The organism is Hymenobacter sp. DG01, from assembly GCF_006352025.1.
In the GTDB taxonomy this organism is placed as follows: Bacteria; Bacteroidota; Bacteroidia; order Cytophagales; family Hymenobacteraceae; genus Hymenobacter.
The window spans coordinates 4,465,099-4,519,583 of sequence record NZ_CP040936.1; the positions used below are offsets into that span (position 1 = coordinate 4,465,099).

At 59.1% G+C, this 54,485-nt stretch carries 56 protein-coding genes and 1 riboswitch (2 of these 57 only partly in view); of the genes, 21 read left to right on the forward strand and 35 right to left on the reverse strand.

What is annotated here, in order from left to right:
- Nucleotides 1-1,135, reverse strand: partial view of a bifunctional alpha,alpha-trehalose-phosphate synthase (UDP-forming)/trehalose-phosphatase gene (locus FGZ14_RS19040; protein ID WP_139925738.1) — the 5' portion only. 1,040 nt of this gene lie to the left of the window's left edge; 1,135 of the gene's 2,175 nt are visible here — the first part of the coding sequence; it begins with the start codon at nucleotides 1,133-1,135; its stop codon lies off the left edge, out of view.
- A gap of 412 nt (nucleotides 1,136-1,547) precedes the next feature.
- Complete coding sequence (locus FGZ14_RS19045; RefSeq protein ID WP_139925739.1) at nucleotides 1,548-1,733, reverse strand: hypothetical protein; 186 nt, start codon at nucleotides 1,731-1,733, stop codon at nucleotides 1,548-1,550.
- A 149-nt stretch (nucleotides 1,734-1,882) separates the two neighbouring features.
- Here FGZ14_RS19045 and FGZ14_RS19050 point away from each other — a divergent pair, with 149 nt between their 5' ends.
- From FGZ14_RS19050 to FGZ14_RS19070, 4 genes are all read left to right on the forward strand, one after another.
- Nucleotides 1,883-2,128 carry a hypothetical protein gene (locus FGZ14_RS19050; RefSeq protein WP_139925740.1) on the forward strand — a complete coding sequence of 82 codons (246 nt, stop codon included), beginning with the start codon at nucleotides 1,883-1,885 and terminating at the stop codon, nucleotides 2,126-2,128.
- A gap of 46 nt (nucleotides 2,129-2,174) precedes the next feature.
- Nucleotides 2,175-2,900 (forward strand): hypothetical protein, encoded by a 726-nt coding sequence (locus FGZ14_RS19055; protein WP_139925741.1) that lies wholly within the window; start codon nucleotides 2,175-2,177, stop codon nucleotides 2,898-2,900.
- A 29-nt stretch (nucleotides 2,901-2,929) separates the two neighbouring features.
- On the forward strand, nucleotides 2,930-4,111 hold the full coding sequence (locus tag FGZ14_RS19065; RefSeq protein WP_180754419.1) for an SHOCT domain-containing protein: 1,182 nt from the start codon (nucleotides 2,930-2,932) through the stop codon (nucleotides 4,109-4,111).
- A gap of 103 nt (nucleotides 4,112-4,214) precedes the next feature.
- Nucleotides 4,215-5,264 (forward strand): DUF3089 domain-containing protein, encoded by a 1,050-nt coding sequence (locus FGZ14_RS19070; RefSeq protein WP_139925744.1) that lies wholly within the window; start codon nucleotides 4,215-4,217, stop codon nucleotides 5,262-5,264.
- A gap of 1 nt (nucleotide 5,265) precedes the next feature.
- On the opposite strand, the gene FGZ14_RS19075 is transcribed toward FGZ14_RS19070, so the two are convergent.
- The 8 genes from FGZ14_RS19075 to rplM all read right to left on the reverse strand — a co-directional run bounded on the left by FGZ14_RS19075 (nucleotide 5,266) and on the right by rplM (nucleotide 10,399).
- Entirely contained in the window at nucleotides 5,266-5,574 is a 309-nt protein-coding gene (locus FGZ14_RS19075; RefSeq protein WP_139925745.1) for a hypothetical protein, read from the reverse strand.
- 68 nt (nucleotides 5,575-5,642) lie between these two features.
- A complete protein-coding gene (locus FGZ14_RS19080; RefSeq protein WP_139925746.1) occupies nucleotides 5,643-6,011 on the reverse strand; it encodes a hypothetical protein in 369 nt (122 codons plus the stop codon).
- Nucleotides 6,012-6,059: 48 nt separating this feature from the next.
- Complete coding sequence (locus tag FGZ14_RS19085) at nucleotides 6,060-6,452, reverse strand: hypothetical protein (RefSeq protein WP_139925747.1); 393 nt, start codon at nucleotides 6,450-6,452, stop codon at nucleotides 6,060-6,062.
- A 185-nt stretch (nucleotides 6,453-6,637) separates the two neighbouring features.
- On the reverse strand, nucleotides 6,638-7,336 hold the full coding sequence (locus FGZ14_RS19090) for a carboxypeptidase-like regulatory domain-containing protein (RefSeq protein WP_139925748.1): 699 nt from the start codon (nucleotides 7,334-7,336) through the stop codon (nucleotides 6,638-6,640).
- 417 nt (nucleotides 7,337-7,753) lie between these two features.
- Nucleotides 7,754-8,593 (reverse strand): translation elongation factor Ts, encoded by an 840-nt coding sequence (gene tsf, locus FGZ14_RS19095; protein WP_139925749.1) that lies wholly within the window; start codon nucleotides 8,591-8,593, stop codon nucleotides 7,754-7,756.
- A gap of 142 nt (nucleotides 8,594-8,735) precedes the next feature.
- Entirely contained in the window at nucleotides 8,736-9,503 is a 768-nt protein-coding gene (rpsB, locus tag FGZ14_RS19100; protein ID WP_110976785.1) for a 30S ribosomal protein S2, read from the reverse strand.
- Nucleotides 9,504-9,524: 21 nt separating this feature from the next.
- Complete coding sequence (gene rpsI, locus FGZ14_RS19105; RefSeq protein WP_110976786.1) at nucleotides 9,525-9,911, reverse strand: 30S ribosomal protein S9; 387 nt, start codon at nucleotides 9,909-9,911, stop codon at nucleotides 9,525-9,527.
- Between the two features lie 35 nt (nucleotides 9,912-9,946).
- A complete protein-coding gene (rplM, locus tag FGZ14_RS19110) occupies nucleotides 9,947-10,399 on the reverse strand; it encodes a 50S ribosomal protein L13 (RefSeq protein ID WP_110976787.1) in 453 nt (150 codons plus the stop codon).
- Between the two features lie 170 nt (nucleotides 10,400-10,569).
- Here rplM and FGZ14_RS19115 point away from each other — a divergent pair, with 170 nt between their 5' ends.
- The gene (locus FGZ14_RS19115; protein WP_139925750.1) at nucleotides 10,570-12,039 is read left to right on the forward strand and encodes a hypothetical protein; all 1,470 of its coding nucleotides are present in this window, start codon (nucleotides 10,570-10,572) and stop codon (nucleotides 12,037-12,039) included.
- A 77-nt stretch (nucleotides 12,040-12,116) separates the two neighbouring features.
- Here FGZ14_RS19115 and FGZ14_RS19120 read toward each other — a convergent pair whose 3' ends face one another.
- The 5 genes from FGZ14_RS19120 to recA all read right to left on the reverse strand — a co-directional run bounded on the left by FGZ14_RS19120 (nucleotide 12,117) and on the right by recA (nucleotide 17,232).
- Complete coding sequence (locus FGZ14_RS19120) at nucleotides 12,117-12,830, reverse strand: RluA family pseudouridine synthase (RefSeq protein WP_180754420.1); 714 nt, start codon at nucleotides 12,828-12,830, stop codon at nucleotides 12,117-12,119.
- Nucleotides 12,831-12,855: 25 nt separating this feature from the next.
- The gene (locus FGZ14_RS19125) at nucleotides 12,856-13,941 is read right to left on the reverse strand and encodes a cell wall metabolism sensor histidine kinase WalK (protein WP_139925752.1); all 1,086 of its coding nucleotides are present in this window, start codon (nucleotides 13,939-13,941) and stop codon (nucleotides 12,856-12,858) included.
- A gap of 113 nt (nucleotides 13,942-14,054) precedes the next feature.
- Entirely contained in the window at nucleotides 14,055-14,756 is a 702-nt protein-coding gene (locus tag FGZ14_RS19130; protein WP_257883284.1) for a response regulator transcription factor, read from the reverse strand.
- A gap of 309 nt (nucleotides 14,757-15,065) precedes the next feature.
- Entirely contained in the window at nucleotides 15,066-15,896 is an 831-nt protein-coding gene (locus FGZ14_RS19135; protein WP_139925754.1) for a DUF3108 domain-containing protein, read from the reverse strand.
- A gap of 247 nt (nucleotides 15,897-16,143) precedes the next feature.
- Nucleotides 16,144-17,232 carry a recombinase RecA gene (gene recA, locus FGZ14_RS19140; protein WP_110976794.1) on the reverse strand — a complete coding sequence of 363 codons (1,089 nt, stop codon included), beginning with the start codon at nucleotides 17,230-17,232 and terminating at the stop codon, nucleotides 16,144-16,146.
- Between the two features lie 206 nt (nucleotides 17,233-17,438).
- Between recA and FGZ14_RS19145 the strand changes: the two genes are divergently transcribed.
- A complete protein-coding gene (locus FGZ14_RS19145) occupies nucleotides 17,439-18,593 on the forward strand; it encodes a hypothetical protein (protein WP_139925755.1) in 1,155 nt (384 codons plus the stop codon).
- Nucleotides 18,594-18,635: 42 nt separating this feature from the next.
- Here FGZ14_RS19145 and FGZ14_RS19150 read toward each other — a convergent pair whose 3' ends face one another.
- Complete coding sequence (locus tag FGZ14_RS19150) at nucleotides 18,636-19,214, reverse strand: GNAT family N-acetyltransferase (RefSeq protein WP_139925756.1); 579 nt, start codon at nucleotides 19,212-19,214, stop codon at nucleotides 18,636-18,638.
- A 196-nt stretch (nucleotides 19,215-19,410) separates the two neighbouring features.
- Here FGZ14_RS19150 and FGZ14_RS19155 point away from each other — a divergent pair, with 196 nt between their 5' ends.
- Entirely contained in the window at nucleotides 19,411-20,295 is an 885-nt protein-coding gene (locus FGZ14_RS19155; RefSeq protein WP_139925757.1) for an SDR family NAD(P)-dependent oxidoreductase, read from the forward strand.
- 208 nt (nucleotides 20,296-20,503) lie between these two features.
- Here the strand turns inward: FGZ14_RS19155 and FGZ14_RS19160 are convergent, their stop codons facing one another.
- From FGZ14_RS19160 to guaB, 8 genes are all read right to left on the reverse strand, one after another.
- Nucleotides 20,504-20,944 carry a hypothetical protein gene (locus tag FGZ14_RS19160; protein ID WP_139925758.1) on the reverse strand — a complete coding sequence of 147 codons (441 nt, stop codon included), beginning with the start codon at nucleotides 20,942-20,944 and terminating at the stop codon, nucleotides 20,504-20,506.
- An 87-nt stretch (nucleotides 20,945-21,031) separates the two neighbouring features.
- Nucleotides 21,032-21,994 (reverse strand): MoxR family ATPase, encoded by a 963-nt coding sequence (locus FGZ14_RS19165; RefSeq protein ID WP_139925759.1) that lies wholly within the window; start codon nucleotides 21,992-21,994, stop codon nucleotides 21,032-21,034.
- A 109-nt stretch (nucleotides 21,995-22,103) separates the two neighbouring features.
- Entirely contained in the window at nucleotides 22,104-23,492 is a 1,389-nt protein-coding gene (locus FGZ14_RS19170; RefSeq protein ID WP_139925760.1) for a peptidylprolyl isomerase, read from the reverse strand.
- 278 nt (nucleotides 23,493-23,770) lie between these two features.
- On the reverse strand, nucleotides 23,771-26,071 hold the full coding sequence (locus FGZ14_RS19175) for a peptidylprolyl isomerase (protein WP_139925761.1): 2,301 nt from the start codon (nucleotides 26,069-26,071) through the stop codon (nucleotides 23,771-23,773).
- Nucleotides 26,072-26,265: 194 nt separating this feature from the next.
- Nucleotides 26,266-26,679 (reverse strand): ATP-binding protein, encoded by a 414-nt coding sequence (locus FGZ14_RS19180; RefSeq protein ID WP_139925762.1) that lies wholly within the window; start codon nucleotides 26,677-26,679, stop codon nucleotides 26,266-26,268.
- 25 nt (nucleotides 26,680-26,704) lie between these two features.
- On the reverse strand, nucleotides 26,705-27,034 hold the full coding sequence (locus FGZ14_RS19185; protein WP_139925763.1) for an STAS domain-containing protein: 330 nt from the start codon (nucleotides 27,032-27,034) through the stop codon (nucleotides 26,705-26,707).
- A 14-nt stretch (nucleotides 27,035-27,048) separates the two neighbouring features.
- Nucleotides 27,049-29,145, reverse strand: a complete 2,097-nt coding sequence (locus tag FGZ14_RS19190) for a SpoIIE family protein phosphatase (RefSeq protein WP_139925764.1) — start codon at nucleotides 29,143-29,145, stop codon at nucleotides 27,049-27,051.
- Nucleotides 29,146-29,340: 195 nt separating this feature from the next.
- Nucleotides 29,341-30,813, reverse strand: a complete 1,473-nt coding sequence (guaB, locus tag FGZ14_RS19195) for an IMP dehydrogenase (RefSeq protein WP_139925765.1) — start codon at nucleotides 30,811-30,813, stop codon at nucleotides 29,341-29,343.
- Nucleotides 30,814-31,060: 247 nt separating this feature from the next.
- Between guaB and FGZ14_RS19200 the strand changes: the two genes are divergently transcribed.
- Nucleotides 31,061-31,906 carry an oxidoreductase gene (locus tag FGZ14_RS19200; RefSeq protein ID WP_139925766.1) on the forward strand — a complete coding sequence of 282 codons (846 nt, stop codon included), beginning with the start codon at nucleotides 31,061-31,063 and terminating at the stop codon, nucleotides 31,904-31,906.
- Between the two features lie 106 nt (nucleotides 31,907-32,012).
- Here the strand turns inward: FGZ14_RS19200 and FGZ14_RS19205 are convergent, their stop codons facing one another.
- The 3 genes from FGZ14_RS19205 to FGZ14_RS19215 form a co-directional block, all read right to left on the reverse strand.
- Nucleotides 32,013-32,816, reverse strand: coding sequence for a DUF2490 domain-containing protein (locus FGZ14_RS19205; protein WP_139925767.1), 804 nt, complete (start codon nucleotides 32,814-32,816; stop codon nucleotides 32,013-32,015).
- 114 nt (nucleotides 32,817-32,930) lie between these two features.
- Nucleotides 32,931-35,459: an ATP-dependent helicase HrpB gene (gene hrpB, locus FGZ14_RS19210; RefSeq protein ID WP_139925768.1), complete on the reverse strand. Its 2,529-nt coding sequence runs from the start codon at nucleotides 35,457-35,459 to the stop codon at nucleotides 32,931-32,933.
- A gap of 115 nt (nucleotides 35,460-35,574) precedes the next feature.
- Nucleotides 35,575-35,898 carry a rhodanese-like domain-containing protein gene (locus FGZ14_RS19215; protein ID WP_139925769.1) on the reverse strand — a complete coding sequence of 108 codons (324 nt, stop codon included), beginning with the start codon at nucleotides 35,896-35,898 and terminating at the stop codon, nucleotides 35,575-35,577.
- A 113-nt stretch (nucleotides 35,899-36,011) separates the two neighbouring features.
- Here FGZ14_RS19215 and pnuC point away from each other — a divergent pair, with 113 nt between their 5' ends.
- The 4 genes from pnuC to FGZ14_RS19235 all read left to right on the forward strand — a co-directional run bounded on the left by pnuC (nucleotide 36,012) and on the right by FGZ14_RS19235 (nucleotide 38,598).
- Nucleotides 36,012-36,644 carry a nicotinamide riboside transporter PnuC gene (gene pnuC / locus FGZ14_RS19220; RefSeq protein ID WP_180754421.1) on the forward strand — a complete coding sequence of 211 codons (633 nt, stop codon included), beginning with the start codon at nucleotides 36,012-36,014 and terminating at the stop codon, nucleotides 36,642-36,644.
- Between the two features lie 3 nt (nucleotides 36,645-36,647).
- The gene (locus FGZ14_RS19225; RefSeq protein WP_139925771.1) at nucleotides 36,648-37,226 is read left to right on the forward strand and encodes an AAA family ATPase; all 579 of its coding nucleotides are present in this window, start codon (nucleotides 36,648-36,650) and stop codon (nucleotides 37,224-37,226) included.
- A gap of 72 nt (nucleotides 37,227-37,298) precedes the next feature.
- Nucleotides 37,299-38,174: an aldose 1-epimerase family protein gene (locus FGZ14_RS19230; RefSeq protein ID WP_139925772.1), complete on the forward strand. Its 876-nt coding sequence runs from the start codon at nucleotides 37,299-37,301 to the stop codon at nucleotides 38,172-38,174.
- A gap of 7 nt (nucleotides 38,175-38,181) precedes the next feature.
- Nucleotides 38,182-38,598, forward strand: coding sequence for a GNAT family N-acetyltransferase (locus tag FGZ14_RS19235; protein WP_139925773.1), 417 nt, complete (start codon nucleotides 38,182-38,184; stop codon nucleotides 38,596-38,598).
- Nucleotides 38,599-38,834: 236 nt separating this feature from the next.
- On the opposite strand, the gene FGZ14_RS19240 is transcribed toward FGZ14_RS19235, so the two are convergent.
- Nucleotides 38,835-39,065, reverse strand: coding sequence for a hypothetical protein (locus FGZ14_RS19240; RefSeq protein ID WP_139925774.1), 231 nt, complete (start codon nucleotides 39,063-39,065; stop codon nucleotides 38,835-38,837).
- 228 nt (nucleotides 39,066-39,293) lie between these two features.
- Nucleotides 39,294-39,395: riboswitch (TPP riboswitch) on the forward strand.
- Between the two features lie 59 nt (nucleotides 39,396-39,454).
- Here FGZ14_RS19240 and FGZ14_RS19245 point away from each other — a divergent pair.
- Nucleotides 39,455-41,938: a TonB-dependent receptor gene (locus tag FGZ14_RS19245; RefSeq protein ID WP_139925775.1), complete on the forward strand. Its 2,484-nt coding sequence runs from the start codon at nucleotides 39,455-39,457 to the stop codon at nucleotides 41,936-41,938.
- A 324-nt stretch (nucleotides 41,939-42,262) separates the two neighbouring features.
- The gene (locus tag FGZ14_RS19250; RefSeq protein ID WP_257883285.1) at nucleotides 42,263-43,495 is read left to right on the forward strand and encodes an acyl-CoA dehydrogenase family protein; all 1,233 of its coding nucleotides are present in this window, start codon (nucleotides 42,263-42,265) and stop codon (nucleotides 43,493-43,495) included.
- 71 nt (nucleotides 43,496-43,566) lie between these two features.
- Here FGZ14_RS19250 and FGZ14_RS19255 read toward each other — a convergent pair whose 3' ends face one another.
- Complete coding sequence (locus FGZ14_RS19255) at nucleotides 43,567-43,932, reverse strand: hypothetical protein (RefSeq protein ID WP_139925776.1); 366 nt, start codon at nucleotides 43,930-43,932, stop codon at nucleotides 43,567-43,569.
- 120 nt (nucleotides 43,933-44,052) lie between these two features.
- Here FGZ14_RS19255 and FGZ14_RS19260 point away from each other — a divergent pair, with 120 nt between their 5' ends.
- Nucleotides 44,053-44,490 carry a hypothetical protein gene (locus FGZ14_RS19260; RefSeq protein ID WP_139925777.1) on the forward strand — a complete coding sequence of 146 codons (438 nt, stop codon included), beginning with the start codon at nucleotides 44,053-44,055 and terminating at the stop codon, nucleotides 44,488-44,490.
- Nucleotides 44,491-44,684: 194 nt separating this feature from the next.
- The gene (locus FGZ14_RS19265; protein ID WP_139925778.1) at nucleotides 44,685-45,017 is read left to right on the forward strand and encodes an HIRAN domain-containing protein; all 333 of its coding nucleotides are present in this window, start codon (nucleotides 44,685-44,687) and stop codon (nucleotides 45,015-45,017) included.
- 199 nt (nucleotides 45,018-45,216) lie between these two features.
- Here FGZ14_RS19265 and FGZ14_RS19270 read toward each other — a convergent pair whose 3' ends face one another.
- Nucleotides 45,217-46,176, reverse strand: a complete 960-nt coding sequence (locus FGZ14_RS19270; RefSeq protein WP_139925779.1) for a hypothetical protein — start codon at nucleotides 46,174-46,176, stop codon at nucleotides 45,217-45,219.
- 190 nt (nucleotides 46,177-46,366) lie between these two features.
- Between FGZ14_RS19270 and ruvB the strand changes: the two genes are divergently transcribed.
- The 4 genes from ruvB to queG all read left to right on the forward strand — a co-directional run bounded on the left by ruvB (nucleotide 46,367) and on the right by queG (nucleotide 49,209).
- On the forward strand, nucleotides 46,367-47,416 hold the full coding sequence (gene ruvB, locus FGZ14_RS19275) for a Holliday junction branch migration DNA helicase RuvB (RefSeq protein WP_139925780.1): 1,050 nt from the start codon (nucleotides 46,367-46,369) through the stop codon (nucleotides 47,414-47,416).
- Between the two features lie 80 nt (nucleotides 47,417-47,496).
- A complete protein-coding gene (locus FGZ14_RS19280; RefSeq protein ID WP_139925781.1) occupies nucleotides 47,497-47,793 on the forward strand; it encodes a hypothetical protein in 297 nt (98 codons plus the stop codon).
- Nucleotide 47,794: 1 nt separating this feature from the next.
- Nucleotides 47,795-48,226, forward strand: a complete 432-nt coding sequence (locus tag FGZ14_RS19285; protein ID WP_139925782.1) for a type II toxin-antitoxin system VapC family toxin — start codon at nucleotides 47,795-47,797, stop codon at nucleotides 48,224-48,226.
- Nucleotides 48,226-49,209, forward strand: coding sequence for a tRNA epoxyqueuosine(34) reductase QueG (gene queG / locus FGZ14_RS19290; RefSeq protein WP_139925783.1), 984 nt, complete (start codon nucleotides 48,226-48,228; stop codon nucleotides 49,207-49,209). Before FGZ14_RS19285 ends, queG begins: the two co-directional genes overlap by 1 nt.
- 93 nt (nucleotides 49,210-49,302) lie before the next feature.
- Here the strand turns inward: queG and FGZ14_RS19295 are convergent, their stop codons facing one another.
- The 5 genes from FGZ14_RS19295 to FGZ14_RS19315 form a co-directional block, all read right to left on the reverse strand.
- Nucleotides 49,303-49,497: a hypothetical protein gene (locus FGZ14_RS19295; RefSeq protein ID WP_110976885.1), complete on the reverse strand. Its 195-nt coding sequence runs from the start codon at nucleotides 49,495-49,497 to the stop codon at nucleotides 49,303-49,305.
- 269 nt (nucleotides 49,498-49,766) lie between these two features.
- The gene (locus tag FGZ14_RS19300; protein ID WP_139925784.1) at nucleotides 49,767-50,657 is read right to left on the reverse strand and encodes a ferritin-like domain-containing protein; all 891 of its coding nucleotides are present in this window, start codon (nucleotides 50,655-50,657) and stop codon (nucleotides 49,767-49,769) included.
- Between the two features lie 19 nt (nucleotides 50,658-50,676).
- Complete coding sequence (locus FGZ14_RS19305; RefSeq protein WP_139925785.1) at nucleotides 50,677-51,408, reverse strand: ferritin-like domain-containing protein; 732 nt, start codon at nucleotides 51,406-51,408, stop codon at nucleotides 50,677-50,679.
- A 187-nt stretch (nucleotides 51,409-51,595) separates the two neighbouring features.
- Nucleotides 51,596-52,450 (reverse strand): ferritin-like domain-containing protein, encoded by an 855-nt coding sequence (locus tag FGZ14_RS19310; RefSeq protein ID WP_139925786.1) that lies wholly within the window; start codon nucleotides 52,448-52,450, stop codon nucleotides 51,596-51,598.
- A gap of 34 nt (nucleotides 52,451-52,484) precedes the next feature.
- Complete coding sequence (locus tag FGZ14_RS19315) at nucleotides 52,485-53,207, reverse strand: ferritin-like domain-containing protein (protein WP_139925787.1); 723 nt, start codon at nucleotides 53,205-53,207, stop codon at nucleotides 52,485-52,487.
- A gap of 283 nt (nucleotides 53,208-53,490) precedes the next feature.
- Between FGZ14_RS19315 and FGZ14_RS19320 the strand changes: the two genes are divergently transcribed.
- On the forward strand, nucleotides 53,491-54,485 hold the 5' portion of the coding sequence (locus FGZ14_RS19320) for a BatD family protein (protein WP_139925788.1). Its footprint extends 478 nt past the window's final position; 995 of the gene's 1,473 nt are visible here — the first part of the coding sequence; its start codon is at nucleotides 53,491-53,493; its stop codon lies beyond the right edge, outside the window.

Consider the following 54,485-nt stretch of genomic DNA (forward strand, 5'->3'; position numbering starts at 1 on the left):
CTTTGGCCACCAGGTTCATACCGTCGCGCATGGGCGTCACCAGCGCCACCTCGGCCAGGTGGTAGAGCGCGGCCAGCTCGTCGAAGGGAAATGAGCGGTAAAAGTAGTGGATGGGGTTCCAGCTGATGGTGCGGTACTGGGCGTTGATGCGGCCCACCAGCTCATCAATTTCCTCCTTTAAGGCCGCGTACTGTGGCACCTGGTCGCGGGAGGGGACTACCACCATCAGCAGGCACACTTGCCCGCGCCACTCGGGGTAGCGCTCCAGCAGTTGCGCGAAGGCGCGCAGGCGTTGGGCAATGCCCTTGGTATAATCGAGTCGGTCGATGCTGAGTACAACGCGCGTATCGCGCAGCACCTCGCGGTAGGTAGCCGCGTGCTGGAGCGCCGCTTCCGATGCGGCAGCCTCGGCGTAGCGCCGGTAGTCGATGCCCATCGGAAACGTATCGACGAACACCGTACGGGTAGCCGTTTCCACCTGCCCGTTCTGCGTTGGCAGACCCAGCAGCTGCGACACGGAACTGAGGAAGTGGCGGAGGTAGCCGAAGGTATGAAAGCCGATGAGGTCGGCACCCAGCAGGCCGCGCAGCAGCTCCGTGCGCCACGGCAGTACCCGAATCAGCTCCTGCGAAGGAAACGGAATGTGCAAAAAGAAGCCGATAGTGGCGTGTGGCCGGGCGCGCCGTAACAGCTCGGGCAGCAGCAGCAATTGGTAGTCATGCACCCAAATAGTGTCCTCAGGGCCGGCCAGGGCTAGCACGGCCTGACAGAATTTCTCATTCACGGCCACGTAGGCGTCCCAGCAGGCATCTTCATAGGTAGCGTACTGCGGGAAGTAGTGGAAGGTCGGCCACAGCGTTTCGTTGCTGAAGCCTTCGTAGTAGTCCCGAATTTCCGTTTCCGTCAGGAATACCGGCGCCATGCTGTTAAGCTGCAGCTGCTCCGTGACAAATTCCTGCTCGGCCGCGTCTTCAACAAACAGGCCGGGCCAGCCTACCCAAACGTTGGTGCCGGTGCGGTAAATGGAGCCCAGGCCGGTGGCAAGGCCACCCTCGCTGGGCTGAAACGTAAGGCCCTGCTCCGTGCGCAGGACTTTGGTGGGCAGGCGGTTGGAAACGATAAGGGTGCGGGGCATCTCAAGGAATTAGGTGGAACATAGGCGGCATAGCGCCGCCAACCAGGCAGGGTAAAACAAGGACCGAAACACCGTGCGGTGGGTGCAAGTGAATACCTGTGCCGCCCGGCGCGCAAGCGCTGCCGTATCAAAGGTGGGTACTGCAAACTAAGGCGTTTTGGCCAAACCCGGCTTATATTCAGGTGGGCCTATGCCAGGAAACAAAGCTGTCCGGAAGCCATTGCTGGCTCTGTGCAACGGTGTCCGGTACGATAACATAGGCCTCGGTTTTATAAGAAGCAGCACCGCACAGGGCCTGACAATTCCCACGCAAAACAGCCCTGGGTAAAGCAATGGCCCCTCGCTACAGCAAAGGCCCCGGCTTCATGCGGAAGCCGGGGCCTTTGCTGTAGCGGGTGGACAAAACCGGCAGTTATTCGCCGGCCTTTTTGCGGCCCGAGCCGCTTTTCTTGCCGCCGCCGTCTTGCTTATTCACGGTGGCCCAGGCGCGTTTCTCGGCTTCTTCTTCCGAGATGCCGCGCTTTTCGTAGCTTTCTTCAATGTGCTCGGCCTGCCGCTTTTGCTTGTCGGTGTAGGCCGATTTATCTCCTTGTGGCATGATGCGGGAATCTTGAGGGTGAATGAATTAGGCTGGGTGCCTAAGCCCGGTTTACGCGGGCCTTTTCAGGTGGTTATGCCGAGCTTGCGGCCCCCGGTTGGTTGCGCCTGCCTATCTTCGCCCCTCGTTCACCAGTCCTTAGCCACCCTATGCGCCAGCTCGCCATCATTCCGCACCCCGATGTCAAGATTACCCTCTTCAGCTGGAACGGCAAGTACCTGATTAAGCTGGAGAAAGGCCCTTTTGAGCAAACCTACAAGGTAAGCGAGCTGGACCTGACCGGGGAGGACGACATTCATCTGCTCCTGGACCAGGAGTTTGTGCAGGCGGCCGTGCAGCGCTTCGCGGGCATGCAGCAGGATCTGCAGGCAGCCTTCGACCGGCACGGTATCTGATACTTCGCGCCCTGACCCCGTTTTTCTGTTTTTCTACTCGGTTTATATGAAACGATTTTTCGGCTTCGGGCTGGTGCTGGCCGCTCTCTGCGCGCCTCTGGCCGGACAGGCCCAGCTCTACGACGCGCGCAGTAGCAGTGTCAATTTTGAAAAGCGTGAGCGGGACGCCGTGAAAGTGCAGGTGGAAGGCACCGCCCAGTGGACCCGCGACTTCTGGCAGGCCTGGCTGAAGGATACCTATAATATTAAGCTGAAGGGTTCCGGCGTGTTTGGGGTAGGGAAGAAGGATGTGCTGGAAGCCAAACAGGTGCCCATGTCCAGCGTGACGGGTAAGCTGCTCGATTTGTATTCCACCGTCACGGCGCCTTCCGATACGGTTTCGGAGCTGTCGGTGTGGGCCGGGGTAGGGCCCGATTCGTTTCTCTCGGCTTCGGGCACGCCCTCCGAGTTTAGCTCCCTGCGCACCATTGCCCAGAACTTTGCCGCCGCCGCCCGCCTGAAAGCCTACCGCGAGCAGATTGCCGAAGCCGAGAAGCAGCTGGTGGCCGCCGAAAAGGACAAGGAAAAGCTGGAAAAGGAGCGGGCCAGCCTGGCCGCCAACACCAAAGCCAACCTGGAAAAGATTGAGCTTCTGAAAAAGCAGAATGCCGACAACAAGCTGAAGGCCGCCGAGGATTCCGTAAAGCTCCTCGACAACGCCCGGCTCACGGATTTGCGTAAAGCACAGGTAGAGCGGCGCCGCGCCCGCCTCACCAACCTCGACCGTAAGTAGTTCCTGCTGCCCGCGGGCGGCTCCCTGCCATGGAAAAAGACCCTTCTCCCCTCGATACCCTACGCCAGCTCAAGGAGTGGCTTGATGCGGGTACCATCACGCCCCAGGAGTTTGAAACGCTAAAGAAAAAGCTGCTTTTCAATGAAGCCGCCCCCGGCGCTGGCCCGGCCGCTCCGGCTGCTCCGATAGAGCCCCCGGCGCCAGTGGTGCCTCCGGCTGCCGGGCCGCCGATGGCGGGGCCTCCGCAGTTTACGACTACCACGGCCGGCCCCGTCGAGGACCCGCTCATGCCGCCGGTCACGTCGCGGCCCCTGCACACGCCCTACGTAGCCGAGCCGCCTGCGCCGCCCATTACTACGCCCGGCTTCTCGCACCCCCTGGAAACCGGCCGGCCCGGTAGCTCGCCCACCCGCGACGATGCCTTTGTGCCCTCCGGACAGGTAGCAGAAACCGGAGCAGTAGAAGAAATGGTAGAAGAGGAGCCCTACGTAGCCCCCCCGAAAAGCCCGCTCAGCACCATCCTTATTGTAGGAGGCATTGTAGCCCTGCTGGCTCTGGTAGCCTACCTGATGTTGGGCAACCAAAGCTCCGAGCGGCTCACCAGCACCACGCTTACCGCCGCCGATTCAGTAGCTGCTACCCCGGAGGTAGGGCCGCAGTCGGAGCAGATTGATCTGCCGCCCGCTGCCGCTCCCGAAACCGTGCGCGTGGCGCCCGCCGTTCCGCCCGTTACTACCCCCACCGATACGGCAAGCCCCGCTGCTACGGCTCCGGCAGAAGAGGCCGCGCCGCCCGCGCCGGCTGTAGATGAAAGCGCCGCCCAGACCCGCATCGAAAGTGTACTCCAGAACTACTACGCCGATTTACAGGCCGCGCCCTTCTCGGCGTCTTCCTACTTCGCGCCCCGCGTAGAGCGGTTCTATCTGCAGCAGAACACTACCCCGGCAGCCATTACGGCCGAGCTGGAAAAGTCGCACTTTCCGGAGTTTCTCGAAGGCCAAACCACCATTGAGCCCGGCAGCCTGAAAGTAAGCCCCCCGGTAGCCGACGGCTCGCGGGTGGTTACTTTCATCGAGAAAAGCACTGCCCTGCGCCAGTCCCTGCAAAAGCGGCAGCAAACTACGGCTCAGGTGCGCGTCCGCTTCGATAAGAATTTCAAAATCGTGTACCTGCGTCAGGAGCGCCTCCTGGAAAACACCTTTACCGAGTAGGCCCTGTGCCGGCGGCCGCTCCCGCCTGATAAGCCACCCACGCGCGCTGCCTGCAACCGGCGGTGCGCGTGGGTGTTTTTACTGTCGATTTCCTTTTAGCAGAATGCGTACCCGCTTATTTAGTTTGCCCTTGCTGGGAGCCTTATTCGCGCTGGGCTCCTGCATCAATGTTATCAAGCCTGGCAAAGACTTCGCGCGCGTGGCTACCCCGGAAGCGCCCGACTACCGCATGGAGGATAATTGGGCTGCCCTGCCCGACCGCCGCGACTCTGCCGATGCCGTGCCGCGCCATACGCTGCTGCGCGACCAGCAGCGCGATGCTCCCGTGGATGTATTTTTTGTGCACCCCACCACCTACTACGGCCGGACCCAGTGGAACGCCAGCCTTACCGACGCGCGCGTCAACCACTTCACCGACGCCAGCACCATCCGGAAGCAGGCTTCGGCCTTCAACAGCACGGGCCGCATCTATGCTCCCCGCTATCGGCAGGCCACGTTGTTTTCCTTTTTTGATGAGAACAGCACGAATGGCAAAGAGGCCCTCGACTTGGCGTACAGCGACGTGAAAACCGCGTTTCAATACTACCTCGACCACTATAATCAGGGCCGCCCCATCATTATTGCCAGCCATAGCCAGGGCACCCACCACGCCACGCGGCTCCTGCGCGAGTTCTTCGACCAGGACCCCAAGCTACGCCGACAGCTGGTGGCGGCCTATCTCATCGGCTTTAAGGTAGAGCCCGAGCAATACCAGGTGCTGCGCCCCTGCGACGACTCCACCCAAACAGGCTGCTACGTAGGCTGGAACACCGTGGAGTGGGGCCAGGAGTATCCGCCCTTTCAGGGGGGTGTGGCTGTGAACCCGCTCACCTGGACCCGCGACACGGCCGCCGCCCCGGCCCGCCTCAACCTCGGTGGGGTGCCCTATGGCTTCGATGGGGTAGATAAGCGCGTCGTAGATGCCAAGGTGCACAACGGCCTCGTCTGGGTTCACCCTACCGCTCGCCCCGGCTACCCCCGTTTCCTGCTGCCCGGCCGCCCCGAGCTGCGCCACTCCTTCCACATCGCCGACTACTCCTTGTTCTACTACAACATCCGCCAGAACGCCGAGGCCCGCGTTCGGGCCTACCGCATGCTCATGCATGGGGGGTAGGCTAGCAAGAAAGCTGTTTTACCCTGTTATCGAAAATCATTCGATAGTGGCTTAAGGGTAGGGCTGGATTGTTGGCTGAGAAGGATTCCAGTCCGTTCCAGAATTGCTCCTCATCGAAACCGAGAAAATCAGAAGCTGCTGCCAACGCCAGATTATGCAGCTGATAGGCAACCGCACCAGCATAGTAGCTGTGATAAGCAATATGTTCGGTAGCCCTTTGCCAGGGCTGAGCCGGAGTAGGCGTTGTTCTGATTTCAATTAAGAAATGGTATAGAAGATAACGATAGGCATTTTTTCGGTTGTCCTGCATCAGACAAAGCAACAAAAAGCCCCGCTCATCTGAGATTGAGCGGGGCTTCTTTTTTCAGAGAAGGTCGCTTAGTTCAAGGCAGCCGTCTGGCCTTTCAGGATCTGGCGAGCCATGGCCAGGTTGGTGTCGCGGGAGTTAACTGCGAGGTAGATGAACTTGTCGCCGGTGGGGGAGAGCTTCAGCAGGTGCAGCTGATCGGTCAGGGTCAGCAGAATGTCCTGAATAGCCTGATCCAGCTTCAGGGCCTGGATTGCCTTCAGTTTCTGCTTCACCACTTCCGTGTTATAGGCAGCGGCAGTTTCAGCATCGAAGGCCGGCGTATTGGAGTGGTGAGCCAGGGGCATACCCGTTTCCGTCTCCACCACGGCTACGGCTACCAGAGAAGGCAGCTCCTTAAGAATGTTTTGAACGGCTTGGCTTGGCGTAATAGAGGCCATGAAAAGTATGTTGAAAAGTGTTAGTTGACTAGAGAGGCAATGATTAACTCAGTTGACACAGCGCCGCATAACTTCCCGGACCAGGGCCATATTGGTATCGGCACTGCGCACGGCCACGTAGCATAGCCACTGGTGGCCGGGGGTAGTGCGGAGGCAGTGCAGCTGGTCTTCCAGTAGCACCACCAGGTCCGTGAGCTGCTGGCTTCCCAGCCAGGGAGCCGACAGCATGCGATGTGTGTTTCGAATCAGCTCCGCATTTCGGCTGCTAATTTTATAAGGGTCGAAGCTGGAGAGGGTCGTGTAAGCAGCCAGGGTTTTGCCGGAGCCAACATCCACCACGGCGGTGGCAATCAGTTCGGGTAGCTCGCCCATTACGGAGCGAACAATGGCCTCTGCCTGCTGGCGCTCGGGACCCGTAGCTTCTCCCGTAATTTTCTTCACAGCAACTTTGTGTAGAAAAGGAAGTCTCATAGAGTAGCTACTGGGGTAGCAAAAGCGCAGTAGCCCGTGCTGGGAGCGAGCGGACTACCGCGCTGCTTGCGGTAAAAGTGCCGTATTCGGCAAAGCCGGCTAGGTGTGCAGATAAAGTAGGCGAAGTAAGAGAGCCGATAGGCTTCGGCAACTGCTTAAAAGAGCAACCAGCGTTTTTTAGCGGGTTTCGTGCGCTGGGCGTTGGGTAGCAGGGTTACATTTTCAGTCCGGCTTGCTTTCACCTGCAGTTCCTCTTCCTTGTAGCCGGCGTAGGCATACTGCAGGGTTGCAGTCTCGTGGCTAGCGGCAGGTACGCGCAGGGTGTAGTTGCCGTTGGCATCGGTGCTCACGCCCCGCCGGGTTCCTTTCTGCCATACAGTGGCACCTACCAGCGGACGACCGTTCTCATCAAGGATGCGGCCCCGTACCGAAACGGTGCGGAAAGCGCTGGCAGATCCGGCCTCGGCCGGTAGCTCCAGTGCATCCGTCATGCCAACAGGGACATTATCGGTGGGCGTATTTTCGGTGGGTAGGTTGGTTCCGGCAAACACGGCGGCACTCATCAGTGCACCAACTGCTACCATACTCGCCGCCCGCTGCCGGAAACGCTTGGGCTCCGTGCGGATCAGATCAAACTGACGTTGCACCCAGCCCACAGGCCGTACAGCATGACCTTTGCCTTTCATTTCGTAGAAACGGTTCAGCGTTTCGTCGGCCGTATTCTTATTGGCTTTCAGATATGCGTCCACCAATTCGGTGTTTTCGCTGGACAAGTCACCACGCAGATAAGCATCCCGATAGGCGGGTAACAAGTCGCCGGTGGTCGGGTGAAAGGGTAGAGCGCTGAGTTTCATGTTAAGAATGTTAAAGCGTTTGTAATAGGGTTGAGAACTGGGGCACGGCACAAAATTCGTTAGCAAATCTGACTTTCGACTGCTTTGGTGTCGCTACATACGTTTCAATTCGTTGAGCGTTGCATTTTGCTTGTTCAGTAAGACGTTTCCCCGGATGAAAATATATTTCCTATTGTGGGAATTTATATGATATGCCGGTATAGTGCTACCTGTAGACACAATGATATGACATAAATAATGATGATATGTATCTGGTTGATAATATATTTTCTGTAATTGTTGATTTATGATAATTATTATTAACATAGTTATATTATTGACTTGTGATAAGATGAGTCACATGCCCATTATGAGATATAAACGAAGAAGCCCCGCTGGCACTGCCAGCGGGGCTTCTTTGCCGTAGATAGTCTAGACTTAGCCTACAATGGCTACACGCTTGAAGTCCGAAATAGTGAGGCCCTTTTGCGTCTTGTCGAGCAACTGGGAAATGGTCACCGAGTTGTCCTTCACGAACTCCTGGTTGAGCAGGGTGTTCTCTTTGTAGAACTTGTTGAGCTTGCCCTGAGCAATTTTCTCCAGCATAGCTTCCGGTTTGCCTTCGGCGCGCGCTTGGTCTTTGCCGATTTCAATTTCACGCTCGATGGTAGCAGCATCAACGCCGTCCTTGTCGAGGGCAACCGGCTTCATGGCCACAATCTGCATGGCTACGTCGCGGCCTACGGCTGCAACATCGGCGCCACCTACGTTCTTCAGAGCTACCAGTACACCCTTCTTGTTATCCGAGTGGATATAAGAGGCTACTTTCTCAGCCGTTACGTTTTCGTAAGCAACCACGTCCAGCTTCTCACCAATTTTGCCCATCAGGTCGGTGATGTGCTCCTGCAGGGAGCGGCCATCTTCCTGAGCGGCGGCCAGCAGCTCCTCTTTTGAAGCAGCGTTGGTCTTCACGGCCGTAGCCAGGATCTGCTGGGCCAGGTTTTTGAAGTCTTCTACTTTCGCAACGGGCTCGGTTTCGCAAGCCAGGGCAATCAGCTTGCCATTGGTACCATCTTCGCTAACAGCAGCCAGCACCAGGCCTTCGGCCGTGGTGTTTTCCGAACGCTTGTCGGCAATTTTCTGGCCTTGCTTGCGCAGGATGTCGCGGGCGGCTTCGAAGTCGCCGTTAGCTTCGGTCAGAGCTTTTTTGCAATCCATCATGCCCGCACCGGTCATGGTGCGCAGCTTGTTCACGTCTGCGGCGGTAATTGCTGCCATTGTTGTGAGTTATATGAGGTTGAGAGGGTTTTCTGAGTGAGGCTACTGCCCTGGCCGCCAGGGCGGGGGTAGTAGTTATAGAAAAAGGGAACACCGGAGCCGAGTGCTTCGCATGTTCCCTTTTCCTTAGAGGGCAGCTAGCCTATTCGTCGGCGTTCTGCTTCTCCTGGATGCCTTCTTCTTCGGCTTGCTTCTTGTCGGCATCTTCTTTGTCGACTTTCCGCTCCGACAGACCGTCTTCGATAGCCTTACCCATTACGCTTACAATCAGCTGGATAGACTTCGAGGCGTCGTCGTTGGCCGGGATGGGGAACTGAACCAGCTCGGGGTTCGAGTTCGTGTCGCAGATAGCGAATACCGGAATACCCAGTTTCTGCGCTTCTTTCACGGCAATGTGCTCGCGCTTCACGTCCACTACGAACAGAGCGGCGGGCAGACGGCTCAGGTCGGCGATGCCGCCCAGAACACGCTCCAGCTTCTCCCGCTCGCGCGACAGCATCAGACGCTCGCGCTTAGCCAGTGCCGCGTAAGCCGTGTTTTCCTTCACCATCTTGTCGATGGTGCTCATCTTCTTCAGTGACTTGCGAACGGTAGTGAAGTTGGTGAGCATGCCGCCCAGCCAACGGTCCGTTACGAAAGGCATTTTCAGGCGCTTCGCTTCTTCCGTTACAATTTCCTGAGCCTGCTTTTTGGTTGCTACGAACATCACCTTGCGGCCGCTCTTAGCAATGTTGCGGATGGCCGCAGCGGCCTGGTCCAGCGAAACAAGCGTTTTGTTCAGGTCGATAATGTGGATGCCGTTCTTCTCCATGAAGATGTACGGCGCCATTTTCGGATCCCACTTGCGCGTAAGGTGACCAAAGTGGGCACCAGCGTCAAGCAGTTCTTTATAAGTGGTGGTCTGAGCCATGATAAGGGTTCCTCTGGAAGATTAGCGTTTCGAGAACTGGAACGAACGACGAGCTTTGCGCTTACCGAATTTCTTACGTTCCACCATGCGCGGGTCGCGGGTCAGGAAGCCTTCTTTCTTCAGCGCCGGACGAACCTCCGCGTTGTCGCCTACGAGGGCTTTCGAGATGGCCAGACGGATAGCCTCAGCCTGAGCCGAGATGCCACCACCGCGCACGTTTACCTTGATGTCGTACTGACCGACTTGCTCGATCGTCGCCAAAGGCTGGTTCACGATGTTTTCCAGGAGTTCGTTAGCGAAGTACGCCTTGATGTCCCGGCCGTTGATAGTGATATTCCCTTGCCCGGCCTGCATGTAGATGCGGGCCACCGAGGTTTTTCTTCTACCAGAGGTATTGGAGATTTCCATTAAGTGAAGAAGTTAAAAGAGGGGCCGAAAACGGCTTAGAGATTCGTCAGGGAAACAGCTTTGGGCTGCTGAGCTTCGTGGGGGTGGGTAGCACCGGCATACACGAACAGGTTACGGAATTGCTCCGCGCCCAGCTTGTTGCCTTGCAGCATGCCACGTACAGCGTGCTCAATCACACGGGTCGAGTCCTTAGCTTTCTTGTCGCGCAGGTTGATGCGCTTCTGACCGCCGGGGTAGCCCGAGTGGGTGATGTAGATTTTGTCGGTCATCTTTTTGCCGGTCACGCGCAGGTTGTCGGCGTTGATGACGATGACGTTGTCGCCACAATCCGAGTTGGGCGTGAAGGAGGGCTTGTGCTTGCCACGCAGCATGTTGGCAATTTGGCTGGCCAGACGACCCAGGGTAGCGTCGGCGGCGTCAACCACAACCCAGCCCTTGTTGGCGTTGGCTTTGTTGACGGATACCGTCTTGAAGCTCAGATGATCCATTGGGGAGGAGGATAAGCGTTTGAAAATGAAGAAGAAGCCGAACAGGGTTCGGGGAAAACGGACACAAAGTTACCGTCTTTCCCGGAATATTCAAGCCAGCGGCTAATTATTGTCTCTGAAACACTTGGCAGATGGCCTCCCCGCCGTTGCTGCGTACTTTTGCGCCACCTATGCTACCCTCTGAACTCTCGCCGGCATCCGCTGGCCCACTCCCTGCCCCCGACCGCCGTGCTTACGGGTTGCTGCTAGCCTTATTTCTGCTCTCGGTGCTCATGTGCTTTATCACGGAGGGTACCTACGATTCCGGCGACAGTATCAATCATTACCTCTATGCCCGGTACGCTTTTACTCACCCTATCAATTTCCTGGAGTCGTGGTCGAAGCCGCTGGTAGTGGAGCTTATGGCCGTGCCGGCGCAGCTGGGGCTACGGGCCGTGATGGTGCTGCAATGCGTGCTGGTGGCCGCCTCGGCCTGGCTGGCATACGGAGCCGCTCGCAGCCTGCGGCTGCCGTGGCCCTGGCTGGCTATCCTGTTCTGCTACGCCTCCCCTGATTTTTTTCGCATCCAGTTTTCGGGCCTGACTGAGCCGACCTTTGCCTTTGTTTTGATGGCTGGGGTAGCCCTGGTACTGCAGGGGCGGGCAAGCCTGGGGGCCGCAGTGGTTTCCTTTCTGCCGTTTGCCCGATCCGAAGGATTTATTCTGCTGGGAGTGTTTGTCTTGTGCCTGGCCCTGAGCAAGAACTGGCGGGCGTTGCCGTGGCTGGGGCTGGGGTTTGTAGTGTATGGGGTGGCTGGCCTATTTGTGTACCAGGATTTTCTGTGGGTTTTCACGCGCAATGCCTACCCCACTCGCAACGAAAGCTATGGTCATGGCCAGTGGGCGCACTTTATTCTGAGCCTGCCCAGCACCATCGGGTGGGTGCTTTACGGTCTGTTCTGGATTGGTGGACTGCGTATGCTTTGGGAGTGGATGAAGCCAGCGGCGCGGCTGCGGCCCCAGCAATTCACGGCCGAGCTGCTGCTGGTGTATGGCAGCGTGGTAGTGTTTATCGGGGCGCATACCATCTTCTGGACCTTTGGCATTTTCGGTTCCTTTGGCTTGACGCGGGTCTTGTGCTGCGTGGTGCCCTTGGTTAGCTTGATTGCCTTGCGGGGGGTAGCAACGCTGGCTGGGCTGGCTCGCACGGAGCAGGTGCGTCACCGGGTTCGGGTAGTGCTGACGGCGGGCGTGATAGTGTTTTTGGCCAGTGGTGCGCGGGCGGCGCTACGTTGGGAGCGGGACTTTGGCCGGGCTTCCGACCAGATTCTGGCCGACGAGGCAGCCCGCTGGGCACTCAGCCAGGGCCGGCCACCGCATGTAGTATTCCAGCATCCGTACTTTGCCTTGCCCTTGCAAGTTGATCCTTTTGGCCCCCAGCACAGCCTGATGTCGGCGGTACACGAGAAAAGCTGGCCTTTGCCCGTGGGTACGCTCGTACTCTGGGATGAATGGTATGCTGTGCTGGAAGGAAAAGTGCCCCTAGAGGTGCTGCGCCAGGACCCGCAGTACCGCCTGCGCTGGCAGCGGGCCATGCCCCGCAACCGCCGCAAACCCACCGCCGATTCCGTGCGCATTGCCATCTTCGAGAAAATCCGGTAGCGGCCGGGCTTACCCAATAAGAACAGAAAAGGACGACCCACGGATAGGTCGTCCTTTTCTGTTCTTATTGGGTAAGGCTACTGATACTGCCGCAGCGTTTCTACCAGTACCCGGAAATCTTTGGGGTAGGGAGCCTCAATGCTTACTTGCTCCCCATCCATTTTGGCAAACGTGAGCTGAGCCGCATGCAGAGCGAAGCGCTTAATGAAGGGTTGCTCGTCCTCACCCTGCTTCATGTTGAACTTCCGCTTCAAGGAAGACAGGTAAAAATCGTCGCCGCCGTACATGCCGTCGCCCACAATGGGGGCCTGCAGGTACGCCAGGTGCAGCCGGATCTGGTGCATGCGACCGGTAATAGGCTGGCACTCTACCAGTGTATGGCGGGCGTAGGCTTCCAGGGTGCGAACCAGCGTTACGGCGGGCTTACCTTTGTAGGCTAGGCGTGCCTTGCCCTTGGTAGTGGTTTCAATGCTGCGGTCCACGCGCAGGCCTTCGTACTGGTGCACGCCCCAAGCCACGGCGTGATACACCTTTTTTACCTCGCGGTTTTCAAACTGCATGGCCAGGTGGCGGTAGGCCGCCGGGTTTTTGGCCAGGGCCAGGGCTCCGCTGGTTTCCTTATCGAGGCGGTGGCAAGCCTGAATATCGTCGTAGTGCTCCCGCGCCAGGCGCAGGATATTGGGTGCCCCGCCAAACCGCTCATCGAGGGTGGCCAGAAAAGGGGGCTTGTTGATGATGACGAAGTCTTCGTCCTCAAACAGAATCAGGTCGGTGAAATTGGGCAGCTTCATAAAGAGCTGCAAAGGTACTCACTTCTTACGTGGCATCAGCGGGCGGCACGGCCGCAACGGAAGCGCGCGGCCGGGGCAGCTTAAACTCCAGGGTGGTGCCTTCGCCTACCTCGCTGCGCACCCGAATGGTGGACTTGTGCGCTTCCACGATGTGCTTGCTGATGGCTAGCCCCAGCCCGGAGCCGCCGGCCTCCCTGGATTCGCGGCTGCGACTTTTATCAATGCGGTAAAAACGCTCAAAAATCCGGTTTTGGTGCTGCTTCGGGATGCCCTCACCATCGTCCTGCACACTGATGCGCAAGGCCTTCCCGCTTTCGGATAAAGCTACGGTCACATGGCCGTTCTCGCGGCCGTACTTGATGGCGTTGTCAATTAGATTAATCAGCACCTGCCGGATGCGGTTGCGGTCGGCTACCACCCAGGCGTTGGATGTAGGCCCCGGCGCCAGTTCCAGGGTAACATTGCGGCGGGCAGCTTTCAGCTCCAGCTGCTCGAAAATGTCGAGCACCAGCTGGGCAATATCGAAGGGCTGACGCCGCATGCGTACTACCCCCTTCTCCAGCTGGGAAATGGTCACAAGGTCCTGCACCAGCAAATCCAGTGCATCCAAGCTGGCGGCCGCTTTTTGCAGGAATTTCTTCCGGGTGAATTCGTCGGTGTCGTCATCATCCAGGATAGTATGCACGAAACCCTGTGCGGCGAAAATGGGCGTTTTCAGCTCGTGCGATACGTCGGCCAGGAACTCGCGGCGCAGGACCTGCAGGCGCTTGAGCTCGTCAATTTCCTGTTGCTTGCGCTGGGCCATGTCCAGAATTTCGTCGCGCATACGCTTGAGCGGCTCCGGCCGGAACAGAAACTTGTTCGACATGCGCCGCAGCTCTTTGCGCTTGATGTGCTCCAGCCCCTGATAGATGTTGTTGATTTCCCGAAAAATCAGGGCCTCAAACATCAGGTACAGCAGCAGAAAGCAAGCCGCTACCGTGATGCCGGCTGCCAGCACACCTTCTTCCAGCGAGAGGGTAGGGGCTACCCAGGCCAGCGCGGTCAGGACGGCTGCCACCAGCAGGGACAGGATGATGGCAATGACGCGGGAAGAAATAGTAAACCCCATGAGCTGAAATAGGGCAATGGCGAGGTGGTGAAATGGTGAGTTTTGATGTTTCCGCGCCACTTGCGCCGTGTGCACATCAAAATTCGCCATTTCACCACCTCGCCATTTCACCGCTAATTATCCGTGTTGAACTTGTAGCCGACCCCTTTAATGGTTTGAATATGGTGGTCGCCCACCTTTTCGCGGACCTTGCGCACGTGCACATCCACGGTACGGGCCAGCACGAACACGTCGTTGCCCCAGATGTTCTGCAGCAGCTCATCGCGGCCGAAAACCTTATGAGGTGATGCCGCCAGGAAAGCCAGCAGCTCAAACTCCTTTTTGGGCAGCGTGATTTTGCGGCCATTCTGGTACACCGCAAAGCCGGTGCGGTCAATTTTCAGGCCGTTGATTTCGATGCTGCTAATCTGGGTCTGCGGGTCTTTGTCGCGGCGCACGAAGGCGGCCAGGCGGCTAAGCAAGGCCCGGGGCTTGATAGGCTTGGCAATAAAGTCGTCGGCGCCGGCCTCGAAAGCGGCCACCTCGGAAAACTCCTCGGCCCGGGCCGTCAGGAAAATGATGTACGTGTCTTTGAAGCGGGGCAGCTCCCGCAGCTGGCGGCAGGCAGCAATGCCGTCGAGGTGAGGCATCATCACGTCCAGCAGAATAATATCGGGGCCGAACTGCGGGGCAATTTCCAGGGCTTTGCGGCCATCGGGGGCGCTGGCTACCTCGTAGCCTTCCTTGCGCAGGTTGTACTCCAGCAATTCCACGATGTCCGGATCATCATCAACTACCAGAATTTTGTAGGCGTTTGGGGCGACGGTTGGCTGCACGGGACGAGGTGGTTTGGGGTAAAACAGAATGCGCGAAGACAAAAGTATGGCCGGCCGGCGGGCGCGGCGTATTACGTTTTCGTTACTAGCCGCCCTGGCCGAGGTAGGCGCGGGCAGCGGTATGGGCCAGACGTAATCAACCAGGGATGGGGTCGGTTTACTACTGCCCGGTGCTGGGTGCCGGGGCGGGGAAAGAATGGAGCGGCGCGGAGGGGATAAGGTGGTTTGCATCAGGTGAGTAGGGGAGAACAAGAGGAGAAGCAAGGAAAAAGAAAAGCGGCCCCCAATGGGAGCCGCTTCGCGCAAGCATCAGTTTGTTGCCACCAGATTCAGTCGGTTTCGGAGGCCTTTGTATTTGTACATGTCCACCTTCACGGAGCCCACGAACATTTCCGCCTGAATCAGGACCGGTATTTTATTTCGGTCGTCGGAGAGAAATACCGAAACGGCGTTTTCTCCTTTAAAGAGTTTGTTGCTGGGCATTTTCGGAACCAGCCGAATGGCGCGGATGACGCCGGCCTTGGTTTCCACGGTTTCCCGGCCCTTGTATATGACGTCCATGGTAAACACGTCCTCATCGAAGAAGCCCTGCACCTTGATTATTTCGCCTGGGCGGCGCTGGTCGTAGTTGAGGGTGCGCAGAAAGTAGAAGCCGCTGACCAGGTCCTGCACGTTATTAGGCGTTTTGAAAGTGCCTTTCTTGACGTCGTTCTTGTCTTTTTTGTGGCTTTCCACATTGGCTATGTCGCGCACATGGTCGAAGTCCACCGTTTCGCGCTTGCGGTAATTCTTCTCCTCAATGTTGCGGTAAAAGCGCTGGGGCAGAATGCTGGTGGTGTCAATATAAGACCGCCACGTATCCCGAATGCGCAGAAAGTAATCGAAGGAGCCCAGGGTGCGCCCGGTTACGGTAGCCCGGTAGCAGGGCCGCTCATTTATCCGGTGCACCGCGTCATCTACTTCAATAGTGGCTTCGGCCGCATTGATAAGTCCGTAGTGCACTTTGTATTGAAGCACCTCGCCCCGCTCAAAGCTGGTATTGGCAATCGTGCGGGTTGCTTCGGAGGACGGGCCGAAAGCCGTGAGTACCGCTGCCAGGGGCAGCGCACATACAGGAAACAGAAGCCAGCGGCGAATCATGTAAGAGCGGCAAATAAAGGTGTAGCCGGTACCTTCTCAAATGCGGTGCCAGCAAAGATAATCGGATTCTGATAGGGCAAAAAATAGGCTGTACGAAAAGAACCGCTCGAGTGATGAAAGTACAAAATATAGCACTATTGTCGGGCTTTCTTGGCTCTGATGGGGGTAGGGCCCGCCCTGCGGTACGGCAAGAAAAAAGCCCCGCTACTTAGTAGCGGGGCTTTTCAGAATCAGACAATCGGATGACTTACAGGTCAACCGTTTCGTCATCGTCCATGGAGCGGTCCTCGGGAATGGCGGCCAGCGCCTCTTCTGGGTCACCTTTCACTTTGGCCCGAATCTGAGCTTCGATTTTGTCGGCCAGCTCTGGGTTGTCGAGCAGCACGGTTTTTACACCCTCGCGGCCCTGGCCCAGGCGGTTGCCGTCGTAGGAGAACCAAGAGCCCGACTTGGCAATAATGCCCATGTCAACGCCCAGGTCGAGAATCTCGCCTACTTTGGAAATACCTTCGTTGTAAATGATGTCGAACTCAATCACCTTGAAGGGAGGCGCTACTTTGTTCTTCACCACCTTCACCTTGGTGCGGTTACCGGTTACGTTGTCCTTGTCTTCCTTGATCTGACCAATACGACGGATGTCGAGGCGAACCGAGGCATAGAACTTCAGGGCGTTACCACCGGTAGTAGTTTCGGGCGAGCCGAACATTACCCCGATTTTCTCACGCAGCTGGTTGATGAAAATGCACAGGCAGTTGGTCTTGTTGATGGTACCCGTGAGCTTGCGCAGGGCCTGCGACATCAGACGAGCGTGCAGACCTACTTTAGAGTCACCCATGTCGCCTTCCAGCTCGCCTTTCGGCACCAGCGCGGCCACAGAGTCAATAACGATAATGTCGATGGCACCGGAGGAAATCAGCTGATCGGCAATTTCCAGGGCTTGCTCACCATTGTCAGGCTGAGCGATGAGCAGGTTTTCGGTGTCGATGCCCAGCTTTTTGGCATACAGCGGGTCGAAGGCGTGTTCGGCGTCGATGAAGGCCGCAATACCACCTTTCTTCTGCGCTTCGGCAATAGCGTGCATGGTCAGCGTCGTCTTACCCGACGATTCCGGGCCGTAGATTTCAACCACACGGCCTTTGGGCAAACCGCCCACACCCAGGGCAATATCCAGGCCCAGCGAACCGGTGCTGATGACTTCTACGTCCATCACCTTGTTGTCGCTGAGCTTCATTACGGTGCCTTTGCCGTAGTTTTTGTCCAGCTTGTCCAGCGTGAGCTGGAGGGCTTTCATTTTCTCGGCGTTGGCGTTGACGGCCTTGTCAGTAGTTGCAGCCATTATAGAGGAGGGGTTGTTTGGAAATGCTTAGGTTTGGTGAATGTAGGCCTTTTCGCTTGGCCGCACAATGGGGCTCGAAGCCAGCCAGAACTACATTGCCGGGCCCTTTTCGGGTCGGCTAGTAGTAACGCACCTGGGCTATATTTTGTGCCCACAATGCTAAAAAAATTCGTTGAGTTTAGTAAGTTTTTCCTGTGCTAAAATTTTTGGGAAACCGACTCTTTTATACCTCTCTGATACTGACGTTGGTAGGTTGGCTGGGTAGTACGGGGGTAGGGTTTGGGCAGCTGAACAATCGAGCCTTTTTACATCGTTTGCCGGTGGGGCCCGCCTACGAGCACGAGCTGAGGCTGGACGTTCAGGGCTTTTTATTTAATAAGGACAACGAGTACTTCAACAAGATTGATCCGGGCCTGACTTACTTCGGAGCGCAGTTGGCCCCCCGGCTGGTGTATTTCCCCTCGGCTAACATTCGCGTGGAGGCCGGCGTGTTTCTATGGAAGGACTACGGCACGCCCCGGCTGCGGCAGGTACGGCCCCTGTTTACCGTGAAATACCAGAACGGGCCGCACCAACTGCTGTTCGGCAACATTGAGGGGCACCTGCACCACGGCTACATTGAGCCGCTGTTCGACTTTGAGCGCGTGATTACCAATCGGTTGGAAGAAGGCGTGCAGTACCAGCTGCACACCCCGCGCACTACCCTGGATGCCTGGGTGAACTGGCAGCGGCAGCAGTACCGGTTCAGTAACTTTCAGGAGGAGGTAGCGGGCGGCCTAAGCATGGAGCATACGCTGCTGGGCGACTCCTCGAAGTGGCTGCTGAAGCTGCCCTTCCAGTTTACGGCCACCCACAACGGCGGGCAGCTCGATACCATTGATAAGCCCCTGCAGACCTTGTTTAATGTTGCTACCGGACTTCGGCTGCGCCGGGTGTTGCCTGGTAAGTGGATACAGGCAGTTCACTTTGATGGCTACGGCACCTACTTTCACGACTATTCCTTTACTTATCAGCTGCCTTACAAGCGAGGCACTGGGCTCTATCTGAATGCCGGCCTGGATACGCGCCTATCCGATGTGCAGGTAGCCTATTGGCAGGGCAGCCGCCATATCTCGCCCCTGGGTGGTCGGCTGTACCAGTCCGTGTCAGTGTCCACCGCCGACCCTAGCTACACGGAACGCCAGCGCCAGCTCCTGATTCTGCGGGTGCTACGCGACTACCAGCTGCCGGGCAAAATTATTCTGACTACCCGATTTGAGCCCTTGTATGATCTGAACAACGGGTTGTTTGACTTCTCTTTCGCTCTTTATCTGAATTTCAATCAGAGCTTCTTACTGACCAAGCTGAAGAACGCCGATTAGCGTAGGCTTGATAGAGCCAACCAGCAGGCCGTGGGGAACAGCTTATTCCCGCCGGCGGATGTAGTGCAGAATAGTCTGTCCGGACCCCGCGAAGGAGCGCAGCGGCCAGAGCCGGGGCCGAGCCGGCAGAGGCCGGAAGCCTGCTGCTTCGGCTACGGCGCAGCTGCGGGGGTTATTGGCGCGGCACCGAACCAATAGGCGGGAGGCGTTTAGCGTGTCGAAGCCAAACCCGACCACCGCACCCAGCGCCTCCCGGGCGTAGCCCTGCCCTTCGGCGGTTTCGGCCAGGTAGTAGCCAATTTCCAGCGTAACAGGTGCCGCCCAGTTAGGCTTCAGGCTAATGTCGCCGAGGTAGTGGCCCGTGGCCGTGTTCCAGATACCCAGCACGTACAGGCGGCCCGAGGCCCAGTCCTGCCGGAACTGCGCCAATACCTGAGCCACATCCGTGGGCTGTTGCACTGCGGCCTCCCGGGATGGAAAGGATGGGCGCAGGCGCGTGCGGTTGTTGTCAATCAGCTGAAAGAAGTCAGGCGCATCGGAGGGCAGGTACGGCCGCAGAGTAAGCCGTGCCGACTGGATGGGCGCGCTGGAAGGGGTAGGCAGGGGCGGAGCAGCGTACATGATTTGGAGAATACAGCCACACAGAATACGGCAGATGCTCCTGTAACGGCCGAAAAGAGGGCTGAGCGGCTCCGGCCGAAAACCCGGCGGTTTGTCTGTCGTTCAAAAGCACAGCCTACCCGGTTGTGAGCCAATGCGTCTCACGGCGGTGCAGGTACCTGCTTTTATCTGTTCAACGTTATTCTCTTCTTTCCTCATGTCAGGCAGACTCATCAATAAAGTAGCCATTGTAACCGGCGGCGGTGCCGGCATCGGTGAAGCCATCAGCAAGAAATTTGCCCGTGAAGGCGCGGCCGTAGTGGTCGTGGGCCTCGATAGTGACCCAGTGCGGGAGGTAGTAGATGAAATTCTGGCCGAAGGCGGCCGGGCCATCGGCTACCTCGGCGACATTTCCCGCGAAGAAACCGCCAAAGCCTGCGTAAAAGCCGCCGTGGAGGAGTTCGGCAAGCTCGATATCCTGATCAACAACGCCGGCGCATTCCCTACCGTCTCCACCATCGACAAGTACCCCACGGAGGCCTTCGAGTATATGATCAAGAACAACATCTACTCGAACTTCATGATGACGCGGGCGGCCATTCCGCATCTGCAGAAAAGCAAGGGCAATATTGTATCAGCCGGGTCAGAAGCTGGGCACATGGGCGAACCGCAGAACACGCCGTATGGTGGGACCAAGGGCTTCGTGCATGCCTTCCAGCGTGGGGTAGCCGTGGAGCAAGCGAAGTTTGGCGTGCGCTCCAACATTGTGGGTCCCGGCCCCATTGACACGGCCTGGACCCATAAAGAAACCGGCCCCATGAACGCCAAGATGGAAAAGCTGACGGTGCAGGGCGTACCGCTGGGTCGGCGCGGCACTCCCGAGGAAGTGGCCAATGTGTACCTGTTCCTGGCTTCGGATGAGGCCAGCTACGTAACCGGCGCTACCTACTACGTGGACGGCGGCGTGACCATCTCCAAGGGCCCCCACGGCGACGAAGTGCCCAGCCACCTCAAGCAGGAGCCTACTGGCGAGCTGAACCTGAAGCACTCCAAAGAAGGCAACACTAAAGTGCGCAGGGAAGCCCTGGCCTCCATGTCCTAATCACGGATTCATCGGATTGCACGAATTGTTGTTCGCGAGGTTAATTGGCCATCCGTGTTAGCCTATGATATAAAAGGCAGAAACAAAGAAGCCGCTCCAAATAGGAGCGGCTTCTTTGTTTTACAGGCTTCACGAATTTATGTGGGGTAGCAGGTTAAGCACACACCCGCAATGTGTGCAATCCGATGAATCCGGCTAAATCCGTGATTTATTTCTGCAGGGCGGCGCCTACGCCAGAGCGGGATTGGGGCGGGCTGCCCAGGGCGTGCTGATTGCGCATTACGTTCACCTGGCGGGCTGCCTCGTTGAAGTACTCCAGCCGGCGAATCAGCATTTCTTTAGTGAGGACACGGCCTTCCGGCGTGCGCATTACCGATTTTTTGTCAGATAGAATCTGCTGCATGAGCGCCTCCGTGCTGGCTTCATTCTGGCGGAATTGCGCGTAGAACTCGCGCAAACGGCCCAGCACATCGTCTGTAGTCAGCCGGAACTGTCCGCCGGCCTGGTTCAGTACCTCGCTCAGCACATATACTTCCAGGGGCAAAGAAATGCCCAAAGCAGTAGGCTGGATGTTGAGGCCTGCTTCCAGGCCGCTCAGAATAATGTCGAGGTTGCGCTCAAATTGCTGGTAGTAACCGGCTGCTTCCACTATTGAAAAGTTGAGTGTTAAGGTGTGGGTGTTGAACTCTAGGAGCGACGGCACCAATAGGCTACGCTTTCCTGTATTTCAGCACCGTTAAAGAAGTTCTTTTACAATCTGGTCAATGGAGATGCCCTCGGCCTCAGCCTTGAAGTTGCGCACCAAGCGGTGCCGCAGAATCGGGAGGGCTACGGCTTTCACGTCCTCGATATCAGGCGAGTACTTGCCGTGCAGCAGGGCGTGGCACTTGGCACCCACAATAAGGTGCTGCGAAGCCCGTGGGCCCGCGCCCCATTCTAACAGCTGCGTAGCGCGGGCCGCTGCCCGGCCGGTATTCGGCCGGGTTTTGTGCACGAGGCTTACGGCATACTCCACCACGTTGTCGGCTACCGGTACCCGCCGCACCAGCTGCTGATAGGCCTGAATTTCGGCGGCGTGCAGCACCTTGCTAACCGTGGCCTTGGTATCGGAAGTGGTGTTCTTTACAATCTGCAGTTCAGCCTCGTAGCTAGGGTAGCCCAGCTCAATGTTGAACATGAAGCGGTCAAGCTGAGCCTCGGGTAGGGGGTAGGTACCTTCCTGCTCAATGGGGTTCTGAGTAGCTAGTACAAAGAAAGGACGCTGCAGAGGGTAGCGCTTGCCCGCCACCGTTACGGCGTATTCCTGCATGCTTTCCAGCAAGGCAGCCTGGGTTTTGGGCGGAGTGCGGTTGATTTCGTCGGCAAGTACGATGTTGGCGAAGATGGGCCCCGGTACGAAGTGAAAGTCGCGCTGCTGGTTAAGCGTTTCCGAGCCTACGATGTCCGAGGGCATCAGGTCGGGGGTGAACTGGACGCGGTTAAAGGAAAGGTCCAGCGAGTCGGCAATGGTTTGGATGAGCAGGGTCTTGGCCAGGCCGGGTACGCCCACCAATAGGCAGTGGCCCTGGGAAAAAACGGCCGTCAGGACTAGCTCCACCACTTCTTCCTGCCCGATAATCACCTTGCCGATTTCCTGGCGCAGCTTCTGGTAGGAACGGGCCAGCGCGTCGGCGGCTTCTTTATCGGAGGCAAAGGTCATAGAAAGCAAACAGAAGGATAAATACCAGTACAGAGACGGGAGAAGCAAGACAATGTTGCGGCGCAGCGGCCGGGCCAACATCCTGCTTCTCCCGCTCAGGGCTTCTGGGTTATAAGGTGGCGTTCAGCAGCTGGCAGCCGGCATACTCCGGGTCCACCTCCAGGTACACCGTGCCCCGGTTCTGGGCAAACCAGGCGTCGAGGGCTTTGTTTTTCTTCTCGTTGAGGGCAGCGGCAGCAATCTTCTGGTAGTCGTCGGTGAGGTTGGCCTGGTGAGGCGGTGTGTTCGACTTCAGCCACAGAATCCGGACGGCGTCCTTGCCATCGTCGGTGCGGTAGGGCAGGGGAGGCGTGATGCTACCTACCTTCATGGTGTCAATGGTGAAGAACACAGCCGGGTCGAGCTGGTCGAGGGGCAGGTAGGTGCTGCCGTCGCGGCGGTTCTGCAGCATGCCGCCATTGCCACCGGTCAGCTTATCATCCGACTTATCCTTGGCGGCTTTAGCGAAAGTGAGCGAGTCGGCCATAATCTGGCGGCGCAGCTTGGAGAGCTGCTGAGCGGCCTCGTTGGTATCGGCAGTACCGGTTTCGGGCTTGAGCAGAATGTGGCGGGTGCTGTAAGAATCACCTTTGCGCTCAATCAACTGAATCAGGTGAAAGCCGAACTGCGACTCCACAATGGGCGAAAGCCCACCGGGCTCCAGGCGCAGCGCGGCGGCTTCGTACTCGGGCACCAGCTCGCGGCGCTTGAAGAAGCCGAGGTAGCCACCTTCCGCCGCCGAGCCAGGGTCCTGCGAGAACTGCTTGGCCAGGGTCGCGAAGTCTTCGCCGGCCACAATGCGGGCCCGCAGCTCATTCAGTTTGGCCTGGGCTTCCTGCTTGGCTTTAGAGTTGGTTTTGGCAAGCATTACAATCTGGCCTACCTCCACCTCCGTAGAGTAGTAAGGCAGGCTGTCCTTGGGCATGCGCGAGAAAAACTGGCGCACCTCCCGCGGGGTCACGGACACTTTACCGGCAATCTGGTCCTGCATTTTCTGCTGTACCAACTGCTCTTTTACCTGTATCCGCAGCTCTTCCTTTAGCTGTTTGAGGGGCTTGTTGTAGTATTCTTCCAGCTTTTTCTCCGAGCCGATTTGCTGCACGAAGTAGGCCATACGCCGGTCCAGCTCGCCCTTCACCTGGTTGTCCTCCACCACTACAGAGTCGGTTTCGGCTTTGGCCAGAAGTAATTTGTTCAGGGCCAGGCTCTGCAGAATGCGGCACTTGGTATCCGGGGGCAGCGGTTTGCCCTCGGCACGGGCTTCTTCCTGGGCATAAATGGCATCCAGGTCGGAGCGCAGCACAATCTGGTTATCGACTTTGGCGATGATGCCATCAACGATGCGTTGCCCTACCGGCCGGCCAATGCCGAGCTGGGCAAAGCTGGCCGTAGCCGAAACAGCCACCAAGGCCGCACTGAGCAGCACTTGGCGGGCCGATACTTGCAAAAATTGAATCATGGAGTAGTTCCGTAATGCCGGGGTGCTATACGAACACTACCCCGGCCAGACAGCAGGCAAAACGCCAAAAGCCGCCCGTAAATTTCATCATAAATCCTTTCTCCGGCAAAAACAGCGAGTTATACCGCATAATGCCGCTTCTGCCCTGTAGAGCTACTTTCGGGGCGGAGAGTTGCACTACCCTAAAACAAGTCAGGCGCGGAAGTCGGGAGCCTGCATGGCGGTTACCGCTATGCAGGCTCCCGACTTCCGCGCCTGACAAATGGCGGGCTCCGGGTTTATTTGGTTACCAGCTTATCCACTTCGGCTTGGTTAACCTTGACGGGATACTTGGCGCGCAGCTGGCTGAGCCACTCCTTTTCCAGATAGTTCTGATAGTCGGAGGTAGCCTGGCCGCGGGCCTCGTTCAGGGATTTGGGGCCGGCCGGGAGCTGACCTTCAATCTGTACGAGGTAGTAGCGGCCGTCCTGCTGGGTGGTGTAGGAGCCGGGGCCGCGGGTCAGGAACTGATCCAGGGCCTTGTTTTCACCTTTCTGAAAGGTGCGCTGCTGTACCTGCACGGCTAGTGGGTTCTGGATGTTCAATGATTCTTCCAGCGCAGCGGAATTGGTGGTAGTCAGCTCGAAGGCGACCTGGGCGGCGCTGGGCTTGGTATCGGCCACGGCGCGGATGGTGCCGGCGGCTATACCTTTGCTGCCAATGTAGGCCACGGCGCGCTCGGCACGGCGGCGGGCCAGTGCTGCCGACTCGCCCCGCTTTACGCGGCCAATTACCCGCAGCGTCAGGGATGCATCCACGCTGATACGGGCGGCCAGCTCATCGAGGGCGGGCACGGTAGCCGGCAGCTCGGCGGAGTTGGTTCGGAAAGCTACCGGGCCCGGTACGCCGCTCCGCAGGGGATAGCGCCCCGATTTTTGCAGTTGCTGCGCCTGGGCCAGCAGCTCGGGGGTAGCCGCGCTGATAACGGTGGCCTGTACCCGGGGCTCCCACTGATACTTGGCCTGGTTTTGCTGGAAAAACTGCCGGAGCCCTACCGTGTCCTCAATGGCCTTGCTCCACACTTTTTCATCCATGAGCTGGAACAGCAGAATTCCGTCGCGGTACTCTTTCACCAGCATGCGGTAGTCCTCGTACTTGGTTTCCAGATTGGCCTTTTCGTACTCGGTCAGGCTCTGGTCCACGTACTGGTCGTAGAGCTGCTGCATGGCAAAGCGGGCATCGGCGCCGGGGCGGGGCTTCTGGTTTTGCTGGGCAAACGTCAGGAACTCGGACACCAGGTAGGGCTTGCCACCAATGGTAAACAGGGTCTGAGCATCACCGGTAGCCTTTTTGCCTTTGGCGGGGGTAGCCGCAGCCGGAGCGGTGTAAGCAAAGCGGCCGCCTACCAGGGCCGTATCAGCCTTGGAAAAGGCGTATTCTTTGCCGGCCTGGTTTTCGGTGAAGTTGTTTTCGGTGCGCACGCGCTTGAGGAAGGCGGCGCGGTTCAGCTCCGAGCGGGAGTCCTTGGCGACCTTGCTTTTGAGGGTCGGCTCCATGGCCTCGAAGGAAGGCACGGGCTGCTTTTCCAGCAGCTTAATGATGTGCCAGCCGTAGGGCGTCTGGACAGGTTGCGAAATCTCGCCGGGCTTCTGCAGCTTAAAGGCTACTTCCTCGAACGAAGGAATCATACGGCCGGTGCCGAAGGGCGGCAGCTCGCCGCCGTTAGCCGCCGAGCCGGCATCTTCCGAAAACTGAGCCACCAGTTTCTCCCAGCTCTCGCCGCGGCGGGCCAGGCGGTTGTAGAGCTCATCTACCTTCTTACGGGCCGTAGCCGAGTCGGCGGCGGGCATGCCGGGCGTAGCCCGAATCATGAGGTGAGCTACCTTGATTTCACCCTGCGCCGGGCGCACGTCATTGACCTTAATGATGTGGTAGCCGAAGCGCGTACGCACCGGCTGTGATACCTGGCCCGCGGGCGTAGCGTAGGCTACCGACTCAAACGGATACACCATCTGCATGGCCGTGAAGTAGCCCAGCTTGCCGCCGTTTTCACGGGCCGAGGGGTCCTCGGACAAGTCGCGGGCTACCCGGCTAAAGTCTTCGCCGCTGGTCACGCGCTGGCGCAGGGCCATAATTTTCTGGTAGGCGGCCAGCGTGTCTTTGGGCGCGGCGTCGGGCTGCAAGCGCACCAGAATGTGGGCCGCGCTTACTTCTTTGCTCAGACGGTCGTAAGCCTCGTGCACCAGCTTGTCGGTTACGCTTTTCTCCGTGAGGTAGGGCTGGGCCAGCTGCTGCTTATAGCCCTCCAGCTCCCGCCGAAATGCCTGAGTAGTATCGAGGCCGCGTTGCTCGGCCTCCAGCACTTTCAACTTGAAGTTGGTATAGAGGTCGAGGTATTCCTGCACACTGGCCCGAGTGCCGTATTCCGGAGCCGAGCTGTTGTTTTTGCGGTACACGTAGGCAAATTCTGAGGCAGGAACTTCCGTGGTGCCCAGCGTTTCCAGGGTAGGCGACTGGGCCTTGGTAGTTGGTTTAGAGGCCTGGCACCCGGCCAGGAAAGCGGCCGCGGCGGTGCTGGCAAGCAGAATGCGTTTATGCATACAGAGGATAAGGAATCGGCAAAGCGGGTATTCCGGCCGGAAACGGGCCCGGGCACGGAGGGCTACTGTTGCAATTTTACGGATTTTTTCGGGGAGCCGGGCGTAGGCTTCAGCTCCCGGCAGGCTCAACCACAGTTATAAAAAAAGCACTCCATTGCGGAGTGCTTTTCTGGTTGCCAGGTGCCAACGAGCCCTCAGCCTATTTTCTTGTACAGCCGGCACAGGTTATGGCCCCCGTTGGTGGTAAACTCCACCCGGTCCATAATCCGGTTGACCAGCATCATGCCTACCCCGCCCTTCTTGCCAATGCGCACATACTCCTGTAAATCAGGCTCGTGGTAGCTGGTCGGCGAGTAGGAGGTTAAATTTGTATCCTCGATTTCGATGCCAAACTCCTGATTCAGAACCCGGGCACGCACATCCAGAAACTGGGATTCGTCTTCGCCGTTGCCATGAATAATCAGGTTGGCTACTACCTCATCTACGGCCAATACAATTTGATTTACCAGCAGGTCGGTGAGGTGGTAGCGTAGTAAAAAGTCGCTCACGAAGTCGCGCACCACCTTAAGGTTGCGGCGTGTGCAGCTGATTCGGATTGCGTGTTCCATTCCCCGCGGTTGCTCCCTGGAGCGACTAAATAGCAGTGGCTTCGGCCTCCGATGGCACAATGGTCATCAGCGAGTCGAGGCCCAAAATCTCAAATACGTTGTGGACTTTCTCCTGCATGTTGAAAAATACCAGCTTCACGCCCGCGTCCTGAAAACGTTGCAGGTGCGAGATGAAAACGCCCAGCCCGGCGGAGGAAATATAGTTGAGCTTCTGGCAGTTAACCAGTACTTTATGATTGTGCAGGATTTCCGGCTTACTCAGCTCCGTATCAAGCACTACCGATGAGCTGGCGTCCAGTTCTCCGTCCAGGCTCAGGGTGAGAGTATTTTCGGTTGATTGTTGAGTTATTTTCATACCTCCGTGCTACGTTAAAGGCTGGGTTCGGGTTGGGACGCTTTGAATTTTATGACCAGCAGGGTCTGGTCGTCGTGCATGGGCTGGCCTCGGCTGAACTCGTTTAAGTCGGCCAGAATCTGCTCCTTTATTTCGTCGGCGTCCAGGTAGTAGGTGCGCTCCAGCATCTGCTTAAGGCGTTCTTCGCCGTACTCTTCCTGATCGGCGCCACGGGCCTCTATAATCCCGTCGGTGTAAATCACCATTACGTCGCCGGGGTTATAGTCGTAGAACTGGTTTTTGATGTGCTTTTCGTAGCCATCGTTCCGGATAATGCCCAGGCCCAGGCCCGCCGTATGGAAGTAGGATACTTCCTCTTTAATGGAGTGATAGTATAAGGTGTGGCAGTGCCCGGCGCGCGCAAATACAAAGCCCCCATGCTCATAGTCAATGATGTAGAGGGAGGCGGTGATGAAGGCTGCTTTCTCCAGGCAGCGGGCCAGGGCATTGTTGGCCTGAGCCATAAACTTGCTGGGCACCGGAAACTTTTCCCGCTCGTTACGGGCCAGGGGGTTCTCCTGCATCAGGGCATGAAAGATGCCTTTCATCTGGGCCACGTGGAAGGCGGCTGTCACGCCCTTACCCGACACGTCGCCGATGAGCACGGCCAGGCGGCGGCCCGGCAGGTGCAGGAAATCGTAGAAGTCGCCACCTACTTCCGTGGCCGCCAGGGCGTGGGAGCTGATTTCAAACCAGTTGTCGATAGGCAGATTTTTCGGAATCAGGCTGTCCTGCACCGCCGAGGCAATCTTGAGCTCGTCCTGCACCCGCTGGGTATCCAGGGAGGCCTGAACCAGCTGCAGGTTTTCGATGCTGAGTACCGTTTGGCTGGCGAAGGTTTGCAGGATGCTTAGGTTTTCCCGGTCAAAGCTCTGGCTGGGCTCTTTGAGCATGTACAGGGCCCCGTACTGGCGCTTGTTAGAGCGCAGCGGCATTACAATCAGGGAGCCGAAGGGCAGGCCCAGGCCCCGGAAGCCGCTGCTATTAAGCAGGTCATTGTTGAGGTATTCAATATGACCCAGGTTGTAATCGGCCAGCAGGTGGCAGATGGCCTGCGCCTGCTCAGGCAGAATGTGATAGTACTGGCCGGAGTATTCCTCGTCGGAGGTGGTTTCCACCGAAAGCCAAGCGGCATCAGCATTCACTGTCTGCACCGCTGAGTCGAAGAACACCTGGTACACTTCCTGCGGGGTCTGGCCGCGCTGGATAAGCTGGGTCAGGCGCTGCAGATTAAGAATTTCCTCCCGCTTCTGCTCGAATACCCTACCCGTGGGCATGTTGAAAAAGGTTACCAGCAACCCCATTAGGGCATAGAATCCGGCAAAGAAGGCGTTCAGTGTCAGGAAAGTATGCTGAGTGGCTAGGGCCAGCAGCCTGGGGTAGTGCGGAGTGCGCAGGAAGTAAAAGACAAACGCCCCCATGGTCAGGAGAACAGCCAGCTGCAACAGCACCGCTTCCAGCTTCTGCCGGCGGCTAAGGTAGGCTACCCATTTCTGGTGGCTGCTGATGTAGGCACCAAAGACCGCCATCACGCCCAACAGGGCCGAGCCCAGGCCGTAGGGCGGCGTCCAGGTAAACAAACGGAACAGCAGGGTGGCGCCCAGCAGGGCCTCAAAGCAAAACCACAGCCGCCGTAGCTGATCAGAGGAGCGGAACAGCACCAGGGAGCGCCACGCATAGTTGGTGCGCGCCAGTAGTATCACAAACAGGCCGGTGTTCAGGGTGTGCAGCACCGTGTGAAAGACTGAGCCGGCGGGCGGACTGCCTACCACCAGCTGCAGCAGCAGGTGCAGCCCCACAAACACCGTAGCCACCAAGCCAGGGCCTAGTACCAAGCGGCGCAACAGCCCCACGAAATCGAGGCCCCGCAGCCGGTCGGGGGAAATGCTTTCCTGAATAAAGACGGAGGCCGTGAACAGCGCCTGCATGAGCAGTAGCAGCCAGCCCGGCAACTCAACCCGGGGCCCCAGCAGGTCCGGATGTGCGTATAGTAGCGTGCAAGCCAATAGCCCCAGCCAGCTCAGAACAGATAAGGGTAGCAGAAGGGTGTTTCGCTTCCGGGCAAATAACATGCAAGTGCGGGTACTAGGTAAGCAGGGGCCGGGAGTAGGGCAAACGAATGGGCAAGATACGGGGCAGACCGGAAAAGTGTGCCTGACTTCGGTATTTACCGCAGGACGCCTGTGTACGTAAGAACGAAAAAAAAGCCGACGACCGGAAGGGTCGTCGGCTTTTGGAGCGGAGCCTGTGGGCCGAAGCGGGCTGCCTTAGCGGCTGCTGTAGTTCGGAGCTTCGCGGGTAATCTGCACGTCGTGGGGGTGCGACTCGCGCAGGCCGGCCCCGGTGATGCGCACGAAACGGGCCGATTGCAGCGCCTCGATGGTAGCAGCCCCGCAGTAGCCCATGCCGGCCCGCAGACCGCCGGCCAGCTGGTAAAGAACCTCGGCCGCCAGACCCTTGTAAGGCACCCGGCCCACAATGCCCTCGGGCACCAGTTTCTTCACATCGTCTTCAGCATCCTGGAAGTACCGGTCCTTGGAGCCTTCTTCCATGGCCTCCACCGAACCCATGCCCCGGTAGCTTTTATATTTGCGGCCCTCGAACAGAGTTACCTCGCCGGGGGCTTCCTCGGTGCCAGCCAGCAAGGAGCCAATCATGATGGTGCCGGCGCCGGCCGCCAGGGCCTTGACTACGTCGCCGGAGTATTTAATGCCCCCATCGGCAATGAGGGGTACGCCGGTTCCTTCCAGGCCGCGAGCAGCTTCCAGCACAGCCGAAAGCTGGGGTACGCCAATACCGGCAATAATGCGGGTAGTGCAGATAGAGCCGGGGCCCACACCTACTTTCACGGCGTCGGCGCCAGCATCGGCCAAGGCGCGGGCGCCCTCGGCGGTGGCTACGTTGCCGGCAATAACCTCCAGCTTCGGAAATTGCTGCTTGATGCTGCGCACGGCGTCCAGCACACCTTTGCTATGGCCGTGGGCCGTATCTACGCTTACTACGTCCACCCCGGCTTCTACCAGGGCGGCAATGCGGTCTATCAGGTCGGCCGTGACGCCTACGGCGGCCCCCACGCGCAGGCGGCCGAACTCGTCTTTGCAGGCGTTGGGGGTGCGGCGGCGCTTCCGGATGTCTTTGTAGGTGATAAGGCCTACCAGGCGGCCTTCAGTATCCACCACCGGCAGCTTTTCAACTTTCGAGTCCTGCAGGATGTCTTCGGCCAGGGCCTGGTCGGTGCCGGCGTTGGCCGTTACCAGGTTGTCGCGGGTCATGACGTCGGCTACGGAGCGGGTCATGTCCTTCTCGAAGCGCAGGTCGCGGTTGGTCAGGATGCCCTTGAGGCGCCGGTCGCCGTCCACAATCGGAATACCGCCGATGTTGTTGCTGCGCATCAGCTTTTTAGCATCGGCGAGGGTAGCGGTTTCCTCCAGGGTAAACGGGTCCAGAATCATCCCGCTTTCCGAGCGTTTCACGCGGCGCACCAGTTCGGCCTGGGCCCGGATGCTCATGTTCTTGTGAATAATGCCGATGCCGCCTTCCTGGGCCATGGCAATGGCCATTTCGGCTTCGGTTACGGTATCCATAGCCGCCGAAACGAAGGGGAGCTTAAGCCGGATGTTGCGGGTGAGCTGGGAGCTGGGGTCGGCGTCGCGGGGCAGTACTTCCGAGTAACCGGGCAGTAGCAGGACGTCGTCGTAGGTAAGCGCCTCGAAGGCAATTTTGGCAGCGTAGTCGGCCATAGCAACAAGTAGGTTAGGTTCCGCTTATTGCCGGGTAAAATTACGGCGAATAATCGGGTTTCCGGTTTTACCCCCCTTATTTCCTATTGCCGTTCTGTTAATTTCTTCGCGGAGGCCAGGTTTGCTACCCCCGTTTCATGCCTGAACCCTGGCCAGCCGGACCGTCGAAAACCCCTACCCCTCTTTCCGGGTTAAACCTCCCAAGCGCCTGCCCCGGGCAGGCATCACTTCTTATTCCCCTCATTGTATGGCAACCACGAAAACCTGGTTTATTACCGGCGTCAGCACCGGATTTGGCAAAGAGCTGGCCGAATACTGCCTCCGCCAAGGCGACAAAGTAGCGGCCACGTTTCGCAAGCAGGAGCAGGCCGATGAATTCACGCAGAAGGCAAGCGGCGAAGGCCACGGCTTTGTGTGCGACGTGGTGGACGAGCAGCAGGTGAAAGCCGCCGTGCAGGCCGCCATTGCGCATTTTGGTCAGCTCGATGTTATTGTAAACAACGCCGGCTATGGCTCCCTGGGCAGCATCGAGGAAATTGATGAGGCCGAAGTGCAGCGCCAGTTTGATGTGAACGTGTTCGGGCCGTTGCGGGTGCTGCGGGCAGTGCTGCCCCACCTGCGCGAGCGGAAAAGTGGCCACATCCTCAACATCACCAGCATCGGAGGGCTCAAGACGTTTCCGGGGGTAGGGGTGTACAATGCCAGCAAGTTTGCCCTCGAAGCCCTGGGCGAAAGCCTGGCCCAGCAGGTAGGGCCGCTCGGTATCAAGGTTACCAACATCGAGCCCAGTGGCTTCCGCACCGATTGGGCCGGCCGCTCCGCTTCCTTCGTGGATACGGCCATTGAGGACTACCGCGCTACCGTGGGCGAGAACCTGAAAGGCATTCAGAGCTACAGCGGCCGCCAGCCCGGCGACCCGCAGCGTGCCGCCAAAATCATGTACGATTTGGTGCGCCAGGAAAACCCGCCCCTGCACCTGCCCCTGGGCAAAGCCGCCGTGAAAGGTGCCCGCGAGAAGTTTACCAACCTGGTGAAAGAGCTGGAGCAGGTAGCCGACCTCGGTGACTCAGCTGATTATCCGGCCGGCGAGTAAGTTTTGGCTCTGTAGCACAAAAGCCCCGCGGCAGCTTGCCGCGGGGCTTTTGCGTTGTATTGCCGCTATGATATTCTGGCCCTGCTTTATGCCGGTAGCACGCTAGCTAGTCCAGGGCGGGGGAGGGGGCCTGAGGCGCGGCCCGCCGGAAATCGGGGTGAAAGGACAGGCTGAGCTGCACGTTCTCGCTGACCTCGTACCGGTTTTCCTGGCGCAGCTGCACCAGCTGGTTCAGGTAGCCGACCTCCACCGAGGCCGCCTTGCTGATCTGGTAGCCCAGGCCCGCGTAAGCCCGGTTCTGCTTGATAAAGCTGTTGGTTTCGTGGCGGCCGAAGCCGAGAAACAGTTCATCCGAAGCCACCGCAAATGGCACGCCGGGAGCCAACTCCCGGCCCATCAGGGGCAAGGCCAGCCGCAGCTGATAGCGCATGCGGTTCAGATAAGTGTAGGAGTGAGCGGGCATGAGTTGCACCCAGCGTTGCTCCAGCCGGTAGCGGTGCTGAAACTTCACCCGGCTCTTGTTGTCCTGCAGCTGCACCTGCTGGTAGAGGCGGTGCTCGGGGGCGCTGATGGGAGAAGTCAGGCCGGCCTCCAGATAGGAGCGGGAGTGGGCATACCCTCCCGACAGCACCAGCGCCGGGGCCGCGTGGTAGTTTACTCCCAGGCGCACCACGTTCTGCCCATCCAGCTCCGAGGTGCGGGCCCGGATCAGCTGGGCCTCAGCGTGCAGGCCCCAGCGTCGGCTCAGGCGCGAGTCGCTGAAAAACAGCAGCCACGCGTTGCGGGTGCCGGGGCGGGTAGGGGGCGGTGAGGTGCCGGGACGAAGCTGCTGGGCCGCGCCCGGGTGCAACAACAGCAGCAACAGGCTCGGCAGCAGCAGGCCCCGCGTCAGGAGGGTAGCTGTCTGCATAGAGTAATGTTACTGAATTGTTACCAGTGTAGCCTACTGGTTTATGTTATGTTTTAAGTAGTTGTCGGTGAATGGAAAGGAATAAGAGATGAACCGGAAATCCGACCCGATTTGCTACAACCCATTCTGCTTTTTCGTGCCCCGGATGGCCTGGGCTTCCAGTGGGTTCTCGGGCCAGTAGTGCTTGGGGTAGCGGCCGCGCAGCTCCTTGCGCACTTCAAAGTAGCTGCTGGTCCAGAAGCTGCGTAAGTCGCGGGTAACTTGGGCGGGGCGGTAGCCGGGGGAGAGCAGGTGCAGGGTAAGCGGCACGCGCGCCCCACCCACGGTGGGCGTATCGAGCAGGCCAAACACTTCCTGCAGGCGCACGGCCAGAATAGGAGCGGCGGGGTCGGCGTAATCAAGCTGGATGCGGGAGCCGGTAGGTACCTCCAGATGGGAAGGGGCCAGCCGCTCCAGCTCCTGGCGCTGGGGCCAGCCGCCGGGCAGCAAGCTCAGCAACGCCTCCGAAAAATCAACCCGGCCCAATTCCGCCCACGATTTTACGCCCGTTAGGTAAGGCCCTAGCCATTCTTCCAGGCCATCCAGCAAAGCGGCATCCGATACATCGGGCCAGGCATCAGGCAATAGGTGATGCAGAAAGGCCAGCCGCTCCCGCAGCTGGGTGGCGGCCTCACTCCAGGGTAGGCGCCCTACCCCCCCGGCCCGGATAACCTCCAGCAGGGTCGCCATCAGCACGTCGGGGTCGGGGTTGGGCAGGGCGGCGTCGGCCAGCACCAGGGCGCCTAAGCGGCGCAGGCGGCGCGCCGTTATGCGGCCGGTAGCTTCATCCCAGCGCACCTCGTCGCGCGTTTCTATCTGCTCCGCGAAAAACTGCTCCAGTTCGGCTTTGCTCAGGGGTGCGGCCAGGCTGGCCCGGGGCTGGGCGGCTACCCCATCCAGGGCAGCTACTGCAAAAAATAGGTCCTGCTGGCTGAAAAACTCACCCGGCAGGGTAGCCCGCTGCCCGCTGAGCAGCCTTACCCGTTCGGGAGTTTCGCGTTGGGCCAGTCGGTCGGGGTAGGCGAAGGCGGCCAGCAGCCCGGCCATATCGGGCTCAATTTCTCCTTTAGCCCCCGCCCGGTTACGCAGCACCGCCGCTGCTTCCCGCACGCGCCGCACGGCGGCCGCATCGGGCACCAGTCCCGGCAGGGGGGCGCGGCCGGTTGCCAGCGCTTCAAGGCGGAGGCGCAAATCGGGCGGGCCAAACGAGCCATCGGCCGGGCGCAGAATATCGCGCTCCGTGAGCAGGGCCGCCAGGGCGCAGGCGGTAGCTCCGTGGCCGGTTTCCTGCCCGCGCACCACCAAATGAGCCAGGCGTGGGGCCAGCCCAAGGCCGGCCAGGGCGCGGCCGTGTGAGGTAGGTAGGCCATCGGGGGCTAGGGCCTGGAGGCGTACCAGCAGGTCGCGGGCCTGAGCCAGGGCGGGGGCGGGCGGCGCGTCCAGCCACCGCAGGGCCGAGGCGTCGCGGGCGCCCCAGAGGGCCAGTTCCAGAGCCAGGGGGCTAAGGTCGGCGGTCAGGATTTCGGGGGCGAGGTGGTGGGGCAGCTCCCGGTATTCAGCTTCGGTCCAGAGGCGGTAGCAGGTGCCGGGGCCCAGACGACCGGCGCGGCCCCGGCGCTGGTCGGCGGCGGCCTGACTCACGGGTTCGGTGCCGAGGGTGGTCAGGCCGGTGCGGGGCTCGAAGCGGGGCACCCGGGCATAGCCTCCATCCACCACAATGGTAACGCCCTCAATGGTCAGGCTGGTTTCGGCAATGCTGGTGGCCAGCACCACCTTGCGCCGGCCGGCCGGGGCGGGGCGCAGGGCGGCGTCTTGCTGCTCGGCGGGCAGCTCGCCGTGGAGCACATGAATATCGATGTGCTCGGGCAGAGAAGCCAGCTTGTCTGCTACCCGGCGCTGGTCGGCCAGGCCGGGCAAGAACACCAGCACGTCGCCGGTAGCGTGGTGCTGCAGGGCTTCGCGGATGATGGCGGGGGTAAGGTCCTGGAGCTTCTCGTGGGGGCGGCGCGAAACGGTGGCAGCCCGCTGGGGGCTGAGGTAGTGGGTTTCAACCGGGAACATGCGGCCCAGGCTGCGCACCACCGGCGCGCCCAGCCAGGCGCCCAGCCGGTCGGCATCCAGCGTGGCCGACATCACCAGAATTCGCAGATCGGGCCGCAGCACGCTTTGCGCATCCATAGCCAGGGCCAGGCCCAAGTCGGCCTGTAGGCTGCGCTCATGAAACTCATCGAACAGCACCGCCGCCACGCCTTCCAGGGCCGGGTCGTCCTGCAATTGGCGGGTCAGAATCACCTCGGTTACTACCTCAATGCGGGTTTTGGCTGATACCTTGCTTTCCAGGCGCATGCGGTACCCAACGGTTTGGCCCACCGGCTCACCTAGCAGCTGGGCCATGCGGGTAGCGGCGGCGCGGGCGGCCAGGCGGCGCGGTTCCAGCACCAGAATCCTACCCCCCTCGCGCCACGTAGCCTCCAGCAGAGCCAGAGGTACCACGGTGGTTTTGCCCGCGCCGGGCGGGGCCTGCAACACGGCTACGCTATGGCTGGCCAGGGTAGCCAGCAGCTCCGGAAGGGCATCTTTTATCGGCAGGTCGGGGAGAAGCATAGTTGTTCAGACAAGTGTAGCCCGCAGAGGGCGCAGTGTTTTCACAGAGGGCGCTGAGCTGTTCTGCGTCCTCCGCGAAAACACTGCGCCCTCTGCGGGAACCGACTTAAGAACCTTAATAAACCGCCACCGAAGGGTCAACCCGCAGGCTCCAGGCATGAATGCCGCCGCGCAGGTTCAGCAGGTTGGTGAGCTCATGCCGATGCTGGAGGTAGGCTAGGGCCTGCATGGAGCGCACCCCGTGGTGGCAGATAAGCACTGTCGGCCGGTCGGGGTCAATTTCCTCGGCCCGGCGGGCCAGCTCGCCCAGCGGAATCAGCTGGCTGCCCTCAATGCGGCAGTAGGCAAATTCCTCCGGCTGGCGCACATCAATCAACTGGATATCCTCGCCGTGCTGGAGACGGGCGTGCAGGTCTTCGGGAGTGAGTTCGGGTAACATGCGCGGGTAGGGTAATCGGCAGAAAAAGTAGGGTGGCCCGCAAAATTACCCTAAATGCTGGTTAGCTTTGGCCCTCGCTGCGGCCGCAGTTCCGCCTTTCCCGTTGCCTTGCCGTGTTGCAATCCTTCTACGAGTTCTGGACCGCCGCTGCCGGAGGTAGTCCCCTGGAGTGGGTAGCCGTCCTGACGGGCTTTGCCTGCGTGTGGCTGGCGGCCCGCGAGTCGCTCTGGAATTTTCCGGTGGCCATTCTCAGCTGTGCGCTTTTTGTGGTGGTGTACTACCAGGCCAAGCTCTACTCCGACTGTGGCCTGCAGGGCGCCTTTATTCTGCTGAGCGTGTACGGCTGGTATGAGTGGCTGCACGGCGGCCAAAACCGGGCCGAGCTGCCCGTGTCGAGGGTGCGGCCGTGGGAGTGGGTGGGGTGCCTGCTGTTTATTGCCGCCTTCACCGTCGGCTTTGGCTATTATCTGCAAACCCGCACCGATGCGGCTCTCCCGCACTGGGACAGCCTCACCACGGCTATCAGCCTGGCGGCCCAGTACCTGCTCATGCGCAAGCGCCTGGAAAACTGGTGGCTCTGGATTGTGGTAGATGTGATGTACGTGCCCATTCTGTGGTACAAGCAGCTCTACCCCACCAGCGCGCTGTACGCCCTGTACCTGGGCCTGGCTCTGTACGGCTTCCTAGAGTGGCGCCGCACGTACCGGCGTCAGCAAGCCCTTTCTTCCGCGTATCAACCTGCCTGAGTCATGCTGCGAGTTGCCCTCACCGGGCCCGAATCGACGGGCAAAACCACCCTGAGCCGTTTGCTGGCCCAGCACTACCACACCACCTGGGCCCCCGAGTACGCCCGCCAGTACCTGAAGGAGCGCGGCCCACACTACACCCTGACCGACCTGGAAGCAATAGCCCGCGGGCAGTTGGAGGCCGAAGAGGCGGCCGTAGCGTCAGCGGCCCGCATGGGCCAGCCTCTGGTATTTCTCGATACGGATCTGCTGGTCATCAAAATATGGGCGGAGCACGCGTTCGGGCATTGCCCCGAGTGGATCAGGCGCCAGATTGAAGTGCAGCACTACCACTTGGTGCTGCTGCTGAACGTGGATTTGCCCTGGGAGCCCGACCCTTTGCGCGAGCACCCCAACCACCGGCAGTATTTCTATGAGCTGTACCAACGCGAACTACGCGACCAGTTTGCGAACTTTGCGGAAATCAGCGGCACCCCGGAGCAGCGGCTGGAAGCGGCCTGCTTTCACGTAGATGCGCTGCTGGGCCGTACCCCCTCCCTGTGTGGCCTCCTGACCACGCCCCAGGGGCAGCCCACCAAGTAAGTACGATCCTTTCGCGCCGAATTTCGTTTGGCTACCTCGTGCTTTCTCTGGTACTCCGCAATTGATAGTTGAATGACTTACTACCTCGAAAATGAACAGTGCCGCGTGGGGATAAACTCCCACGGGGCCGAGCTCAGCAGCTTCGTCCGCAAAGACCTCGGTAACCTGGAGTATATCTGGTCCGCCGATCCGGCCCACTGGAGTCGCCACGCCCCGGTGCTGTTTCCCATCGTCGGGCGCTTACCCCAGGACCAGTACCAGCATGAGGGCCAGACGTATAACCTGAGTCAGCACGGTTTCGCCCGCGACCAGGAGTTTACCCTGCACAGCCACTCGGGCACGGCCGTGGCCTTCGAGCTGCGCGCTACCGAGGAAAGCCAAATCAAATTTCCGTTTGATTTCCTGCTGCGCATTACCTACCGGTTGGCGGGACCCACCCTCACTATTGGTTGGGAAGTAGAAAACCCCGGCACCGGCGAGCTGCTGTTCAGCATTGGAGCCCACCCGGCTTTCCGCTGCCCTTTGCAGGAAGGCGAAACCTTTGAGGACTACGAGTTTGTTTTTGACCAGCCTACCACGGCGGAGCGCTACCTGCTGGAAGGCGGTTTGCTGACCGGCCAGACCGAGCCCCTGCTGCAAAATCAGGAAGCGCTACCCCTCAGCTACGAGCTTTTTGCCCAGGACGCCCTGGTGCTTAAGCATTTCGATTTCACCCACGTAACCCTGCGCAGCCGCCGCTCGGGCCGCTCCGTGCGCGTCCGCTTCGATGGGTTTCCCTACCTCGGCCTCTGGACCAAAGGCCCCGGTGCCCCGTTTGTGTGCATTGAGCCCTGGCAGGGCATTGCCAGTTCCACCAGCGGCTCCCCGGAGCTGGCCGATAAAGAAGGCATCCTGAGCCTGCAGCCGGGCCAGCAGTTTGTTTCTTCCTATAGCATCACCGTTGAGTAACCTTTTCATGACCTCCGAGATTACCATCCGCCCCATTCAGGCGGCCGATACCTACCCCCTTCGTCACGAAGTGCTGTGGCCCCAGGAATCCATTGACTACGTGAAGCTAAACCAGGACGAGCACGGCCATCACTTCGGGGCCTTCCGCAACGGTAAGCTGGTTTCCGTTATTTCCCTGTTTATTGATGGCACCGTGGCCCGGTTCCGCAAGTTTGCTACCCGCCCCGACTGCCAGGGCCAGGGCATCGGCTCCCAGCTGCTGCGCCAGGTGCTGGAAACGGCCCGCGCCAAAGGGGCCCAGCGCATCTGGTGCGACGCCCGCGCCGTGAACGAGAACTTCTACCGCGCCTTTGGTCTGGAGCCCGAGGGCAACCGCTTCTACCGCGGCACCATTCCCTACGTGCGCATGGCCAAAGATTTGTAGGGAGTTGGATGAAGGATCTTGCCTGCCCTTTGGGCCCCGGCGGACTCCTTATCCATCATCGGCCTACCCCCTTTACCGGTTCAAAGCCCCAGCGGGGCGGCACCATTCGTTGAACGAATGGTGCCGCCCCGCTGGGGCTTTGGCTTATATGCCGGTATGTATCTTCTTCCTACAGAATGCTGCCTTTATGGGAGAGCCAGAATAAGAATCCTCTATCCCTTATTCAACTACCAAACTCACATTTCCACCGGCACGCGGGGGCGGTTGTAGTCGGGCTCCCAGTCGTTGATGGGGCGCGAGATGCCGGGGGGCAGGTCAAAGTCGGGCAAGCCGTCGTCGAGGGGTTCGCCCCCGTCATCGTCGTTATCGGGGGTAGGGGGTTGGCGCAAGCGACGGCGCGGAAGTACCAGAATAAGCCCGGTGAACACAAGTACCACGAGCAGATAGAGTAGGCTGGTGATGGTCATGGCGGAGAGGACTGAGGTTCAACGGCGTACACCCGGGAAGTGACAGGCTTTCCAACAGAAACGGAGCGGCGGGGCGGGTTGTTTTCCCAAAGCCCTTTTTTCTGAATACTTCGCAGGCTGGTTTCTAATTTACTTGATTGTCAAGAGATAAAGGAGGGGTAGGGCGCTGATTTATTACGGGTTTGTGCCGGCACCGTGCGAAACTTAAACTTCTCGCTTACCTTTGGCCCAGAAGTTTAGGGGTGCCCCGCCGCTTGCGCGAGGCTGAGATCATACCCATTGAACCTGCCCGGATAATGCCGGCGAAGGGAACAAACGATCCGCGAACGAAAAACCTGAGGTGCCGACCCCTGGCATCGGGTCCGTTCCATTTTTTCCATTTTTCACTTTTGAAAAATTTCCTGACTACCGGAACGGCGCTACTGGCGCTATCCGGTCCGGCATGGGCGCAAGGTCCCGTGTCCGGAACCATTACCGATGCCCGCACGGGCGCAGCCCTGCCGGGTGCCACCGTCCTGCTCGACGGCACCCCCAGTGGCGCTACCGATGCCAACGGCGCTTTCCGGTTGCCCGCCGTGCCGGCCGGCGCGCACGAGCTGCGAGTTACCTTTCTGGGCTACGAGCCCCTGGTGCAGCGCCTCCAGGGCCAGCCCACTGAACAGCGCCTGAGTGCCCGCCTGCAGGCCGGGGGCGTGCTCACCGGCGAAGCCCTGGTAACGGCCTCCCGCGCCAACAACCGCACCGCTACGGCTTATACCAACCTAAGCAAGCAGGACCTGCAGCAGCGCAACTTCGGCCAGGATTTGCCCTACCTGCTCGACCAGACGCCCTCAGTGGTGGTGAACTCCGATGCCGGGGCCGGGGTAGGCTACACCGACATCCGCATCCGGGGCACCAGCAACACGGGCATTAACATGACCATCAACGGGGTGCCGCTTAACGATGCCGAGTCGCACGGCTCGTTTCTGGTGAACCTACCCGATCTGGCTTCTTCCATCAGCAGCCTGCAGGTGCAGCGGGGGGTAGGCACCAGCCAGAACGGTGGGGCCGCCTTCGGGGCCAGCCTCAACATCTCGACCCTGGAAGTGCGCCCCGAAGCCTACGCCGAAACCCAGAACACCTTCGGCTCCTTCAACACCTGGCGCAACAACGTGCAGTTTGGCACGGGCCTGCTGGGCGGGCACTTCACCGTCGATGGCCGCCTCTCGCGCGTCAGCTCCGACGGCTACGTGAAGCGCGGCGCCTCCGACCTGAAATCGTACTACCTCGCGGCCGGCTACCAGAGCAAGAATACGCTGCTGAAGTTCATTACTTTTTCGGGCCGCGAAAAAACCTACCAGTCGTGGAACGGAGTGCCGGAGCCTGCCCTTACCGGCGACCGGGCCCTGTTGCAGCAGTACATTGATAACGGCGAGCTGAGCCCGGCCGATGCGGAGCGCGCCCTGCGCGAGGGCCGCCGCTACAGCTACTACACCTACGACAACCAGACCGACAACTACCAGCAGAACCACTACCAGCTTCACCTCTCGCAAGGCCTGGGCGAAAGCTGGAACGTGGGTGCGGCCCTGCACCTGACGCGTGGCCTCGGCTACTACGAAAGCTACCGCGCCAACCGCAAGCTGGTGGAGTACGGACTGCCGAACCTGGTACTCGGCGACACCACCATCAAGCGCAGCAACCTGGTGGACCGCAAGTGGCTGGATAACTACTTTTACGGCGGCACCTTCGCCCTGAACTACCAGCCCCGTGAAGGCAAGCTGCAGGCTACCCTCGGCGGAGCCTGGAACCAGTTCACCAACGACCACTACGGCGAGGTTATCTGGGCGCAATACGCCTCCAGCGGCAACACCCGGCAGCGTTACTATTTCAACGACGCCCGCAAAACCGACTACAACGCCTACGCCCGCGCTACCTGGCAGGTGCTACCCCGGCTGGGCGTGTACGCCGATATGCAGGTGCGCCACATCACGTACTTTATTGATGGCGTGGAGGATGACCAGAACGACGTAACCACCCGCGCCCGCTACACCTTTTTCAATCCCAAAGCCGGCGCTACGCTGACCCTGGGCGAAGGGCAGCAGCTCTACGCCAGCTACGCCGTGGGCCAGCGTGAGCCCGTCCGTTCCGACTTCACCGACCGTCCGGCCGGCGACCAGAGTGCCCGGGCCGAGCACCTGCAGGATTTCGAGGGCGGCTACCGCCTGACGTTGCCCACTACCTCGGCGCTGGGCCCGGTTACGGCAGTGCGCTTCGAGGCCAACTACTTCTACATGAAGTACCGCAACCAGCTGGTGGCTACCGGCCAGCTCAACGATGTGGGCACGGCCCTGCGCACCAACGCCCCGCGCAGCTACCGCACCGGTTTGGAGCTGACGGCCGCGGCCTCGGCCAGTGACAAGCTGAGCCTGAGCAGCACGCTCACGCTCAGCCGCAACCGCATCCTCGATTTCCGGGAGGTAACCTACGATGCCGACTACAACCCCATTACGGCTGCCGAAGGCCGCACGACCACCATTTCCTACTCGCCTTCGGTGGTATCGGGTCATACGCTGGAGGGGCAGCCGTTGCGGGGCCTGCGCTTGGCGCTGCTCTACAAAACCGTCAGCCGCCAGTACCTCGACAACTCCGCCAGTGAGGACCGGCGCCTGAAGCCCTACCAAGTGCTGGATTTCCGGGCCCGCTACAGCATTCGGCCCCAGTTTGTGAAGGAGATTGAGCTGGGCCTGCTGGTAAGCAACGTGCTCAACCGGCGCTACGAGGCCAATGGCTACACCTACGGCTACCCCGGCGCCGATGGCCGCCAGCAAACCTTCAACTGGTATTTCCCGCAGGCCACCCGCAACTTCCTGGCCTCAGTGGGAGTGAAGTTTTAGCTCTCTGTGCCCAGAGTAGCCTGCCATGTATTTTGTTTCATGAAAAGAATACTAATACATAGGCTAAATTTTATACTTTCGGCACACGCTTTGCAGAGGAGCTTGCATTGACATTCCCCGGCCGAAAATCTGCCTTTCGGTCGTTTTTGGCACCCAGGCTGTCGGTGGGTCTTTGGCATTCCCGACCCCAGCCACGCGGTGCCCCGAAACCCTGACCAGCCCCCTTTCTGGTCAGGGTTTTTCGTTTTCCAGGGGGTAGGGGTGCTGCCGATCCGGCGCAGTGAAATTCTTATCTTTGGGAATCAACCCACCCACTTGCTCACTATGTCTTCCCAAGCTGACGTTCTTTCCACCAAGGCTCAGGTGCAGCGCAACAAAGGCTCCCTGAACGCCGCCGGCTTCACCGATTACTACGACATCGACGACCTGCTGACCGAGGAGCACAAGCTCATCCGCCAGAGCATCCGCGACTTCGTGAAAAAGGAAATTTCGCCCAACATCGAGCGGTGGGCCCAGCAGGCGCATTTTCCTTCTGAAATTGTGCGCAAGTTTGGCGAGGTAGGTGCTTTCGGCCCCACCATTCCGACGGAGTACGGCGGCGGTGGGCTGGACTACATCAGCTACGGCCTGATTATGCAGGAAATTGAGCGCGGCGACTCCGGCATGCGCTCCACGGCCTCGGTGCAAGGCTCCCTGGTCATGTTTCCAATCTACCAATATGGTTCCGAGGAGCAGCGCCGCAAGTACCTGCCCAAGCTGGCTTCCGGCGAGTGGCTGGGCTGCTTCGGCCTGACGGAGCCCGACCACGGCTCCAACCCCGGCGGCATGGTCACCACCATTAAAGACCAGGGCGACTACTACCTGCTTAACGGGGCTAAACTCTGGATTTCGAACTCGCCGGAGTGCCAGGTGGCCGTGGTATGGGCCAAGGACGACAATGGCCGCATTCGGGGTGTGATTGTGGAGCGCGGCATGGAAGGCTTTACTACCCCCGAAATTCACAACAAGTGGAGCCTGCGCGCCAGCACCACCGGCGAGTTGGTGTTCGACAACGTGAAGGTGCCCAAGGACAACATCCTGCCCAACATCGACGGCCTGAAAGGTCCGCTCTCCTGCCTCGACTCGGCCCGCTACGGCATTGCCTGGGGTGCCCTGGGCGCAGCCATCGACTGCTATGAGTCGGCCCTGAAGTATTCCTTGCAGCGGGAGCAGTTCGGCAAGCCCATTGCCGGCTTCCAGCTCCAGCAGCGCAAGCTGGCCGAAATGATTACCGAAATTACCAAGGCCCAGCTGATGGTGTGGCGCCTGGGCATGCTCAAAAATGAGGGCAAAGCCACCTCGGCCCAAATCAGCATGGCGAAGCGCAACTCCGTGGAAATTGCCCTGGATATTGCCCGCGAGGCCCGTCAGATTCACGGCGGCATGGGCATCACGGGCGAGTACCCCATCATGCGCCACATGATGAACCTGGAATCGGTAGTGACCTACGAGGGCACCCACGACATCCATCTGCTCATTACCGGCGCCGATATTACCGGAATTCAGGCGTTCAAGTAAGCCGTAGCTACCCATAAGTAAAAAGGGCCGCCCTGACACAGGGCGGCCCTTTTTACTTATGGGTAGCTGTACTATTTCTCCAGCACATAGATGGTCTGGATAAAAATGGTGTTGCCCGTAGCGGCTACGCCATTGGGGGCGGTGCTCACTACGCGCCAGCCTTTGCTCGTGTACTCATTGATAGTGGCCAGCGCCACTTTGTACACCGCAGTAGTGTTGGCAGCCAGATGCTTGGCGCTACCCCGACTAAAAGCAACTTCCTTTTCCTGCTGCGTACCATCAGGGGCAATAGTTACGATAGAAGCCTGGGCATCAAAGCCAAAAGACAGATTGCTGATAATCATCATGCTGCTTGTGGGCTTGTCGGCCGACTGGCAAAAGGCGGGCGCACTGCCGAGTAGCACTAAACCAGCAGAGAGGGATAAAATCTTTTTCATGGAGTAAGGGTAAGTGGAAGAGTACAGCAAAGATTCAGGTAAAAAACGCTGATCAAAAACATGCCCAAACTACTATTGATAATCGTATGCTGTTGATTGCCAACCTTATTCTAGTACGCTATGGAAAACGAACAGCAGCACGACAATGCCGAGTCGCGGCGGCAGGAGCGCCGCGAGCATGACAAGGAGCAGTACCGCCAGGAAGGCAACGAAATGCGCCAGGGCGGCCACGATCCGAACCTAAACCACCACGACCGCACCCGCCCCGGCGACGGGAGCTTCACCCCGGACAGCCAGGCCGACACGGGCTCCTCCGATGGCATTGCCAAAACCATTGGGGGCGACGGCGGCAACAACGGCGGCCGCTACCACAACCTCGACGAGGTAAAGAACAGCCCTACCCCCGACGCCGATCAAAACGGCACCATGGGAGCCGGCCAGAGCCGCGAACCGCAACTGCGTACGCCCAGCGCCCAAACCTCGCACAATAGCCAGGGCCCCCGCAGTGAGCAGGGCCAGAGTGGTAGCCAGGGCAGCAAAAGCGGAAACCAGCAGTAAATACTGTCATCAGTGCAAAAGCCCGCTGCTTATGTAAGCAGCGGGCTTTTTCGTGCCGGATGGTGATTCGATTGTACCTGATTTCCTACCCCTTCGCACGTCATAAACCCTGTAGATGCCTCAAATGAGACGACTTGCGGCAAACCTCCCGGTTCAGGTGTTATTTTACGGCCTCATCCGCTGTATTCTCCCTTATGCCCACTGCTGCTACATCCCCTTTGGTATTGCTTGAGTGCCTGGTAGCCGGCACCACCCACCGCGAAGGCCTGGCCGAATACGAGCCCCGCCTGCAACCCGGCCAGGAACTGGCACTCCGCCGCGAGTCCGACAGCTCTTACGACGACTGGGCTGTGCGCGTGTACACCGCGGGCCCCGAAGGCTTCTGGCTGGGCTACCTGCCCGAAGGCCGTAATGAAACCGTAGCGCGCCTGCTCGATGCCGGCTACCCCCTCAGCGGCCGCCTAACCCACAAAGCCTGGGAAGAAGACTGGCTCCACCTGGAAATTGAAGTGCTATTGGAGAAATAAGGTGGTTTTGGTAGTGAGGAGGTAAATGGTGACAGGTAATAAGTGACAAAAGAATGTCATGCAAAGCTTGTCGAAGCATCTCGCGTGCTGATGCATGAGTAGCACTGCAACATCAGCACGCAAGATTCCTCGGCTGCGCTCGGAATGACGTTCTATCACCTGTCATCTGTCACCATTTACCTCATCACCATTCACCCCATCACAATGTGTCTGCCAGAGCCAGGATTTCCTGGCGGGCCTGCTGGATTTCTTCTGACTCGGGGAAGGTGTGCTGCACCCAATGGGTAAAGCCGCTGACCATTTCGCCCACGGCCTGACGGTTGCTCACGGGGGCAGCTTCGGTGGCGGCGTTTTCGGCTTCCGATAGGGTAGGGAAGGCGTCTTCCAGCCCCAGCCGGCTCATCACATCCGACACGAAAATCATCCCGCAGACCTGCATGCCCTGGTAAAGCTGCACCAGTTCGGGCATGGTAAGCGTAAGCTGTTCCTGGGCCCGCACACGCCCCAGGTGCTCAATCAGTGGCTCCAACGCTTCGGGCTGCAGATGGGTGAGCTTGCCCACGGCCTGCAGAAAGGGGTGGTCGGCGGTAGCGGGCAGGCTGTGCACCAGCAGCAGGGCCAGGCGCAGCATTTGCAGCTGCGGCTCCGAGAGGCGCAGATTGGCAGCTGCCGGAGCCGGGGTAGGGTAAGTGGCCAGCAGTTTCGTGAAGGCCTCCTCAATGTGCAGGCGGTGCAGGCCCAGCGAGGCTACCCCCGTCGGGGCCGGCAAGTGTTCTTCCAGCGTATTCAGGAAGGCTCCGCTTAATTCCAGGCAGTAGGTTTTCAGGTAGTCGAGCTGCTGCTGATCCACGCGCATCTGCTTCTGCACATAAGCCAGCACGGGCACCGCCAGGGAAGTTTCCAGCGTCAGGCGGCCCAGCAGCAGCAGGTAGTACAGGGCCAAAGGCTCGGTGCGGAGGCTGTGCAGAAGCTGCTCCTGGGTCTGAATACTGTTCAGCTCCTGCACTTTGCTGGTGCTCAGGGCGGTTAGCTTCCCCAGGCGGTGGGCTTCGGGCTGGCTCAGCAGCTCGGCCGCGGCCATGCCATGTAGGCTCAGGCAGTGAGCTAACTGGTCGTAGAAATCAGCAGGAAGGGCATGGAGCCAGGTAGCATCGGACATGGGAGGCAGAGCGGGTGAGGCTGCAAGTTACGTGAGTAGCATTATGCAGGCTGTGGTCGAGCCGTAAGATTACCAGGCTATGCTAACGAGGTTAGTTAGATAGATAATTGGTAATATTTTTTGCTAAAAAAGGCACCAACCCCGCCCCCGAACTGTTACCTTTCGACACGCTGAACTACTTCTTACGCTTATGCGCGAACCGTATATGACTGGTGGTAAAGACCACATGGACGCCACCGAAAAAGACATCGACAAGGCCCTGCGGCCCCTTTCCTTCGATGACTTCACCGGCCAGGGCAAGGTAGTCGAAAACCTGAAGGTATTCGTGGCGGCCGCCAAGCACCGCGGCGAAGCTCTCGACCACGTTCTGTTGCACGGCCCTCCCGGCCTGGGCAAAACCACGCTTTCGCACATCATTGCCAACGAGCTGGAATCGGGCATCAAGATGACCTCCGGCCCGGTGCTCGACAAGCCCTCTGACCTGGCGGGCCTGCTCACCAATCTGGAGCCGAACGATGTGCTCTTCATCGACGAGATTCACCGTCTGAACCCCGTGGTGGAAGAGTACCTGTACTCGGCCATGGAGGACTACCGCATCGACATTATGCTTGATTCGGGTCCGAATGCGCGTTCGGTGCAGATTTCATTGTCGCCGTTTACCCTGATTGGCGCTACTACCCGCTCGGGCATGCTGACCTCGCCGTTGCGGGCCCGCTTTGGTATCAGCTCCCGCCTGGAGTACTATGATTCGGCCCTGCTGACCAGCATCGTGCAGCGCTCGGCCGAAATCCTGGGCACCCCCATTTATGAGGATGCCGCCTTCGAAATTGCCCGCCGCTCGCGCGGTACCCCGCGTATTGCCAACAACCTGCTGCGCCGCACCCGCGACTTCGCCCAGATCAAGGGAACCGGCACCATCACCCAGGAAATTGCCCAGTTTGCCCTCAACGCCCTCGACGTGGACCAGAACGGCCTCGACGAAATGGACATCCGCATTCTGAGCACGATTATCGATAAGTTCAAGGGTGGCCCCGTGGGCCTCGGCACCATTGCCACCGCCTGCGGCGACGAAGCTGAAACCATCGAGGAAGTGTACGAGCCCTTCTTGATCCAGGAAGGTTTCATCAAGCGCACCTCCCGCGGCCGCGAAGCCACTGAGCTAGCCTACCAGCACCTGGGCCGCCAAATGCCCCAGCACCTGCGAGGGAACACCGGTACGCCGGGTGAGCTGTTTAGTTAAGTCAGGAAGCTACTGATAATTTTGGAACGCACCGTGAGCAGCGGTGCGTTTCTATTTTTCAGCCGTATCTTTCTTCTATTATGGAAACGCAGCTAATCATTCAGCAATTTCAGCAGTTGCCAACTGCCGCTCAGCGGGTGGTGGCAGAACTCATCGAATTATTGAGCACCCAACAGGCCTTAGTTAATACCGGTACAGCGGATGAGGGAGCAATAGTTCTTCCTCATACGGCACTTGGTGCGCCAACTGCTTGGCCCGAAAATGAATTCATGAATCCCGAATTTTATGGGACCTGGACTGGGCGCACCGACATCATAGAGAGTTCGGATTACGTGCGTCAGTTACGTCAAAAGCAGTGGGGACGAAATCCTGAGTAATATGGGTGCCTACCATCTTAACCTCAGTCTGGCTTCTGAAACAGGTATTCTTGTTGATTCTGATGTCCTTATCGATGTCTTGCGAAAAGTGCCAGCTGCTGCTTTTGTGTTGCAAGACGCAAAGCAACATGCACCGTTAGTGATTAGTGTGATATCAAGGATGGAACTGATAGCCGGTAGCATCAATCGGGAGGGTATGCTGCAGGTAGAGAGCCTATTGCGTCGGTTCCAGCTATTCGGCCTGTCAGAGGAAATTTCGCGCACTGCGGATACGTTGGTGACGCAGTACTATCTCAGTCACGGGTTGCTGATACCTGATGCGCTTATAGCTGCAACGGCGCTAATACACAATATTCCTCTGCTTTCTAAAAATCAGCGCGACTACCGCTTTATATCAGATTTGAAACTGCTGGAATATCCAGCAGCATCTTAATGCTCCCTAACGCCCACTATACTGCTTTCATTAAACGCCGGGCGGCGGAGCTGGGCTTTATATACTGCGGCATCAGCAAGGCCGAGTTTTTAGAGGAAGAAGCGCCGCGCCTGGAAAACTGGCTAAACCGCCAGATGAACGGTAAAATGGCCTACATGGCCAACCACTTCGATAAGCGCCTCGACCCGCGCCTGTTGGTAGATGGGGCAAAGTCCGTCATTTCGCTGCTGCTGAATTACTACCCCCCCGAGGAAGCCCAACAGCCCGACGATACGCTCAAAGTCAGCAAGTACGCCTACGGCCGCGATTACCACTTTGTCATCAAGGACAAGCTCAAAACCTTGCTGCAGGATATGCAGGAGGAAATAGGGGAGGTAGGCGGGCGTTGCTTCGTGGACTCCGCTCCCGTGATGGACAAGGCCTGGGCCAAGAAGAGCGGTTTGGGCTGGGTAGGAAAAAACACGAACCTCATTCGGCCTGGCACTGGCTCCTTCTTTTTTATTGCCGAGCTGATTGTGGATGTGGAGCTGGAGTATGACGGTCCCATCAAAGACTACTGCGGTACCTGCACCAAGTGCGTGGATGCCTGCCCTACCCAGGCCATTACGGAGCCCTACGTGGTGGATGGCAGCAAGTGCATCAGCTACTTTACTATTGAGCTGAAAGACCAGATTCCGAGAGAAGTGGAGGGCAAGTTTGGTAACTGGGTGTTCGGCTGCGACATCTGCCAGGATGTGTGCCCTTGGAACCGCTTCTCCAAGCCTCATCAGGAGCCCCAGTTCAACGCCCACCCTGGCCTAAAAGACCTTACCCCCGGCGACTGGCAGGAAATCACCCACGAGCTGTTTTCGGAATTATTCCGGCAGTCGGCGGTAAAGCGCACTGGTTACGCGGGGCTGCAGCGCAACATCCGGTTTGTGCTGGGCGAGGAGCCAGTAACCCCAGCCTCCCCGGCCCCGGATACGGAGGTGCCGCGCATGTAGCAACTGCTACCCCCTGAACACACCGGAGCCGTAAGCAGGCCCACCTATATGGCAAACGGCTTACGGCTCCGGTGTGTGGAAAGAAAGGGTCAGTTAGGCAACCACCGGCTGCGTGAACACGCGGTTCAGGATACGGCGGTACAGGTTGGAGAACTGCTGGTAGCACCAAGCTTTCAACTCCGAAAGCTCTGCTGGCACCAGGGTGCGCAGGGCTTTGCGTAGCTCCTTCTCGAAGAGAATCTTGTCGAAGCTCACTTTGAGCAGAATGGTTTTAGCGTACTCAAGCATGGGTGAATTGGGTTTCACAGGGTGGTTAAAAGAGCGGTTGTTTAGGTGGGTCGGGCCAGTGTACGAAAGCAGTCAAAAAAAGCTTTACTACACTGTTCCTTTCGCTACTTTTTGTTGAAAGATACAAAAAAATAGCCTCTCAGTGCAAGCGTCAGACGCTAGGTGGTAAGAAACGGTTCCCAGTGCGAATAAAAAAAGAGGAACATGTATATGTTCCTCTTTCTGCAAAGGTCAAGGGGGCTGATGTACTCAGTGTGTCGACCTTGTTATTAGTAGATGAATAGCTGAGCAAGCTCCGTGGCCGTGGCAGCGTTAATGGGCTCGTCGAAGGCCTCGGCTACTTTAGCCAGCAGAGCTTCTTTGCTCAGGGCTGGGGTGCCCACATTAATGGGCAGGGTAGTGTCAAACGGAATCAGGCGGGGAGCCGGCGTGTACTGAGCCGAGCTCGACTCGCCGGTGTAGGCCTTGGCGGGCACGGAGCCAGCAGTGGTAATGGCCGCGTCGGAGGGACTCACCCAGCTTTTAACTACTGCGCCGCGCTGCCGGCGCATCCCGCGGATGTGGGCGGCGTGGCGGCCCTCAGTGGAGTGCAGCTGCAGCAGGGTGCCCAGAAGCAGGCTATCCTGCTGCACGGACTCCACCTGCCCCTTGTAAGCCCGAACACCAACATCTTCCAGCAGCTGGGCTACCTTCAGAAACGTATCGAAGCTGGTAAATACATCCGGGAACAGAGCCGCCTGGGCGCCGTTTTTGCTGCCCGTGAAATCGAAGTTGGGCTTGGTCGGAACCGTGGCGCCCGCCTGCGTGAGCAGCCGCTGCAGCAGGGCTACGTGCTGGCTTTCGTGGGTGGCAACGGTCTGGATGGCCGTACGGTTATCGGCCGAGCCGAAGAAGGCAGCCGCGTTGGGCAGAGCCAGGGCCTGGGCGTAAAACTCGCTTTCCAGGTACTCCAGGGTCAAAGCCAGTTTCAGCACATCGAGCACCGTGTTGTTTTCCAGCACGCCGGCCGCCGCCGGGCGGGGCAGGGCCGCTACTACGGCCGGCAGCAGGGTAGCCCCGGCCTGCCCCAGGCGGGACAGGGCCGTACGGCGGGGGGCGGCCCCAGCTTCGGTTTCAGAAGAAAGGTCAGCGAGTCGGGCCAGAAGATTCAGGAAGTCCATAAGTAGAAAGAAGGCGCGACTAGATGAAGATCAGAGCGGTAACGTCGAGCGTGATGGGGAGGTAGGCCGCAATCAGCGGGGCTACTTCGGCGGGCGTTTTGGAGCTGTCGAGGCCATTAGTCCCTATCACATCGGAAGCAGCAAACGAGTTGGGCTGCAGCTGGTCGCGCACAAAGGCCGCGTGGCGCGACTCTACCGAGGCCATTTTCACCAGTAGCTTCAGGTGGGCCTGAAACGTGGGTTGTTCCTTGGATTCCAGCACCATGCGGCTGATGCCGTTGTAGGCCGATACACTAAGCTCCTTGAGGGTGCGGGCGGCAGTATAGGCCCCGCTCCGGGTGCTCAGGTTGAAGGAATCGAACTTGAAGACCAGTACGTTGGTACCCACGTTGATATCGTAGACGCTGGTATCGAGGAGGTACTTCAGCGTTTCGCGGTGAATTACCTCATGGTCGCGCAGGTCAATGAAGGCAGCGCGGTCGTCGGCCGTAAAGTCAGAGGGGAAAGCATCCACCACTTTCTGAAAGAGGGCCGCCTGCAGCTGCTCCAGCAGGTACAGGTAGTTTAGCAGGCCTACCGTGTTGTTGGTAAGAACCAGGGTATTGCTGTTGGTAGTGACAGGAGCTACTTCATCGTCGTCGTTGCAGCCCGCCAGCAGCAGGGCCGAAGAAGCGACGGTAGCCCCCGCTACCCGGAGGAAAGAGCGGCGGCGCAACGCGCGCCCCGGAAAGGAGGATGCTGAGTCAGACATGCGTAAGAAACCCGGCGGGGAGCAGCCTAACGCAGGCCGCAACTTCCCGATTAACAAAGGTACTCCGATTCAGCCGGATGCACCACAGGCAAGAGCAGCGCCGGCCCGGAAAGGTTGCGTGCCGGCCAAGCGCACAAAAAAAGGACGACCTTTTCAGGCCGTCCTTTTCCGGGAAAATCAGGTGAGGCTAGAAAACCACCACCGATTTGGCAATGTTGGTAACCGTCGTGCTGTCGAGGCCTTCGTCGAAGGCGGCGCTTACGTCGGCAGCATCGTAGGTAGCACCCAGAGCCGTGGTCAGGTTGGTAATACCACCCTGGGCTACGTTGCCCTCGGCGGGGAAGGTAGCCACTGGGTTGCCGGCGCCGTACACCGGAGCCGGAGCGCCGTTGGCATCGGCATTCACAATCCAGGGCATGATGGTGGTTTGGTTGCCGGCCGTGGCCCCGCGCCGCATGTAACGGATGTGAGCGGCGTGGCGGGCTTCTACGGAGTGAATCTGCAGGGCCGTCTGGAGCACGTTATTGGGGTTGCCGGCCGTTTTGATGGCCACGGCCTGGCCCTTGTAAGCCCGCACCCCGGTGTCCTCGAAGGCCTGGGCAAAGGTCAGGAAGGTATCGTAGGTAGAAAAGGCCGTGCCGAAGTTGAAGCCATTAGCCGGAGCCGGCGAGGCCGCTGAGCCTAAGGCTGAGGTCAGCAGCGTAACGTGAGCCATTTCGTGGGCCCGGATGGTTTCAATGGCCGTACGGGCTGCACCGGTCAGCGGTACAGTAAGGGTAGCGGCCTTCAGAGCTTGGTCGTAGAAGCTATACTCCAGGCGCTCCAATAGCAGCGCGTAGTTGAGTACATCCGTGACGGTGGTCAGGGTGTTCTGGCCCAGGGCCTTGTTGAAAGCCGAGCCAATGGCAATAGGAGCCGCGGCCATCGCCATTTTCTTGCTCAGGTCGCCGAGGGCAGTGAGGGCGCTACGGCGGTGGGTGAGGCGGTCCATGATTTCAGGATCAACCTTCTCCAGCTCGGAAATTATCTTGAACAGGTTCATAACTACAGGAAAATCGGAGATGAGAGAAGATGAATTACTTACCGACGTTGTCGCCGTTAAGGGTTTCCTTGATAAACGGCTGGGCGGCAGTCAGCACCTGCGTTACCGTCAGGGCCTGGTCGAGGCCTTGGGCGTTGACCACATCACTGCCCGAGAAGCTACCGGGCACCAGCAGGTCGCGGATATAAGCGGCGTGGCGGGCTTCCACCGACACGATTTTGCCGGCAATCAGCAGGTAGTCGTTGGTTTTGATCAGGGAGCCAGCTCCGTTGTAGGCCGCTACCCCCAGGTCCTCGAAGGTGCGGGCCGTGGTCAGCACCGAGTTCCGGTCAGAGAAATTTACTTTGCTGAAGTCAGGATTCAGGCCCGGAATAATCTGGCCGGGAGCCGCTGCCGTCAGGGCCGCCTTGAAAAAGTCGCGGTGAATGGCTTCGTGCTTGGAAATGGCCGTTAGTGCCGTCCGCTCGTCGGCCGTAATGCCTGAGTAAGGAGTGGCTACTACCTGGGCGTAAAACGCAGCTTCCAGCTGCTCCAGGGCGTAGGCGTAGTTCAGCACGCCCACGTCGCCGGAGCCCAGGCTAACCGTGCCATTATTCATGGTCACGTTGTCATCGTCGTCGTCGCAGCCAGAGAGCAGCAGGGCCGTAGCACCCGCCGTAGCGCCAGCATACATAAAGAACGAGCGCCGCTTAATGGGCGTGTAGAGCGGCTTGGCGAATTCCGCTTCGTCGCCGCCTTTTTGCGTGATGTTGGACATGGGGAAAGTAAGTTGGGTGAAAAGTGAAGGCAATACCGAGCCACCCCACCGGCAGGCGAGTTTTTTTCTGACCATCAACGGGTTAGGTAGGTGGGTGCGAGGGGTGGAGTTGTCAGCAGGTACGCGCTAGCCTCGACTATGGATTGGGGAAAGCCATAATCTTGTAAGCTCAACCGTAAGCTATTGTTGAGCTACGGCCTGCAAACGCGTTTTCAGCCCAACATTTTCAGCACAAAGGGTGCTTTTGCCTAGCTTTGACTAGTTGGCCTGTTCCTACCTGCTTATGCGCTTGCTGTTTGTTCTTCTGGGGGTGCTGTGGCTGAGCAGCGGAGGGCTGCGGGCGCAGCAGCCGGCCCCCACCGCCGACATCGTCCTCGGTAAGCCGGCTTTTCCCATCAACGAGTACTATACCATCAGCTTCCGGCTGCGGGGCGCCCCGCTGGAGCGGTACTCGGCGTTTCCGGAGCTGGAGGGCTTCAAAAAGAGCGGTAAGTCGAGCACAACTACCACCCGCACGGTCAACGGGCAAAGCTCCACGGAACTGACCATCACCCAGCGCTACGCGGCTTTTGCGGAAGGGACCTTCGCGGTGAAACCCTTCAGCATGACGGTCAATGGCCTGACGATTCGCTCGGAAGGAGCCAGCCTGCGCGTGGGGCCCCAGCAAACCACCCCCACGCCGCCTGCCGCCAGTGGCAGCGGCCCGCTGCAAGGCATTGGCCTGCTCGATCAGCTGTTTGGCAAGCCCAAGCCCCAGGAGTACATAGAGCCACAGGACCAGGCTTTTCTGGCTTTGGTGCCCGATAAAGCCCGGGTGTACGTGGGCCAGGGCCTGCACGTAGGGCTGTACTTCTACCTGGCCCCCCAGGACCAGGCCGTTCTGAACTTTCACAATTTTGCCGGCCAGCTGCCCGGCATTATCCGGCAACTGCGCCAGCGCACCGTGTGGGAGGAAAGCTTTGACGAGCAGGAAGTGCTGCCCGAAAACGTGACGGTAGGAGGCAAGCCCTTCCTGCGCTACCGGCTGTGGGAGGCCGAACTGTATCCGCTTAATACTCAGTCCTTGGTGTTTCCGGCTGTGGGGCTGCAGATGGTGAAGTACCGGGTAGCTAAAAAGCCCGCTGCCGGGCTCGATAACCGGATGGAGGGCTACAAAATTTACTATTCGGCGGCCCGCACGGTGCCGGTGGTGGCCCTGCCCCCGCACCCCCTCCGCGACCAGGTTCCGGTGGGCAACTACCGGGTAAAAGAGGCCATTGACCGCACCACGTTCCGGAC

Excerpts from the sequence above, each read along its gene's own strand:
- FGZ14_RS19045 (WP_139925739.1), bottom strand. The coding sequence starts at position 1,733 with ATGCCACAAGGAGATAAATCGGCCTACACCGACAAGCAAAAGCGGCAG.
- FGZ14_RS19050 (WP_139925740.1), top strand. The coding sequence starts at position 1,883 with ATGCGCCAGCTCGCCATCATTCCGCACCCCGATGTCAAGATTACCCTC.
- FGZ14_RS19055 (WP_139925741.1), top strand. The coding sequence starts at position 2,175 with ATGAAACGATTTTTCGGCTTCGGGCTGGTGCTGGCCGCTCTCTGCGCG.
- FGZ14_RS19065 (WP_180754419.1), top strand. The coding sequence starts at position 2,930 with ATGGAAAAAGACCCTTCTCCCCTCGATACCCTACGCCAGCTCAAGGAG.
- FGZ14_RS19070 (WP_139925744.1), top strand. The coding sequence starts at position 4,215 with ATGCGTACCCGCTTATTTAGTTTGCCCTTGCTGGGAGCCTTATTCGCG.
- FGZ14_RS19075 (WP_139925745.1), bottom strand. The coding sequence starts at position 5,574 with ATGCAGGACAACCGAAAAAATGCCTATCGTTATCTTCTATACCATTTC.
- FGZ14_RS19080 (WP_139925746.1), bottom strand. The coding sequence starts at position 6,011 with ATGGCCTCTATTACGCCAAGCCAAGCCGTTCAAAACATTCTTAAGGAG.
- FGZ14_RS19090 (WP_139925748.1), bottom strand. The coding sequence starts at position 7,336 with ATGAAACTCAGCGCTCTACCCTTTCACCCGACCACCGGCGACTTGTTA.
- tsf (WP_139925749.1), bottom strand. The coding sequence starts at position 8,593 with ATGGCAGCAATTACCGCCGCAGACGTGAACAAGCTGCGCACCATGACC.
- rpsB (WP_110976785.1), bottom strand. The coding sequence starts at position 9,503 with ATGGCTCAGACCACCACTTATAAAGAACTGCTTGACGCTGGTGCCCAC.
- rpsI (WP_110976786.1), bottom strand. The coding sequence starts at position 9,911 with ATGGAAATCTCCAATACCTCTGGTAGAAGAAAAACCTCGGTGGCCCGC.
- rplM (WP_110976787.1), bottom strand. The coding sequence starts at position 10,399 with ATGGATCATCTGAGCTTCAAGACGGTATCCGTCAACAAAGCCAACGCC.
- FGZ14_RS19115 (WP_139925750.1), top strand. The coding sequence starts at position 10,570 with ATGCTACCCTCTGAACTCTCGCCGGCATCCGCTGGCCCACTCCCTGCC.
- FGZ14_RS19120 (WP_180754420.1), bottom strand. The coding sequence starts at position 12,830 with ATGAAGCTGCCCAATTTCACCGACCTGATTCTGTTTGAGGACGAAGAC.
- FGZ14_RS19125 (WP_139925752.1), bottom strand. The coding sequence starts at position 13,941 with ATGGGGTTTACTATTTCTTCCCGCGTCATTGCCATCATCCTGTCCCTG.
- FGZ14_RS19135 (WP_139925754.1), bottom strand. The coding sequence starts at position 15,896 with ATGATTCGCCGCTGGCTTCTGTTTCCTGTATGTGCGCTGCCCCTGGCA.
- recA (WP_110976794.1), bottom strand. The coding sequence starts at position 17,232 with ATGGCTGCAACTACTGACAAGGCCGTCAACGCCAACGCCGAGAAAATG.
- FGZ14_RS19150 (WP_139925756.1), bottom strand. The coding sequence starts at position 19,214 with ATGTACGCTGCTCCGCCCCTGCCTACCCCTTCCAGCGCGCCCATCCAG.
- FGZ14_RS19155 (WP_139925757.1), top strand. The coding sequence starts at position 19,411 with ATGTCAGGCAGACTCATCAATAAAGTAGCCATTGTAACCGGCGGCGGT.
- FGZ14_RS19165 (WP_139925759.1), bottom strand. The coding sequence starts at position 21,994 with ATGACCTTTGCCTCCGATAAAGAAGCCGCCGACGCGCTGGCCCGTTCC.
- FGZ14_RS19170 (WP_139925760.1), bottom strand. The coding sequence starts at position 23,492 with ATGATTCAATTTTTGCAAGTATCGGCCCGCCAAGTGCTGCTCAGTGCG.
- FGZ14_RS19175 (WP_139925761.1), bottom strand. The coding sequence starts at position 26,071 with ATGCATAAACGCATTCTGCTTGCCAGCACCGCCGCGGCCGCTTTCCTG.
- FGZ14_RS19180 (WP_139925762.1), bottom strand. The coding sequence starts at position 26,679 with ATGGAACACGCAATCCGAATCAGCTGCACACGCCGCAACCTTAAGGTG.
- FGZ14_RS19185 (WP_139925763.1), bottom strand. The coding sequence starts at position 27,034 with ATGAAAATAACTCAACAATCAACCGAAAATACTCTCACCCTGAGCCTG.
- FGZ14_RS19190 (WP_139925764.1), bottom strand. The coding sequence starts at position 29,145 with ATGTTATTTGCCCGGAAGCGAAACACCCTTCTGCTACCCTTATCTGTT.
- guaB (WP_139925765.1), bottom strand. The coding sequence starts at position 30,813 with ATGGCCGACTACGCTGCCAAAATTGCCTTCGAGGCGCTTACCTACGAC.
- FGZ14_RS19200 (WP_139925766.1), top strand. The coding sequence starts at position 31,061 with ATGGCAACCACGAAAACCTGGTTTATTACCGGCGTCAGCACCGGATTT.
- FGZ14_RS19205 (WP_139925767.1), bottom strand. The coding sequence starts at position 32,816 with ATGCAGACAGCTACCCTCCTGACGCGGGGCCTGCTGCTGCCGAGCCTG.
- hrpB (WP_139925768.1), bottom strand. The coding sequence starts at position 35,459 with ATGCTTCTCCCCGACCTGCCGATAAAAGATGCCCTTCCGGAGCTGCTG.
- FGZ14_RS19215 (WP_139925769.1), bottom strand. The coding sequence starts at position 35,898 with ATGTTACCCGAACTCACTCCCGAAGACCTGCACGCCCGTCTCCAGCAC.
- FGZ14_RS19225 (WP_139925771.1), top strand. The coding sequence starts at position 36,648 with ATGCTGCGAGTTGCCCTCACCGGGCCCGAATCGACGGGCAAAACCACC.
- FGZ14_RS19230 (WP_139925772.1), top strand. The coding sequence starts at position 37,299 with ATGACTTACTACCTCGAAAATGAACAGTGCCGCGTGGGGATAAACTCC.
- FGZ14_RS19235 (WP_139925773.1), top strand. The coding sequence starts at position 38,182 with ATGACCTCCGAGATTACCATCCGCCCCATTCAGGCGGCCGATACCTAC.
- FGZ14_RS19240 (WP_139925774.1), bottom strand. The coding sequence starts at position 39,065 with ATGACCATCACCAGCCTACTCTATCTGCTCGTGGTACTTGTGTTCACC.
- FGZ14_RS19250 (WP_257883285.1), top strand. The coding sequence starts at position 42,263 with ATGTCTTCCCAAGCTGACGTTCTTTCCACCAAGGCTCAGGTGCAGCGC.
- FGZ14_RS19255 (WP_139925776.1), bottom strand. The coding sequence starts at position 43,932 with ATGAAAAAGATTTTATCCCTCTCTGCTGGTTTAGTGCTACTCGGCAGT.
- FGZ14_RS19260 (WP_139925777.1), top strand. The coding sequence starts at position 44,053 with ATGGAAAACGAACAGCAGCACGACAATGCCGAGTCGCGGCGGCAGGAG.
- FGZ14_RS19265 (WP_139925778.1), top strand. The coding sequence starts at position 44,685 with ATGCCCACTGCTGCTACATCCCCTTTGGTATTGCTTGAGTGCCTGGTA.
- FGZ14_RS19270 (WP_139925779.1), bottom strand. The coding sequence starts at position 46,176 with ATGTCCGATGCTACCTGGCTCCATGCCCTTCCTGCTGATTTCTACGAC.
- ruvB (WP_139925780.1), top strand. The coding sequence starts at position 46,367 with ATGCGCGAACCGTATATGACTGGTGGTAAAGACCACATGGACGCCACC.
- FGZ14_RS19280 (WP_139925781.1), top strand. The coding sequence starts at position 47,497 with ATGGAAACGCAGCTAATCATTCAGCAATTTCAGCAGTTGCCAACTGCC.
- FGZ14_RS19285 (WP_139925782.1), top strand. The coding sequence starts at position 47,795 with ATGGGTGCCTACCATCTTAACCTCAGTCTGGCTTCTGAAACAGGTATT.
- queG (WP_139925783.1), top strand. The coding sequence starts at position 48,226 with ATGCTCCCTAACGCCCACTATACTGCTTTCATTAAACGCCGGGCGGCG.
- FGZ14_RS19295 (WP_110976885.1), bottom strand. The coding sequence starts at position 49,497 with ATGCTTGAGTACGCTAAAACCATTCTGCTCAAAGTGAGCTTCGACAAG.
- FGZ14_RS19300 (WP_139925784.1), bottom strand. The coding sequence starts at position 50,657 with ATGGACTTCCTGAATCTTCTGGCCCGACTCGCTGACCTTTCTTCTGAA.
- FGZ14_RS19305 (WP_139925785.1), bottom strand. The coding sequence starts at position 51,408 with ATGTCTGACTCAGCATCCTCCTTTCCGGGGCGCGCGTTGCGCCGCCGC.
- FGZ14_RS19310 (WP_139925786.1), bottom strand. The coding sequence starts at position 52,450 with ATGAACCTGTTCAAGATAATTTCCGAGCTGGAGAAGGTTGATCCTGAA.
- FGZ14_RS19315 (WP_139925787.1), bottom strand. The coding sequence starts at position 53,207 with ATGTCCAACATCACGCAAAAAGGCGGCGACGAAGCGGAATTCGCCAAG.